At 41.8% G+C, this 57,671-nt stretch carries 49 protein-coding genes (1 of these 49 running past the window's edge); 35 read left to right on the forward strand and 14 right to left on the reverse strand.

Annotation, left to right across the window (positions count from 1 at the left end; all coding sequences use genetic code 11):
- Positions 1-5: 5 nt before the first annotated feature.
- On the reverse strand, positions 6-3,425 hold the full coding sequence (locus R8G66_17950; protein MDW3194263.1) for a two-component regulator propeller domain-containing protein: 3,420 nt from the start codon (positions 3,423-3,425) through the stop codon (positions 6-8).
- Between the two features lie 625 nt (positions 3,426-4,050).
- Between R8G66_17950 and R8G66_17955 the strand changes: the two genes are divergently transcribed.
- The 5 genes from R8G66_17955 to R8G66_17975 all read left to right on the forward strand — a co-directional run bounded on the left by R8G66_17955 (position 4,051) and on the right by R8G66_17975 (position 13,197).
- Positions 4,051-7,314: a S41 family peptidase gene (locus R8G66_17955; protein ID MDW3194264.1), complete on the forward strand. Its 3,264-nt coding sequence runs from the start codon at positions 4,051-4,053 to the stop codon at positions 7,312-7,314.
- 130 nt (positions 7,315-7,444) lie between these two features.
- A complete protein-coding gene (locus R8G66_17960) occupies positions 7,445-8,329 on the forward strand; it encodes a hypothetical protein (protein ID MDW3194265.1) in 885 nt (294 codons plus the stop codon).
- Between the two features lie 331 nt (positions 8,330-8,660).
- On the forward strand, positions 8,661-9,023 hold the full coding sequence (locus tag R8G66_17965) for a hypothetical protein (protein ID MDW3194266.1): 363 nt from the start codon (positions 8,661-8,663) through the stop codon (positions 9,021-9,023).
- A 31-nt stretch (positions 9,024-9,054) separates the two neighbouring features.
- Positions 9,055-10,716: a proton-conducting transporter membrane subunit gene (locus R8G66_17970; GenBank protein MDW3194267.1), complete on the forward strand. Its 1,662-nt coding sequence runs from the start codon at positions 9,055-9,057 to the stop codon at positions 10,714-10,716.
- Between the two features lie 15 nt (positions 10,717-10,731).
- Positions 10,732-13,197, forward strand: a complete 2,466-nt coding sequence (locus tag R8G66_17975; GenBank protein ID MDW3194268.1) for a DUF2309 domain-containing protein — start codon at positions 10,732-10,734, stop codon at positions 13,195-13,197.
- A gap of 176 nt (positions 13,198-13,373) precedes the next feature.
- On the opposite strand, the gene R8G66_17980 is transcribed toward R8G66_17975, so the two are convergent.
- The 3 genes from R8G66_17980 to R8G66_17990 form a co-directional block, all read right to left on the reverse strand.
- Entirely contained in the window at positions 13,374-14,477 is a 1,104-nt protein-coding gene (locus tag R8G66_17980; GenBank protein ID MDW3194269.1) for a helix-turn-helix domain-containing protein, read from the reverse strand.
- Between the two features lie 26 nt (positions 14,478-14,503).
- A complete protein-coding gene (locus R8G66_17985; protein ID MDW3194270.1) occupies positions 14,504-15,196 on the reverse strand; it encodes a hypothetical protein in 693 nt (230 codons plus the stop codon).
- Between the two features lie 183 nt (positions 15,197-15,379).
- A complete protein-coding gene (locus R8G66_17990; GenBank protein MDW3194271.1) occupies positions 15,380-16,402 on the reverse strand; it encodes a hypothetical protein in 1,023 nt (340 codons plus the stop codon).
- A gap of 191 nt (positions 16,403-16,593) precedes the next feature.
- Here R8G66_17990 and R8G66_17995 point away from each other — a divergent pair, with 191 nt between their 5' ends.
- Together R8G66_17995 and R8G66_18000 are read left to right on the forward strand one after the other, a co-directional pair.
- Positions 16,594-18,699, forward strand: a complete 2,106-nt coding sequence (locus tag R8G66_17995; protein ID MDW3194272.1) for a tetratricopeptide repeat protein — start codon at positions 16,594-16,596, stop codon at positions 18,697-18,699.
- Between the two features lie 64 nt (positions 18,700-18,763).
- Positions 18,764-19,408 (forward strand): response regulator transcription factor, encoded by a 645-nt coding sequence (locus R8G66_18000; GenBank protein ID MDW3194273.1) that lies wholly within the window; start codon positions 18,764-18,766, stop codon positions 19,406-19,408.
- A 7-nt stretch (positions 19,409-19,415) separates the two neighbouring features.
- Here the strand turns inward: R8G66_18000 and R8G66_18005 are convergent, their stop codons facing one another.
- Both R8G66_18005 and R8G66_18010 read right to left on the reverse strand, forming a co-directional pair.
- Positions 19,416-20,594, reverse strand: a complete 1,179-nt coding sequence (locus R8G66_18005) for a hypothetical protein (protein ID MDW3194274.1) — start codon at positions 20,592-20,594, stop codon at positions 19,416-19,418.
- Between the two features lie 178 nt (positions 20,595-20,772).
- Positions 20,773-21,117, reverse strand: coding sequence for a mannan-binding lectin (locus tag R8G66_18010; protein ID MDW3194275.1), 345 nt, complete (start codon positions 21,115-21,117; stop codon positions 20,773-20,775).
- Positions 21,118-21,495: 378 nt separating this feature from the next.
- Between R8G66_18010 and R8G66_18015 the strand changes: the two genes are divergently transcribed.
- Positions 21,496-22,581: a serine hydrolase gene (locus R8G66_18015; GenBank protein MDW3194276.1), complete on the forward strand. Its 1,086-nt coding sequence runs from the start codon at positions 21,496-21,498 to the stop codon at positions 22,579-22,581.
- A 16-nt stretch (positions 22,582-22,597) separates the two neighbouring features.
- The gene (locus R8G66_18020; protein ID MDW3194277.1) at positions 22,598-23,404 is read left to right on the forward strand and encodes a glutaminyl-peptide cyclotransferase; all 807 of its coding nucleotides are present in this window, start codon (positions 22,598-22,600) and stop codon (positions 23,402-23,404) included.
- Positions 23,405-23,817: 413 nt separating this feature from the next.
- Here R8G66_18020 and R8G66_18025 read toward each other — a convergent pair whose 3' ends face one another.
- Positions 23,818-24,003: a hypothetical protein gene (locus R8G66_18025; protein ID MDW3194278.1), complete on the reverse strand. Its 186-nt coding sequence runs from the start codon at positions 24,001-24,003 to the stop codon at positions 23,818-23,820.
- Between the two features lie 81 nt (positions 24,004-24,084).
- Here R8G66_18025 and R8G66_18030 point away from each other — a divergent pair, with 81 nt between their 5' ends.
- The 4 genes from R8G66_18030 to R8G66_18045 all read left to right on the forward strand — a co-directional run bounded on the left by R8G66_18030 (position 24,085) and on the right by R8G66_18045 (position 27,775).
- A complete protein-coding gene (locus R8G66_18030) occupies positions 24,085-24,855 on the forward strand; it encodes a helix-turn-helix transcriptional regulator (protein MDW3194279.1) in 771 nt (256 codons plus the stop codon).
- Between the two features lie 68 nt (positions 24,856-24,923).
- Positions 24,924-26,600 (forward strand): serine hydrolase domain-containing protein, encoded by a 1,677-nt coding sequence (locus R8G66_18035; GenBank protein MDW3194280.1) that lies wholly within the window; start codon positions 24,924-24,926, stop codon positions 26,598-26,600.
- A 55-nt stretch (positions 26,601-26,655) separates the two neighbouring features.
- Positions 26,656-27,255 carry a histidine phosphatase family protein gene (locus R8G66_18040; GenBank protein MDW3194281.1) on the forward strand — a complete coding sequence of 200 codons (600 nt, stop codon included), beginning with the start codon at positions 26,656-26,658 and terminating at the stop codon, positions 27,253-27,255.
- Between the two features lie 7 nt (positions 27,256-27,262).
- Positions 27,263-27,775, forward strand: coding sequence for a GNAT family N-acetyltransferase (locus tag R8G66_18045; GenBank protein ID MDW3194282.1), 513 nt, complete (start codon positions 27,263-27,265; stop codon positions 27,773-27,775).
- A gap of 1 nt (position 27,776) precedes the next feature.
- Here the strand turns inward: R8G66_18045 and R8G66_18050 are convergent, their stop codons facing one another.
- The gene (locus R8G66_18050) at positions 27,777-28,232 is read right to left on the reverse strand and encodes a hypothetical protein (GenBank protein MDW3194283.1); all 456 of its coding nucleotides are present in this window, start codon (positions 28,230-28,232) and stop codon (positions 27,777-27,779) included.
- Positions 28,233-28,309: 77 nt separating this feature from the next.
- Here R8G66_18050 and R8G66_18055 point away from each other — a divergent pair, with 77 nt between their 5' ends.
- From R8G66_18055 to R8G66_18065, 3 genes are all read left to right on the forward strand, one after another.
- A complete protein-coding gene (locus R8G66_18055) occupies positions 28,310-29,155 on the forward strand; it encodes a sulfatase-like hydrolase/transferase (GenBank protein ID MDW3194284.1) in 846 nt (281 codons plus the stop codon).
- Positions 29,152-29,847 (forward strand): sulfatase-like hydrolase/transferase, encoded by a 696-nt coding sequence (locus tag R8G66_18060; GenBank protein MDW3194285.1) that lies wholly within the window; start codon positions 29,152-29,154, stop codon positions 29,845-29,847. Before R8G66_18055 ends, R8G66_18060 begins: the two co-directional genes overlap by 4 nt.
- A gap of 193 nt (positions 29,848-30,040) precedes the next feature.
- A complete protein-coding gene (locus R8G66_18065) occupies positions 30,041-31,240 on the forward strand; it encodes a phosphatidylinositol-specific phospholipase C (protein MDW3194286.1) in 1,200 nt (399 codons plus the stop codon).
- Positions 31,241-31,341: 101 nt separating this feature from the next.
- Here R8G66_18065 and R8G66_18070 read toward each other — a convergent pair whose 3' ends face one another.
- Positions 31,342-31,662, reverse strand: coding sequence for a helix-turn-helix domain-containing protein (locus R8G66_18070; protein ID MDW3194287.1), 321 nt, complete (start codon positions 31,660-31,662; stop codon positions 31,342-31,344).
- A 181-nt stretch (positions 31,663-31,843) separates the two neighbouring features.
- Here R8G66_18070 and R8G66_18075 point away from each other — a divergent pair, with 181 nt between their 5' ends.
- From R8G66_18075 to R8G66_18110, 8 genes are all read left to right on the forward strand, one after another.
- Complete coding sequence (locus tag R8G66_18075; GenBank protein MDW3194288.1) at positions 31,844-33,085, forward strand: hypothetical protein; 1,242 nt, start codon at positions 31,844-31,846, stop codon at positions 33,083-33,085.
- Positions 33,086-33,199: 114 nt separating this feature from the next.
- Positions 33,200-34,300 carry a hypothetical protein gene (locus tag R8G66_18080; protein ID MDW3194289.1) on the forward strand — a complete coding sequence of 367 codons (1,101 nt, stop codon included), beginning with the start codon at positions 33,200-33,202 and terminating at the stop codon, positions 34,298-34,300.
- A 104-nt stretch (positions 34,301-34,404) separates the two neighbouring features.
- Positions 34,405-35,121 carry a hypothetical protein gene (locus R8G66_18085; GenBank protein ID MDW3194290.1) on the forward strand — a complete coding sequence of 239 codons (717 nt, stop codon included), beginning with the start codon at positions 34,405-34,407 and terminating at the stop codon, positions 35,119-35,121.
- 219 nt (positions 35,122-35,340) lie between these two features.
- Positions 35,341-35,883 carry a MepB family protein gene (locus R8G66_18090; GenBank protein ID MDW3194291.1) on the forward strand — a complete coding sequence of 181 codons (543 nt, stop codon included), beginning with the start codon at positions 35,341-35,343 and terminating at the stop codon, positions 35,881-35,883.
- A gap of 431 nt (positions 35,884-36,314) precedes the next feature.
- Positions 36,315-36,779: a hypothetical protein gene (locus tag R8G66_18095; protein ID MDW3194292.1), complete on the forward strand. Its 465-nt coding sequence runs from the start codon at positions 36,315-36,317 to the stop codon at positions 36,777-36,779.
- A gap of 47 nt (positions 36,780-36,826) precedes the next feature.
- Positions 36,827-37,258 carry a helix-turn-helix transcriptional regulator gene (locus R8G66_18100; GenBank protein MDW3194293.1) on the forward strand — a complete coding sequence of 144 codons (432 nt, stop codon included), beginning with the start codon at positions 36,827-36,829 and terminating at the stop codon, positions 37,256-37,258.
- A 100-nt stretch (positions 37,259-37,358) separates the two neighbouring features.
- Positions 37,359-37,895 (forward strand): DUF4199 domain-containing protein, encoded by a 537-nt coding sequence (locus tag R8G66_18105; GenBank protein MDW3194294.1) that lies wholly within the window; start codon positions 37,359-37,361, stop codon positions 37,893-37,895.
- The gene (locus tag R8G66_18110; protein ID MDW3194295.1) at positions 37,892-38,242 is read left to right on the forward strand and encodes a DUF1801 domain-containing protein; all 351 of its coding nucleotides are present in this window, start codon (positions 37,892-37,894) and stop codon (positions 38,240-38,242) included. The genes R8G66_18105 and R8G66_18110 overlap by 4 nt, the downstream gene beginning before the upstream one ends.
- A gap of 156 nt (positions 38,243-38,398) precedes the next feature.
- Here the strand turns inward: R8G66_18110 and R8G66_18115 are convergent, their stop codons facing one another.
- Together R8G66_18115 and R8G66_18120 are read right to left on the reverse strand one after the other, a co-directional pair.
- Complete coding sequence (locus tag R8G66_18115; GenBank protein ID MDW3194296.1) at positions 38,399-39,088, reverse strand: hypothetical protein; 690 nt, start codon at positions 39,086-39,088, stop codon at positions 38,399-38,401.
- Positions 39,089-39,515: 427 nt separating this feature from the next.
- Positions 39,516-39,767 (reverse strand): hypothetical protein, encoded by a 252-nt coding sequence (locus R8G66_18120; protein ID MDW3194297.1) that lies wholly within the window; start codon positions 39,765-39,767, stop codon positions 39,516-39,518.
- Between the two features lie 149 nt (positions 39,768-39,916).
- Between R8G66_18120 and R8G66_18125 the strand changes: the two genes are divergently transcribed.
- From R8G66_18125 to R8G66_18135, 3 genes are all read left to right on the forward strand, one after another.
- A complete protein-coding gene (locus tag R8G66_18125) occupies positions 39,917-42,601 on the forward strand; it encodes an AAA family ATPase (GenBank protein ID MDW3194298.1) in 2,685 nt (894 codons plus the stop codon).
- Between the two features lie 1,059 nt (positions 42,602-43,660).
- Complete coding sequence (locus R8G66_18130) at positions 43,661-44,440, forward strand: hypothetical protein (protein MDW3194299.1); 780 nt, start codon at positions 43,661-43,663, stop codon at positions 44,438-44,440.
- A gap of 208 nt (positions 44,441-44,648) precedes the next feature.
- On the forward strand, positions 44,649-45,722 hold the full coding sequence (locus tag R8G66_18135) for a hypothetical protein (GenBank protein ID MDW3194300.1): 1,074 nt from the start codon (positions 44,649-44,651) through the stop codon (positions 45,720-45,722).
- Between the two features lie 4 nt (positions 45,723-45,726).
- Here R8G66_18135 and R8G66_18140 read toward each other — a convergent pair whose 3' ends face one another.
- Positions 45,727-45,969, reverse strand: a complete 243-nt coding sequence (locus tag R8G66_18140) for a helix-turn-helix domain-containing protein (GenBank protein ID MDW3194301.1) — start codon at positions 45,967-45,969, stop codon at positions 45,727-45,729.
- Positions 45,970-46,044: 75 nt separating this feature from the next.
- On the opposite strand from R8G66_18140, the gene R8G66_18145 reads away from it, so the two are divergent.
- Positions 46,045-46,275, forward strand: coding sequence for a hypothetical protein (locus R8G66_18145; GenBank protein ID MDW3194302.1), 231 nt, complete (start codon positions 46,045-46,047; stop codon positions 46,273-46,275).
- 144 nt (positions 46,276-46,419) lie between these two features.
- On the forward strand, positions 46,420-47,568 hold the full coding sequence (locus tag R8G66_18150; GenBank protein ID MDW3194303.1) for a hypothetical protein: 1,149 nt from the start codon (positions 46,420-46,422) through the stop codon (positions 47,566-47,568).
- A gap of 139 nt (positions 47,569-47,707) precedes the next feature.
- Here the strand turns inward: R8G66_18150 and R8G66_18155 are convergent, their stop codons facing one another.
- The gene (locus R8G66_18155) at positions 47,708-48,538 is read right to left on the reverse strand and encodes an alpha/beta hydrolase (protein MDW3194304.1); all 831 of its coding nucleotides are present in this window, start codon (positions 48,536-48,538) and stop codon (positions 47,708-47,710) included.
- Between the two features lie 67 nt (positions 48,539-48,605).
- Between R8G66_18155 and R8G66_18160 the strand changes: the two genes are divergently transcribed.
- From R8G66_18160 to R8G66_18185, 6 genes are all read left to right on the forward strand, one after another.
- Positions 48,606-49,409 carry an AraC family transcriptional regulator gene (locus R8G66_18160; GenBank protein ID MDW3194305.1) on the forward strand — a complete coding sequence of 268 codons (804 nt, stop codon included), beginning with the start codon at positions 48,606-48,608 and terminating at the stop codon, positions 49,407-49,409.
- Positions 49,410-49,449: 40 nt separating this feature from the next.
- On the forward strand, positions 49,450-50,016 hold the full coding sequence (locus tag R8G66_18165; GenBank protein ID MDW3194306.1) for a Crp/Fnr family transcriptional regulator: 567 nt from the start codon (positions 49,450-49,452) through the stop codon (positions 50,014-50,016).
- Positions 50,017-50,080: 64 nt separating this feature from the next.
- The gene (locus R8G66_18170) at positions 50,081-50,515 is read left to right on the forward strand and encodes a DUF2141 domain-containing protein (GenBank protein ID MDW3194307.1); all 435 of its coding nucleotides are present in this window, start codon (positions 50,081-50,083) and stop codon (positions 50,513-50,515) included.
- Between the two features lie 2 nt (positions 50,516-50,517).
- Positions 50,518-51,003 (forward strand): hypothetical protein, encoded by a 486-nt coding sequence (locus R8G66_18175; protein MDW3194308.1) that lies wholly within the window; start codon positions 50,518-50,520, stop codon positions 51,001-51,003.
- 129 nt (positions 51,004-51,132) lie between these two features.
- On the forward strand, positions 51,133-52,305 hold the full coding sequence (locus R8G66_18180; protein ID MDW3194309.1) for an NAD-dependent epimerase/dehydratase family protein: 1,173 nt from the start codon (positions 51,133-51,135) through the stop codon (positions 52,303-52,305).
- Positions 52,306-52,365: 60 nt separating this feature from the next.
- Entirely contained in the window at positions 52,366-52,752 is a 387-nt protein-coding gene (locus R8G66_18185; protein ID MDW3194310.1) for a hypothetical protein, read from the forward strand.
- 145 nt (positions 52,753-52,897) lie between these two features.
- Here the strand turns inward: R8G66_18185 and R8G66_18190 are convergent, their stop codons facing one another.
- On the reverse strand, positions 52,898-57,671 hold the 3' portion of the coding sequence (locus R8G66_18190) for an alpha-amylase family glycosyl hydrolase (protein MDW3194311.1). It continues 1,421 nt past the right edge of the window; only the last 4,774 of its 6,195 coding nucleotides appear in the window; its start codon lies off the right edge, out of view; the stop codon is at positions 52,898-52,900.

Genomic DNA, 57,671 nt, shown 5'->3' on the forward strand with positions numbered 1-57,671 from the left:
CCGCTCTATATGCTAGTCAATTTCTGATAACGTTCCTCATCCCAATGATAGGCCGCGGTTTTAAGTGCCGATTTCCATTGTTTGATCTGCTCTGTTTCTTCGATACTGTTGACTAAAGATTCTATCTTACTGACTTCATATAAGCGCAAATTGGCCAGCGTCGGGGTAATCGATCGTATAATGGTCAATTCTTCCGGAGACAGATCTTCTTGTAGCGCTTCAGTAGCCATTTTATCTCTAGCCGTACCAATCTGGGAGGATCGGGCAATATCAAAATAAAAAGTTGCTCCTTCGCCGAGTTTGGATCGGACACCAATAATTCCTTCATGAGCAGTGATCACCATTTTACAAAAAGTAAGCCCTAACCCTGTCGATGAAGTATCCCCAAGCTTTTTAGGATCAGCTTGATGGAATTTCTCAAAAATTCTGTCCCGATCCTTTTCTGCAATTCCCTCCCCAGTGTCGGTCACTTCGATCACAATACGCTCATCCTGTTCTTTGGCACTAATGGTGATGGTACCTCCGTAAGGCGTGTATTTTGCGGCATTGGAAAATAAGTTTTGTAAGACCCGACCTAACAACTCCACATCCCCAAGAGCATGCATATTGGCCACTTGATTCACAAAACGAAGACTTTTGGATTTCAGAATCAGTTCGAATTGGTGTAGGGTTTCTTCTACCAGCCGATTCAGATCAATAGAGGTCTTATCTAGCTTCATACTGGTCTCTTCAAACTTCTGCACATCCAGCATGTTACTCACCATGTACAACATGCGTCTTCCGGACAGATTGATCTCCCTCAGGTCTTTGTCCTTCTTTTGATCGGACAGCCCCAGGATCAGGTGAAGCGGATTCTTCAAGTCATGTACCAGCATACCGGTGATCACTTCTTTGAATTTACCTAAGCGTTGCAGTTCCTCATTGGTCGATTTGAGCTCTTTTGTCTGTCGTTCAACTTCTGATTGTAACTTGGACCGTTGCGCCTTTAAGAAACTGACCCTCAGCCAAAAAACCGATAACAATACCGAAATCAATCCAAAGCCAACCAGAAACCGAAACCAAAAGGTCTCCCACCAGGGCGGCAGCACTTCTATGGTCAAATGACGTTCTTTCCCCCAAACACCATCGTGGTTTGCGGCTTTTACTTTGAACGTATAAATACCCGCATCGAGGTTGGTATAGGTCGCTTGTTTCAAGGAGCCGACATAATTCCATGCGGTTTCAAATCCTTCCAATTGATAAGCAAATTGATTCTTCTCGGCATGGGTAAAATGGATCGCAAGGTACTCAATGGTGAAAACCGATTGCCGATGATTCAGCATCATCTTATCCGAGTGATTGATATCTGATGTTATGGGTGCTTCTGGTCCAGGTTTAACCGTTCGATTGAAGAGTTTGAAATCTGTAAAATGAACCCTGGGTGCATGCTGATCCATAGTCACATGTTCCGGGTAAAAGTGATTGAATCCATTCAATCCACCCAGAAATAGTTCGCCCGTCGATGTTTTCAGGCTTGCATTGTTGAAAAACTCGCGTGACAGGATGCCATCCGATTCATCAAAGACCTCAAATATCCATTGTCCATTTTTATTCGACACTTTGGTTAATCCATTGCCTGTTGCTACCCAAAAATCACCCTGGTCATCCTCTGTGACACTTTTGATGTCATTATCTGACAATCCATCTTCCTTGAAGAATCGTTCAAATCCTTCATTTTCGGATTGTAGGATATTCAATCCGAATTTGGTCCCAACCCAAATTCGTTCTCGTGAATCGATCAGGATACTATTGACGTTGAGGCTGCTGAGACTTGTTGGATCCTCCGGATTATGTGTGAAATGGGTGACCCGAAACGTATCCGCAAACAGGATCACTTTGTCTAATCCCAAAACAGTTGCTACCCACAAGTTCCCATCGGAATCAATCTCCAGATCATACGTCAAATCCGAAGAAAGATAATTCGGATTGTAAGCCTCATATCCGATATGTGAAAAGGCACCCGAAGTTTTATCCAACCGACTCAATCCCTTACCCCAGGTCGTGCACCAAATACCACCCTCCTGATCTTCTCTGATCGCAAAAACATTATCGCTACCGATTGATTGGGGATCACTGTCATCATGTAAATAAGTCTGAAAATGCTGCTGCTTAGCTTCATATCGATTCAGCCCACCTCCCCAATTACCTACCCAAATATCCTCTTCCGAATCCTGATACATCGTAAGCACTTCATCACTTCCCAGACTGCCTCCGGATCGGGTCTTATCAAAGAAATCGAACTTCCCGGTTATGCTATCATAAACTGAAACACCACCCCCATCCGTGCCTATCCAAAGGCCTTTGGAAACTGGTAAAAAAGCGCTTACCGTCCCAAATTTCAATTGTTGAGTCTGTCCACGCTGCGGGGTGACTTGTTCAAATTTTGAATAATTCTCATCATGCACGAATACGCCTTGATTGTTGGTTCCCAACCAAATACGCCCCGAACGATCTTCGAACACCTCCCATACCGAATTGCTCTTTAAACTGCCTTCATCCAGTCCTTTGTAATAGGCATAAAATTGGTTAAGTCCGGGTTGATACAATTGTAGACCTCCGATTTCCGTCCCCACCCATAACAGACCTTGCGAATCCGGGAGTATGTCAAAAATCCGATTGCTATTACCTTCTTCTGTGGCTCCAGCTAAATGAAATTGATCCATAATCTCTCCGGTAATGGACAGCTGAAACAGGCCTTTTGATCGAGTCCCAACCCAGATAGATTGTCCTAATTGCGAAATGGCTGTCACTTCTACTTCATCTAGAATCACCTGCTGTTGCTGATGGTCTGTTTTGATTAATTGATGATTGGTACCAATCCATAAATGATCCTGTTTATCAAAAAACAGGTCATTGATCTGCATTTCATTGAGCCGGGCATAATGGTCTCCCGGGCGGATCAGGTGCTGAAAAGAGTTGTTTGTCTGGTACAAACCATGCAAAGTCCCAATCCATATGGCACCTTGTTGGTCCTCCTCAAGTGTAAGGGCATCTATTTCCAATACCGGATCATCAAAACGATCGACCACCCGAAAATGGTTGGTGGCATGATCATACCACATCAGATCTTGATAGGTAGCAATCCAAAGCCGTCCTTGTCGATCGATCATCAGGTCATTGATCCTATTATCAGTGAGCGACGTGGTATCAGATTGTGATGCTTCGAAAATTGAAAACTCCAGCCCATCGAAGCGGTTGAGCCCAGCAGCTGTACCTATCCATACAAATCCGGAGGTATCCTGAACAATGGAGCTTATGTTGGTGATAGAGAACTTTTCGAAATAATGCTTGAAGTATAGATCAGGGGGACTGGACTGACTCCATCCGCCGAAAAGGATCGTCAACCACAACAAGACAAAACCGACGAAACGTTTTGGTTGTGACACGCATCAAAGCTAGTTCTGAAATCTAATAATCCGAAATAGTAGAGAAATGTCTGACCGATCCTACAATAAAAAACCCTGGCGTGAACCAGGGATCAAATTCCTGACGGGAATTTATGTTAAAAAAATATGGGTCCATCTTCCGAGCTGGTGAAAGACAAATTCTTTTTTTGGGAGCATCATCAATCTAAGCCAACTACAAGAGCGTCGGAAAACCACTAATTCCGACGCTCTGTAGCAAATAAGGTCATCATCCTGCACTTCGACAACCTTACTATGAACCATTGGTTAGCACGTCAAACCCTTCTGGTTTTTGGTACTAAAACGTCTTCGCCTTTGACGTTTTTATTTGAATTCAAAAGTAGAGTGGCAACCTATTCTTTGGAATACCCGAAGGGCGCCAAATGGGCGGCACAATTGCCCGGAGTGGGTGACAATTGGTAGAACACCGACCGTTATAGACTCAAAAACGGGATTTCTTACAGGACAGTCTACCGGAAAGTGCCTTTTATGGGTAGGTCAAGTCTCCCATTCTCCATTCATGTTTTTTTGATTGCGCAACCTTCGGAGAATCACTACTTTCGACGCTTTAGGTATCAAATCGACTCAAAAATCCGAATCTGCTTTTATGAAAATCTCACGTCTTTTAATTCTGGTCCTATCGTTTATGTACTTTGGCCAAATACACGCTCAGGACGATCCCCTCTGGATGAGGTATCCGGCCATATCGCCGGATGGCAATCACATCTTGTTTAATTATAAGGGGGACATCTTCAAAGTACCTACTTCCGGAGGTACAGCAATTCCTCTGACCATTAGCGAAAGTTACGAGTACTCCGCTGTTTGGAGTCATGATGGACAGCAGATCGCATTTGCTTCTGACCGTTATGGCAATTTTGATGTTTTTGTGATGCCTTCATCCGGAGGTGAAGCGCAACGATTGACCTATCATTCTACTGCCGAAAAGCCCAGTGACTTCAGTACAGATGATCAAAATGTGATCTTCTCAGCCGTTCGACAAGATCTACATTCGAATGTTCAATTCCCTTCAGGGGTCATGGCCGAGTTGTACAGTGTACCAGTATCAGGCGGAAGGGTTAGTCAGGTATTTACTTCGCCAGGACATGATGCCACTTACAGCCCAAATGGTGAATTGATCATTTATCATGACCGCAAGGGATATGAAAATGACTGGCGCAAGCACCATACCTCTTCAGTCACTCGAGATGTTTGGGTGTACAACACTACGACGAACCAGCATCAGCAGCTTTCTTCATGGGAAGGAGAAAACAGAAATCCTATATTCGATGGCAATAACAATGACTACTATTATCTTTCAGAACAAAGTGGTTCCTTCAATATTCACAAAAGCGGCATCAACATTGCAGGTAATAACACGCAGATCACCTCTTTTGATAAACATCCGGTCCGATTTCTGACCCGAGCCCAGAATGGCACTTTGTGCTTCAGTTTCCATGGCGAGATCTACACCATGACACCTGGGAGTCAAGCAACCAAAGTCGACATCTCTTTCGGATTTGATGGGCGTCAAAATCTTGATAAAACGGTAAAAGTGAATCGGAGATTTACAGAATCCAGCCTTTCCCCCAACGGCAAGGAATTCGCGTACATTTTTCGAGGTGAGGTCTTTGTGAGCAGTATTGATCACGGTACTACTAAAAGGATCACCAACACTCCCTACCAGGAAAGAAGTGTCGGTTTCAGTCCTGATGGGAAATCCCTGGTTTACGCTGCGGAGGTCAATGACAGCTGGAATATTTACACTACTTCTATCAAACGAAGCGATGAATCGTACTTCTTCAATTCTACCCTGCTCGAAGTAGCAACCATCATTGCCACAGACGCAGAAGAATTCCAACCGTCCTATTCCCCGGATGGCAAAGAGATCGCATACCTGGAAAATCGCACAGCGGTCAAAGTGATTAACCTTAACACCAAAGCTACCCGGACCATTCTTTCAGGAGACCACAACTACTCCTACTCCGATGGCGACATGTGGTACCAATGGTCTCCGGACAGTAAATGGTTTTTGGTACAATATGGACCGAAAGAACGGATGTTTTGGCCAGAAGTCGGATTGATTGAAGCCTCCGGAAATGGAAATCTCAGGAACCTGACACAAAGTGGTTACCGGGATTTTGTTCCTAAATGGGCGAAAGATGGGGAAATGGCCATTTGGATGTCTACCCGACAGGGAAATCGTACTGAAAATGGCTTTATCAGTCAAGGCGACGTTTTCGGGATGTTCCTAACTCAACAAGGCTGGGATGAGTTCCGATTATCGAAAGAAGATTTTGAATTATTGAAAGACCAAAAGGATTCAGACGAAAAGAGTGATGATGCTGATGACGATTCGGATAAATCCAAAAAGAAAAACAAGTCTAAAAAAGATAGCGACGAGGACAAAGCCGATGAGCCATTGTTGACCTTCGATTGGGAAGGTATGGCAGACCGCAAAGCCAAGTTGACCGTCCACACATCCAGCGCTTCCGATTTTCTACTTTCAAAGGAAGGGGACAAACTCTTCTATGTTACCCGATTCGAAGGCAGAAGTGATATCTGGTCCACTGATTTACGTTCCAAAGAGACCAAGAAATTTGCAAAGATTGGTGCCAATCGGATCAGTATGGAATTATCGAAAAAAGGTGATTTCTTACTTGTTCTGGCAGATGGTTCTCCGAAAAAAGTAGACACCAAAAGCGGAAAAGTGACCGGTATCAGTACGAAAGGTGAAATGATCCTGAAACAAGACGAAGAACACGCCTACATTTTCGAGCATGCCTGGCGACAAGTACGAGAGAAGTTCTACGTCGTTGACCTTCAAGGTGTGGACTGGGAATTTTACAAGGAAGCTTACGCGCCTTTCCTTCCCTACATCAACAACAATTATGACTTTGCTGAAATGTTGAGTGAAATGCTAGGCGAACTCAACGCGTCTCATACAGGCAGCGGCTACGTAGCGTTTGATCCTGATGGAGATCAGACAGCTTCTTTAGGACTTTTATATGATTACGCCCATCAAGGCAATGGCCTTCGGGTGGCTGAAGTATTGAAAGGTGGACCTTTAAATACAGCTAAATCCAAGGTGAAGCCTGGTCATGTCATCGAAGGCATCGATGGCACATCCATTACCCCTGCCATGGATTTCTATCAGCTGCTGAATCGAAAAGCGGGAGATAATGTGTTGCTATCCATTCTGGATCCCACTAATGGAACACGCTGGGAAGAGGTGGTAAAACCCACTTCTTTAGGTGCAGAAAACCAATTGCTGTATAAACGATGGGTCGACACCCGTCGTGCAGAAACCCTGCGATTGTCTGATGGAAAACTAGGCTATGTACACGTACGCAGCATGAATGACCCCAGCATGCGGGTGGTCTTTGAGGATGCACTCGGCAAACACATTTCTGCTGAAGCATTGATCGTTGATACACGATTCAATGGGGGCGGAAACCTACACGATGTACTATCTGACTTTCTTGTTGGTAAAAAATACATGGACATCATTCCACACGGACAAAACATTGGCTATCAACCATGGAACCGATGGATCAAGCCCTCTATCGTATTAATGGGTGAAAGTAACTATTCAGATGCTCACCTGTTCCCAGTAGCTTACAAAATCAAAAACGGTGGTCAAACCCTTGGAATGCCTGTACCCGGAACAGGAACCTTCGTTTGGTGGGAGACACAAATTGACCCGAGTCTCTATTTCGGGATTCCAATGGGTGGCTGGAGACCCCTTGGTCAGCCCTTTTTGGAAAACAACCAAATGGAACCAGACATCCGTGTACCTAACGAGCCTGGTCAAATGGCCATTGGTCGCGACCAACAGTTAGAAGAAGCGGTGAAGGTGCTGTTGGGTAATTAAGAATAGCGCAGCAAAGGCATTTTAAATGCCCAAAACATTTCGGCCGCCCGCCTAGCCGGACGAGGCAGGCGTTGCAAAAGTGCGGCCGATCTTTTTTCTATTGGGGTAACTTTGTCCTACCATAGAAAACATGAAACAACATTTTTTCCTTTGCATGCTGACCATCTACTTGTGTCAGTGTTGCTCACCTACCAACGATCAGCGCTCTTTCCTGACCGAAAAAATACCGGCAGACAACCCTTTGACATTCAAAGCAGATCTGATCCCCGATGGGAAACTCATTCATAAAGGATCTTTCAGTCCTGATTTGACCGAGTACTATTACACCGTATCGGACAAAAGCTACAAGCGCTTTGATACTTATGTGATCCGAAAACAGGAAGAACGATGGTCAGACCCCAAAACAGCCTTTTTCAATAGTGACTACAGTGAGCACGGCTTGAGCTTTTCACCCGATGGAAATACCATTTACTTCAGTTCAACACGACCGGTTGAATCATACATTCCTGATACCTGGCACCTTTGGAAATCGGTCAATAAAGGAGGACAATGGAGCAAGCCTGCGTATATCGACATTCCTAATTTGAGAGATAAGTTAATCTCCCATCCTACCATCAGTAACCAGGGCACCTTGTATTTCCATGCCAGTAACCTTGACTATTCTGAAATGGACCTTTATCAATGTAAACTGGTAGACGGAAACTTCGGAACTGCCCAAAAAGTAGTCCTTGATATTGAAGCTCCTTACGGAAAATGCACCCCCTATATTGCCGCTGATGAATCCTTTCTTCTTTTCGCCACTGTTGGCGATCAATTGGACCTTCAAATCAGTTACAATGACGGTCAGGGTAACTGGTCAATTCCAAAAAAACTCAATGAGGAGATCAATCACTCAGGACAAGGAAATCCTTATGTCACACCTGATCATCAGTTCCTCTTCTTTACTACGGGTACCAATTCTGAAAAGTGGCAAGTGAAATGGGTCAATTTTTTGGATGAAACAACCCCAAAATAGGTATCGAAAAAGCTGGGTTTTCTGGTTATTAATTTAACCTTCTGGCTGGTAAGCATATTCACAACTTTCTGTCCTTTGATTCCGATCAAAATCAATTCGGGATACTTCCTCTTCTCAACTACTACATTTTTTTCATCCGCCATACCCCTCGCCTTCTAAAAAGGAGCCAGCCCCCTCTGAAATATAACTAACAGATAATCAAATACTTAGATACATCAAGAATCTAAACATTCTACCATTATATAAATATATATTTATGTTTCTTATAAAATAATAGAATCCTATTAATACATCAATCAATCTACTTTCGCGTGAACTCAAACAAAAAAATATGGAAACGCTTCAAGTAGAAAACCCAACCAACATCGATGTTTTACAAGAGAATGTGCTTAATCAGAAGCATGCTGATGAGCTAACGTTGATCATGAAAACTGAAAACGTTCAGGAAAGTCTCATGTCTGAAACTTCGAAACAAGAAAAACGAGCAGGTGCTCCTTCACTTGAGACACTTTTTGAGCAAACTGCTCAACGAAAAGGTGAAGCAGCTAACATGAAAAAGAGCTGGGTTTCAGATAGTGCCATGGAAGTTGAAGGCCTCTCCAATAATACACTTCACAGCTTTGTTTTAGAAGCAGAAAAACTGGGCAAGAAAATTACTTATACCCGAACGCTTCAAGTAAAAATCTCTGACTAATACACTTCGGAAAACACATTCTGCATAAGAGATGCTAAACCCTGTTTATCCTTATATTCCTCTTGTTGCTGCCTACACGTTGTTGGCTTTCGCCTACCTGGTGACCAGCAAAAGCGCCAAAGGCAACAGCAACCTGGGGTCTACAGCAACCATGGTAGGACTGCTCGGAATCATTAGTTCCGTATCCAGTCTTATCATCGTGTTGAACGTTGGGACAATACATACACCATTATTAGGAATTGATGGTCTCGGATTCTCTCTGCGATTGGATACCCTGAGCACCTCGATGCTCACCATGATCGCTATTTTGGGGTTCACGATCCTCAAATTCAGCAATCATTACATGGATGGTGATCCGCGAAAAGGTGTCTTTTTCAGAAGGTTGGCCATTACAATTGCTTCTGTCCAGCTATTGGTACTTTCAGGTAATATCTTCCAGTTATTCACCTTCTGGGTGATCACCAGTATCTGCTTGCATTACCTGCTCAAGTTCTACAAAGACCGGCCTCAAGCCATCAGCGCAGCTCGGAAAAAATTCATTGTAGCAAGAGTCGGTGACCTTAGTTTGCTGATTGCCGGACTGCTGATCTACCTGGAAATAGGATCCGGTGAATTGGCGGAGATCTTCGAGGGTATTCAGGCCGTGAGTGCATTGACAACCCCATTAGTCGCGGCAACCGTATTATTGGTGATCGCAGCTATCCTCAAATCGGCGCAGTTCCCCACACATGGCTGGTTGATCGAGGTAGTAGAAACGCCTACTCCAGTATCGGCTTTGTTACATGCGGGACTGTTGAATGCTGGCCCTTTTCTGATGGTCAGAATGGGCTTCTTAATGATTGAATCTACAACAGCTTCTATCCTACTTATTGTAATCGGTGGGTTTACGGCCTTATTCGCCTCAGTAGTTTACATGACTCAATCTTCGGTAAAGACGGCTTTGGGATATTCCAGTGTGGCTCACATGGGATTTTCCTTGCTGATCTGTGGTTTTGGCGTCCATACGGCAGCCATTCTGCATGTGGTAGCGCATTCATTTTATAAAGCGCACGCTTTCCTTTCTTCAGGAAGTGTGATCGATCTCGTACGTGCAAGAAGAATTGCCGCACCCAAAAGAAACGGTTCTTTCGTCAGAATCACTTTTGGCATTGCCTTCGCCTTAGGAATCTATACACTGGCTTGCTTCCTCTGGGGTGTAAATCCCAATGAAGATTTCGGGTTGATGGTCACCGGGGCCATCATTGTCATGGGGATCAGTCAGGTATTTGTTGCGCTGACTGATACAAAAAGCACCATCAACACCCTTTTGGCATCCGCAGGAATCGCTTCGTTCGTGGCTGCTTCTTTCTTCACACTAGAACACGGAGCCAGTGTACTATTGTCTGATCAGCTGCCCTTATATTTCGAGCCAGGTATAGCTGTTCGCACAGCGGCTGTCATTGTTATAGGTACCTATGCAACAGTCGTTTTCCTTCAACTGATTGCACCTACAATGAATCGCAGCTCACTGGGTTATCGACTGGGAGTACACATTAGAAACGGTCTTTATGTCAATGTCATCTTTGATCGCATGATCGGCTCTTTGAAAAACGAAAAATTCAAATGGGTAAACCTGAAAATTCAGGAAGATCAGGATCATTTAAAAGATTATTCTCAAGAAGAGTATTCAGAGGCTAACGCCGCCACCAACTAATCATTCATCAATCACATGTTATCAGTTCAAACCGAGCCAAATATTTCACAGGTTCGTAAATCCTTGCGCCCTACGGTGAATAAAATGGCCCCTTTGTGGTCACTGGAAAATTTCGTTGCTGTCAATCCCTATCTGGGTATGGCAGAGATGAATTTTGCAAACGCGATGGACTTTCTCAATAAGAGCAGTCATGTAAACGCTACGCTGCCGATCCAATTTTACCTCAAGGCACTTGATTCAGGGGAAATGCGGAAAGAAGATGTCGCCGAAGCACTCAAAGAAAACCGGTTTGGCATTTTTGAAAATGCGGATGAATTCATTGAAAGTGTTCGCGATGGCGCAGCAAACACACCTGACTACCAGGTGCATACCTTGGTAGATGTGGCCAGTGAGATCAATGGTAAGAAATGGCGTCGCTTCATGATCGACCGTATCTCTTTTTGGGCAGGGGCATATTTTGATGATCAGCAAGCAACGTGGAATACGGCAAGCCGGGAAACCTCTCTGTTTGCAGCCTGGAAACAGGAAGCCGAAATTGATTTCAGTACAGAGGCCATGGGCTTGAAAGGATTTCGTCAATTCATCAAGAACCTGCCAACTGATCATCTAAAAGCCGCTACGCGGGCACTTCAACAACTGGAGATACCCGATTCGATGCTGGATTATTACCTGCATGGATTAATGATGAAGATGAATGGCTGGGCAGGGTTTGCCGCAAGAATTGATTGGGATGCAGCGCTCCAGGGCAGTGAAAGCCATGCAGTAGAAGAGTTTTTAGCTATTCTTCTCGTATGGGAGATGGCATTGAAGGAACTGCTGCCTTATCCGCACCTAAATGCCTCCTGGATTCTTGCCAAGGAGGAAGCAAAGGCTCGCTTACAATCGGATGAGATCAGTGATTCGATGGCCCGCCAGGTGTTGTTGCAAAAAGCATTTGATCATGCCAATCAACGGAAGATCATCCAAAAAATCAACAACCAGAAAGCTCCCATCAACCTAAGGAGAGACATCAAAGTTCAGGCAGCATTTTGCATTGATGTACGCTCGGAATTGTACCGAAGAAACCTGGAAGTAGCGGATGATGCTATTGAAACGATTGGTTTTGCAGGATTCTTTGGATTTCCGATTGAATATGTTCCGCTGGCGCATGATCATGGGATCAATCAATGTCCTGTATTACTAAATACTTCACATACGGTTAAAGAGCAATTGGACAACCCTGATAAGGAAAAAGCGGCCATCAAACAGCGCACTTTCAGTGCGCAGATTCGGAAAGCCTGGAAAGCCTTTAAATCCGGTGCTGTCAGTTGCTTCGGATTTGTCAGCCCATTAGGCCTCTATTTCTTGCCCAAATTACTCACTGATTCTTTTGGTCTTACCCGCCCACAACCGTACCCTGATCACGTAGGCTTGTCTACGAATGCAATCAACGGGAAAAAAGTAAACCTGAGCGGAATGTCCGACAGTGCAACCGGGATTCCATTGGAGGATCGGGTGAACATGGCACATTCAGCCCTGAAGGCCATGTCACTAACGGAGGGCTTCGCTCCAATTGTCATGATCGTCGGCCATGGTTCTTCTACGGTAAACAATCCTCATGGTACCGGACTGGATTGCGGCGCCTGTGGAGGTCATACGGGTGAAGCAAATGCGCGAGTAGCTACAGCTGTGCTTAACGATTCGGAAGTTCGTTCCGCTCTTAAGTCAAGAGGTGTGGAAATTCCCGAGAACACCCAGTTCTTCCCTGCCTTACATGACACCACGACGGACGAAGTGAACCTGTTGTTCCCTTCTGAGGAAATACCAGCATCGCATACCAAAGAGATTGCTGATCTGCGCTTGTCATTGAAAGTAGCCAGCGAGTCTGCACGAAAAGAACGCGCGGCCCGAATGAATATCACGAGTGGTGACGTTAGTAAGCAAATCATTCAACGAAGTAAAGATTGGTCACAGGTAAGACCAGAATGGGGCCTTGCTGGTTGTTCTTCCTTCATCGTAGCTCCGAGAGCACGAACAGCACAACTCAACTTCGGCGGAAAAGCGTTCATGCACAATTACGCCTGGCGCAAAGACGAAGGCTTTGGTATCCTGGAAGTGATCATGACCGCTCCAATGGTGGTCACGAGTTGGATCAATTTGCAGTACTATGCTTCAACGGTCGATAACAAGAAGTTTGGCGCCGGTAACAAGACACTGCACAATGTGGTCGGCGGACTTGGTGTTCTGGAAGGTTCAGCTGGCGATCTGAGAACAGGACTCCCGATGCAGTCCGTTCATGATGGAGAAAAATACCAGCACGAACCGCAAAGGCTGAATGTAATCATAGAAGCACCGATTGATGAAATGAGTAAGATCCTGGCGAAGCACGATTCTATCAGAAACCTGGTAGACAACCAGTGGATCTATCTCTTTGCCATCAACGATACGGGCAAGGTGACTTACCGATACATCGGGGACCTGGAATGGGAACTAATCGCATAAACAACAGATAATCTGCATACTATATACGATGGCCCCGGTAAATATTGCCGGGGCCTTTTTTTGATCAATGGTTTAAAGGATCTACTGCCTTTGCAGGTGTTGTCACCTGCAAATTCCTATTGGAGATAACCCCAATAGGGACTGATTCTATTTATCCAAACTTTCCAATCAGACCTCTACCCTACTTCCTGAGCGAAGTATTCGCGGGGTGAGGTGCCCATGATTTTCTTGAATGATTTATTAAAGGTGGTTTTTGAATTGAATCCTGCTTCCTGCGCGATCCCAAAAAATGTCAGGTGGTTTGCTCGTTCGGATTTTGCGATTTCTATGAACTCCCTGATTCGGAAATAATTTACGTACTCAAAGAAATTCATGCCGATCTTCTCATTGAGTAATCGCGCAATTTCGGGCTTATTCACACCCAACATTTCCGCCAGGTCGGCTTTCATCAGTCCACGATTGAGGTAAGGCTTCTTTTCTTTCATCAAGTGGTCCAGTCGTTGCTCCAATTGATCAAGTTCATTCGCAGTTAATTTCGATTGCGCATATTTAGTAGTAGACATGTGTTCCACTACTTTGAAAAGCGTTGGTTCCTTGATCGTGTAGTAAGCGATGAATAATATCAAGAACCCCAACGTCAACCAGATGAATGGACGCGCAGTTCGTTCCAACCAGCTTTCACCGACGATGCCAATGATATAGATACAAAGCCAACACAACAGACAAATGCCTACTGCAATTAAAAATCGCTGAAAGAAACCCGTCTGTATAGAAAAGCTGGCTTCTTCATTCAGTCGCTTTCTTCGAGCCAGGAACAGTTTACAGGCAGCCAACCAATAAGAAAAATTGACAATCAATCCTGTGCCCATGAAGAGTACCACCGCTTTGAATAGCTCGCCACTCTCCAGACGAGCTAACACTAATTCCTGGGGAGCAAATACAAAGTAGACCGAAACTACGATGGCATAGATCACTCCGGGAATGTAATGAACCAGATCCTTTGCTGAATAGGAATGAGCCCTGGATAGGGACGATTTGGTGAATAGATAAACAGTGGCTCCAAAAAGAAACGTCGCATATTCCGAGAGCCCATATAGCCTTTGGAATCCTTCAATAGTATACATGAGCACGCGCCCTGATAGTCCCAACAACATGACACAAATCAGAACGATCAGGTACCGATTGACGGATTTTCGTACTTTTCTGGAAAAGGTGAATATGGTCAGCAGAAACAAGCTTTGAAAGAAAGCGAAATAAACCAGATTAGGAAGCAACTGCATAAAATCAGAAGAGGCGAAAGTAACGATTATTGAAGGACAAACTGGTTCACATGTAAGACTCCCTTATGATCCATAGCTACGTTCTTCGCATGGAATTGTTCGAATGCTTCGCGGCTTTCCCATTCGGTAATGGTGAATAAATCCGGGTTGTAATGATAACCAAAGGGAGAGATACCTGATTTCATTTCCAGGACAACCGCGCCTTGATGATTAGAGACTTCTTTTGCCCATGCTTGTGCAAAGAACTTGAATGGTTTTGATTCTTTCTCCCAATGGGCAGTGGCCACATAAAACTTCTCTGGATCAAAGGTCACTTCCTGATCCTGCTCGACATTCCAATAAGTTAGGTGGAAGGTTGGCCATATCTCTCGGCGCATTTCATGAAAAGGCGGATATTTCGCTTCTATGTCTTTGACAAATTTCACCCGGTCTTCATGTACTTTCCAGGTCGCGAGGATAAGCACTTCCGGCCAATAGTTGCCTTGTGTCGGTGGTTCCTTAATCCCTGAAGAATACTGTGGTGTGTAGCCGTATTGTTGTGCTACGGAAACTGCTGCTGCAAAATATTCATTTCTCTTCTCCTTAGCATCCGGATTGGTGGTGAGGAGGAGTAAATCGAGCGCCTGTCCTTTTTTCAACGACAGTGTTTTCGGCTGAGAGTAGCCTAATTGAATCATCAAAAGAACGATGATGCTTACCAGTAAATGACGAAAATACATGTTTGATAATTTTAGTTTCGTCAATGTTACGCGTGTCCAGGTCTGCCGTTGAGTAAAAGGGGGTGGCATAGGTACGTATACGGTAAACGTACCAGAAATACCCAAAAACAAGCTAGCCCCAGTTCAAAAACTGGGGCTTTACACACCTTGTCACAATGGACATACCTGCCCATAAATGCTAACCTATTTATTCACGTAGGAGAGCAAGTTGTCCAAAGAAGCAGACAGGTAATCATTTACGGCCGACTTTACGGCTCCGCAGTATGCCGTAGCCTCAACTTCGATGGGATAAGTTTTTTCCATAAAGGCATCCGATACATTAAAAACTTTAAGGGCACCATAGCTTGACCCCCAATTATCCGTTTGTGCACTTTCAGCCGCTTTATATTTCTTTTCTTCTATGATACCGGGGATGTCCACATCTTTTTTCAAATGCATGTTGGTATATGCCAAAGGCTTGATCTTCTTTTCAGCGAAGTAAAAGGTAGCCTTGGTTTGTGCGGCATCCAGACTAAATGCGCCAGCCGATCCCATGCTCTCATTCTCTATTCTCAAATTAGGCTTAACGACTATCTTAGCTACCCCTCCTACGGCTTTGCTTAAATTCTTGCTTAAACCTGATTCTGCATCTTCTACAAATGGAACTACTACAGTGACCGTAGAAACAATGGCACCATCCAGTTCTGAAGAAAGCCGGTAACCGTTGAACCGGTTCTTCTCTTTTCCTTTTCCAGTGGTTCGTTTGATCATGTATTCAAACCCCGTGGGAACTGCCGATACTAAACCAGCAAATTGGGCCTCATTCAGTGTACCTCCGGCTTTTCTTTCATACCCTTCAAATTCCTCCGACTGCTGTGCATCATCAATAGAAATCATTTCGTACCCTTCTGCACGAAGCTGCTCCAGAAATTCCTGATAGATTTCATCCGTCAATCCCTGAATGTCTGACGATTCCAGCCCTTTTAAGGCCATATTTAAACCAGCCACGGCATCACCCCGATAACCTCCACCAAACTCCCGACCACCTTTAGCTACTTCCTGCTGACTAAACAGCATCTGATAAATGACACGGAAGGAAGCTATGTACATCTTTTTGGGAGCATCTTTAAACTTCTTTTGGCCGTATCCTGACACATCTTTGAGCTCAACCTGTCCTACACATATCAGTGTGCTGAACAGAAAAAATAAAGTGATTACATTTTTCATTTTCGTGAATTTTTCTTCAAAGCTAGAAGCAGATCAGGCCTCTGTAAATCCCAAAATTTCAGCAAATAACCGTGCGTAGAATTACGTAATTCACAAAAAAATATACTCAAAAAGTGGGCTGATTGACTTAATTAAGTGCTTTCTATTAAAAGCATTAATCATTAACTTTCCTAAAACCTTTCCGCCGCCACATGTTTTTTAAGTGTTTTACAACCTTGATCCTTGTCATTCCTATCTTTTCTTGTCTGGGTCAAAATCTGAAGTTCATCCGTGAATTAGAACAACAACTGGATACCACTTCGACCAAGGATCAATGGGAAGTGATGAGTGAACTTGCCATGGAGTACGCGTCTTCTGATAGTGCATTGGCCTGGAATTATTATCACAAAGCATTTAGAGACGAATCGGAGAATTTGCCTAGAAAACGTTTCACTAAATCAATTACTGCCGGATTCCTTTTCCATAAAGCAGGGCAGTCTGATTCGGCTCTTTATTATTTTGAATCAGCGCTATCGACCGCTGAACAGCTTGAAGATAACCCTTTAAAAGTCAAGGCGCTGGAGCATTTAGCAAGTGTCAATATGCGATCCGGGAATACCGTAGAATCGGTCAAGCAATTAAAGGAGGGCATAGTATTGGCTGAAGAATTAGAAGATTCATTGAGCCTATTCGGCCTTACTGCTAACCTGGCCATTGCCTATCAAACACTTACCAATTACGATTCAGCCATTGTATGCTATCTGAAAGGGGCCACTTATTGTGAAAATCACCCCATCTACGATTGTGCAATGCTTTACAACAACATGGGGATTACTTATCAGGATCAAGGAGAGTATGAAAAAGCCGAGTCGTACAACTATAAGGCCCTTAAAGTACGATCCGAAGCATTGGACTCCATTGGCATCGCCGATAGCTACATCAATATTGCAGGGGTGCATTGGTACAAAGGACAAATTGATAGCGCTACCTTTTATGTCAATCGCGCTTATGATATCTATTTAGACCGACAATACGTCCGCGGGCAATCACTGTGTCTGAACAACCTAGGAGCTGTATACAATTATCAAGGAAAGTATAACGCAGCCATTGACGCTTATGAAAAATCTATTTCGCTGCATAAAAAAACTCTGGATCGGGAAAATCTGGGTGTGGCTTATTTCAACATTGCTGAACCATACCTGGCGCTGAAAAAATACCAGCAGGTATTGACCTATCTTGATTCTGCCCTTACGGTCGCCGGTAAGGTGGGCTCAAAAATGATCTTGCGGGAAACCTACAACCTTCAATCCAGGGCTTATGAACAAATGGGACAGATAAGGGATGCCTGGAATTCCAAGGAGCTTTACCATAGCTACAAAGATTCTATTACCATAGAAAGCACCGACCGTCAAGTAGCAGAATTGGAAACTAAATTCGAGACGGAAGAGAAAGAGCGGAAAATCAATGAGCAGGAATTGCAACTAGCACAACAAGAACTAAAGATCCAGCGAAATGGATGGATCACAGGATCGGTGATTGTTTTCAGTTTATTCATCATCATCATGGTGCTTTTACAACGAAACCGTCAAAAACTTAAGAGTAAGCAAGAAATGGCGGAGCAACGCAAACGGCTACTTGAACAACAAATTGATGCAGTGGTGAATAGTGTTGAAAAAGAAAGAAGAAGGTTTTCTGAAGACCTTCACGACGGATTTGGTCAATACATTTCCTTGATCCGTCAGAAAGTGGACCAACTTAACGTCCCTACCCCACAATCCAAAAAAGAAAGCATTTACAATGAATCTGAAAAACTGCTTAAAGAAATGGGTAACGAATTAAAAAACATCTGTTTCAATTTGATGCCCAGAACCCTGATTCAACAGGGATTGGATGCTGCTTTGAATGAATACTTGTTTCGAATTAATAGTGGAAGGAAAATTGCAACGGAATACATCCCCCATGGGGTGGAAGGTCAAAGATTCAAAGATGTAACCGAAATTAACTTGTACAGGGTCTGTCAGGAATGGACCAACAACATCATGAAATATGCAAACGCTCGAAAATTATCCGTACAACTTGTGCTGCATGAAGACCAAATCAACCTGACTATTGAAGATGATGGCGATGGATTCGACAAGCAGGCAATTAACCAATCCACGGGTAATGGTTGGAAAAATATTCAATCCCGAATCAACCTTATGAATGGGGAGCTTTTGGTAGATTCCACACCTGGCATCAAAGGAACGACGTTCATTGTCGATGTTCCCATGGTTAGCATTGGGCAAAATCAAGCGATCCGTGAAATTACGGAAGCATAATTGCGCCTTTTTCAGGATTGAAAAAATCATCCTGATTGAGGTCCTTTACTGAATGAAATTCTTCATGACAAAAGAACAGACTACCGATATTATAAAAATCTTACTAGTAGACGATCATGCCATCATTACCGATGGTCTTCGCTCAGTATTGAATGCCCAGGAAGCTTATGAAGTCGTCGGAACTGTTAATTCCGCGGAGGAAGCCATCAAGTTTCTCGATCGAGCATCGGTAGACCTGATGGTTTCCGATTATTCTCTACCGGGCATGGATGGTTTGGGGCTCGTCAGGTATACAAAAAAATCACACCCAAATCTTAAGATAATTATTCTGAGCATGCATCGGGAAAGCCATCTGGTGAAGGAAATTCTGAAGGAAGGCATTTTAGGCTACGTCCTCAAAGACGATCCCGCTCAGGAATTGCTGCAAGCCATCGAAAAAGCAAAAGGAGGTAAGGTTTATCTCAGCGATGATATCAACAAAATGCTAATTGAATCCCTGCATTTTCAGCAAGATCAGAAGTTATTCTCCGACAGGGAACGGGAAATTCTTAAACTCATTGCGCAGGAACATTCCAGCAAACAAATTGCAGATATCTTGTTCATCAGCGAGAGGACCGTAGAATCACACAAACGAAACATGATGAAGAAAGCCGGAACCAACACCTCTATCGGGCTGGTCAATTTTGGTTATCAGAATAACTTGATTTGAACAACAATCACTTCAAATCCAATTCTGTTCCAACGAAATCCAGGATCAGGGAAACGCCCACGTAGGGATAGCTGCTTTCGAACGAAGGATCCTTATTCTCCAGGTTGTTAAATAGAATTCCCCCTTTGAATCGAAGGCCCATGTGATAGACTTCATTGTCAAATCCTGTCCAGGAAAAGGGCAGAAAATCCAGTGACAGTCCGGGACCATGGGTGAAAGCACCCAAATCCTGTTCGGCATTGTCATCATTGAGATCCTGCTCAGCAATCGTAATGACTGTACCACCGATATCATAATAAGGAATGATTCGGAATGGCTTCAAGTCCAGCATGTACCCCAAATACAAGCCACCGTAAAAAGGATTGACTTTTAAACCTCGATCCCAGAATCCATCATGCTCAAAGTCCCTTCTTACCGTACCTTCACCTACGGTCAGGCGTAGACCACCGATCAAGTTTTTATAATTCGCTTCCAGATCAATCAGTACAGGTACTTTGAACCGAACCAAATTCCCAAATTCTCCCTGAAAAGTCCCAAGTCCTGCACCAAGACCTACACTAGCCCCCCAGTCATTCTTCACGTATTTACGGCGGATCTTGAGTTTCACAAATTTATCATAAGGTGATGGGGCAAATTGCTCCAGATAAGCTTGTCCCCATTGCTCCAGGCCTTTATCAGAAATCGCACTGTTGGAACTAAGCGATAAAAAGGTTCGGAGATATAGCTTGAGAAAAGCATTCTGATATGGTTTAAGATCTGTTTGATCAATTTGGGCCAGTAAGCGTGTACTGTCTAATACAGCAATATCTAGCAAATGATCAAACAACCCATCATCCGGAGGTCCTTCGGGATAGTACGCTGATCCTGAAAAGGGATCATTTGGCCAGGCATCTATTTTTTTTAGAATATCCCCATAGTCCTCAATCATGAAGTCGATCATGAGTGCTTCTTCTTCGATCAACGAGAGATATTTGGTACTGTCAAACCCGTCCTTTATCTGTAACCGGAGCCTTTTGATTTCTTCAAAATCTCGTACGTCTGCAGAAAACTTGATCTGTCTTCTTAAATCCCGAATCGAGGACATGGGGTTATCCTCCTCCGTGGCGTTACTTTGTGCTTGTGCAGGTATTACATAACACCAAAAGCAAAAAAGAATCAAAATCAATCGAAACGTTCCGTTGTGCATTTGCATTTTAAGTTAGGCTCATTTACGCAAATAGTGGACCAAAACTATTCGGGATATTACAAATGCGTCTTTTTGGAACTAAAACAGACGAGAATTGACGGAAAAAGTAGTTGTTTTCGATGAGATAAATAGTGGCTTCACTCTCCAGCAAAGCCACAAATTAATAATATACAATTGATCAGAACTTGTATTTGATCTGAATAACACTCATCACATTCTCAACGATTGTTCTCCATTGACCTGTGAATTCCGCTCCATAAGATGCTGCTAGCACCGAACCGACCTTTTGGGCTTCATCATTGCTCCAAATCGGACCAGCAAGTACGTCAGTTGTAAATTCATTTGAGCCGGAGTTGGTCACATTCAACTCCACTTCCACTACACTCATTTCATTTTCGATCACAGTGTTCCATACTCCTGTCCATTTACCTTGATGCGCCGCAGCTACTAAAGGTGCTTTAACTTTTGCGTCCTCATCGTTCCAAATAGGACCTGCAGGGATGTTTACTTTAAAAGTTGCCATACTAATTGTGTGTTTGTGATTTAATAACCCTACTCTAGTTGGGCTTCATGCCCGGGCTTTTCGGATTGCGCCCTGTCATTAAGCTTACTGATCATTTGGTCTTAAAAGCAAGTCTCAATCACATTTCAAAGTTGTGGTCATGAACTTAACAATCGATAAGCCCTACGAGCCAAATCAACGTATACCTCCAATGTGGTATGGCATTACAAATGAGGTATGAATATCTGATTCAAAGGTCAATAGGTGATTTTCAACTCAAGCTCAAAAAATGGATTCCAATAAAAAAAGCAACTGCCCTTTCGAAGAGTCACTTTAGCATGATCCTATTCGTTACGCTTTTGTGATCCCGCAACTAATACTAACTTGTACCTTAATCTCATGCGATACTTATTATTATTTTCAGTCTTTTTATTGTGTGCGTGCAGCAATTCCGATGACGCAACGCCCCTTACGGAAATGTACTTCCCTCCAAACAATTCCAGCGCATGGGAAACGGTTACACCGGAGGCCTTGGGGTGGAATGAGGCTGTCATCCCTGAATTAGAACAGTTCATCCGTGATACGGGCACCCGAGGCCTGATCATATTGAAAAACGGCAGAATCGTCTTCGAGTCTTATGATGGACTAACCTTGGATGGAATCAACAGATTTGGGCAAAACAACTACTGGTATTGGGCTTCTGCAGGAAAAACCCTGACATCCTTTCTTATTGGTCAGGCAGAGGCGCAACAATTGCTTTCATTGGATGATCCATCCAATACCTATCTAGGGCAAGGATGGAGTAGCCTGAATACCGATCAAGAAAATGCCATCTCAGTACGTCATCACCTGACCATGACCACCGGATTAGATTTCAACGTATCTGATCCTAATTGTACAGACCCTGAATGCCTGCAATTTCTAAATGCTCCGGGAGATCAGTGGTTCTATCACAATGCACCTTACACCATCCTGGATCAGGTCATCGAAGGTGCCAGTAATCAGTCTTTTGACGATTTCTTTGAAGAACAATTGCTCAATAAAATCGGAATGGAAGGTTTCTGGGAATACATCGGATTCAATCATATCTTCTTCAGTCCTCCAAGAAGCATGGCCCGTTTTGGTTTATTGATCCTCGCTGAAGGAAGTTGGAATGGTGAACCCATTTTGAATAATGAGACCTTCTTTCAGGATATGATCAACACTTCTCAGCCTCTCAATCCCTCCTACGGCTATTTATGGTGGTTGAATGGTAAAAGTGCTTTCATTCCTCCTGGGATCACAAATCTGGTCTCCGGGGATATTTCACTAGAAGCACCTGAAGAGATGATCGCTGCGATCGGTGCCAATGGGCAATTGATCAACATTGTGCCCAGTCAACAATTGGTCGTGATCAGAATGGGAAATGCGACAGATGATTCGCTGGTCCCTTTTAGCATTCAAAACCAGCTTTGGGATATCTTGAATGAGTTGATTGTTGAATGATGTGAAGCAAAGAAACGTGAAACAACTAACCTTCCTCGTACTCTGCTCAATCGTATTCGCAGCTTGTGAGAATAACAAGCAACCTGCTGAACGCCCAAACACGAATGAAGTGCCAATCATCAATTATGCCCATGTAGCAGAATACCCTCATGATCGAACCGCATTCACCGAAGGATTACTGTTCCACCAGGGCCAGCTCTTTGAAAGCACAGGAGCATCTAATGTGCCGGGGACACGTTCATTATTTGGAGAATTTAATCTGGCAACTGGGGAGATAGCTATCAAAGTTGAGTTAGATGCCACATCGTATTTTGGAGAGGGCATTACATTTTTAAAAGATCGGGTTTATCAGCTGACCTATACTTCGCGTAAAGGATTCGTCTACGATGCTACAACCTTTCAACTCATTCAGGAATTTACGATTCCCAGTAAGGAAGGCTGGGGTATGACAACCGATGGTCAATCACTGATCATGAGCGACGGCACAAACCAATTGACTTATTTAGGTCCTGACGATTTGCAGGTTTCCAAAAAGATCAAAGTCATCGAAGGCCATTATGCGCGAGACGACCTCAATGAATTGGAGTACGTGGATGGGTACATCTATGCCAATGTCTTCACAACCAACGAGATCGTGAAAATTGATCCGAAGAATGGACAGGTAGTCGGAAAACTGGACCTGACTTCCTACACTGCCGATGCTAAAAACACATTCAACGGGTCACTGGAAATGAACGGGATCGCTTATCATCCTGACCGGAAAAGCTTCTTTTTCACTGGAAAGATGTGGCCGAAGGTTTATGAAATTCGATTGGGAAAGTGAAGTTGTAAATCAATTTAGGGAACCATGATGAAGATTATGCCCCAATGGTAACCAGTTTATAGTTTAATGTATTTGGCGTTGGAAGTGCACATTTATTAGTAAGATATTGGTCATTTACACATCAGTTCATTTGTTCTTTTTCCATCGCTGAAAAAGAACCAAAAAATTTAGGCCGGATTCATTTTTTAACACCTTTTGCCTCAAAAAAGCAGGAATAAAATAAACTCGCAATTTGATAAATGGATTCAAATTTAGAACTGGACTGCTCGAACAGAATTTTATTCTTATCTGCTCTTCTTTGATTCAAAAGCCTAAAATGAATCAAGGCCATGACTAAGCGGCAATTCTTATGATAAAATTACTTTTCAATGATATAAGTTACCCCAACTCTGATCCAAAGAAAAAGAGCAACCCTAAACATTAGCGTTGCTCTTCATTCCGGGACGACTCATCCGCCACGAATAATCATCCTGGAGTACGATGTGTTTGCCCAACACATCACATAATTTATCAACCGTATTAACGAGTAGGTAAGTTGAGGCCATCTGTTTTTCCAATTTTGCCAGATTATTGACCGGTTCTGACAGAATGAATGACATTCCGTATGATTTAATAATTAGAAGACTGACTATTTTTACGAAGCAACTTTCAGATCCCAAGACTAACCACATTCGCCACATATGAATTCATTTTTTACTTCCGGGTTTTTAGGCGCAACCTCCCAATCATTTGAATCCGAGTTATTCAAAATATCTGTAGTCAATTACACCAGCAAAGTTTCGGAAGACTGGCATTGGCATGAGAAGTTTCATGTATCATCCATAATTCGAGGAGGAAACCTGGAGTCGAGAAGTAAAAAAGACATACAGGTTACCTCTGGCAAGGTAATGACCTATGATCAAGGTGAAGTTCATCGAAATCGATTCACAGCCCATCCTTCAAGAAACCTAAACATCGAATTAGAACAACGTTTCTTTTCTGGAGATGTGCAATTCTCGCACTTGAGTCAAAAGGATGATTCCATGATCGAACTATATCGAATCTATATGGAATTAGTACTCCAGGAACAATATTCTGAACAAGCCATCACACAATCCTTGCAATCCTTATTTTGGAAAGGACATCCCGAAAATCCAGCGCAATGGATTCCTAAATTAGAAACGATCCTCAATGACCGATGGAATGAATTTATAGCGTTAGAAGAACTCTCTTCTGAATTGCGAATTCACCCTGTAACGATCTCAAAATATTTTGCCAAACAAAAAGGCATCACTTTGTCGAATTACATGCGTAAAATCAAAGTGAAAAAGGCCATTGACTTACTGATGAATTCCTCTAGATCCATCACAGAGATCGCCTTATATTGTGGCTTTTCAGACCAAAGTCATCTAACAAGATTGACTAATCTGTATGTAGGACATACCCCATTAGAAATTCGTTCCAGGTGTTAGGCTAATTTCATTCTATCATTTCTTCAAATCTTGACTGAGCTTCGCAAGGATTGAAAATGAATTGATCCATGAAATATTACATCGCTGGCATACTACTAGTAGGTTTTACGCTTGTTTCGTGCGGGCAAAAAACAACAACTTATCAAGATCAAATCGCTGCTACGAACCGCTTATTCAAGAATTGGAATAACAATCATACACCCGGAGCAACCATCGGTATTATAAAAGACGGAAACCTTATTTATTCCAAAGGATACGGTATGGCCAACCTGGAACATGACATTCCAAATGATGAACATACTATATTCAACATCGCTTCTAATTCCAAACAATTTACGGCTGCCTGCCTCTCAATTCTTGAATTAAGAGGCGAAATAGAATTCACTCAAAATGTAAAAACGTTTTTTCCTGAATTCCCATCGTACTTTGAGAAAATCACCATCGATCATTTACTGCACCATACGAGTGGTCTTCGCGATTTCACGCAAATCCATTATCTAAGTGGGTTGAGGCCGGATGATTATTACGATGATCAGGATATCCAAAAGTGGATCAATTCTCAACAAGAGTTGAATTTCCAACCAGGTGAAAAGTACCTTTATTCCAATTCCGGCTACTGGCTTTTGGGGCAAATCATTGAAAAAGTATCGGGATTGTCTCTTGCAAAGTTTGCTGAACAAGAAATATTCGAGCCATTGAACATGTCAGGCACTTTGTTCTACGACAATAATACGCTTGTCGTAAAAAACAGGGCATCAGGGTATTTCGCCAATCGATCCGGCGCTTATCGCCACATCTATTCGAACTTGGAACATACGGGAAATGGAGGTGTCTTTTCATCGTTGGCTGATTTAAAAAAATGGGATGATGAGTATTACAACAGAGAGGTGCTCAAAGATGATTTCTGGGAATTGATGGGTAAACCCGGAATGCTCAACAACCGAGACACTATTCCTTATTCCGGCGGTCTCATCTTGGGTACCCATAAAGGACTTTCGACAATGGATCACGGTGGACGAGCTCCAGGATATCTATCCAATATTGTTCGATTTCCGGGTGAAAAACTCACCATAATCATACTTGCCAATAGCTCAAATCTGAATGCCAGTCGAATCTGCTATGATGTTGCTGATATATTTTTAGCAAATGTCTTGAACAAAGAGCCCGCTCCTCCATCGGAGCTAATGGTAACAACCACCCTCAAAAGCGAATTACTGGAAAAATATGCAGGCCACTACTGGAGTACGGAAAATAACATCTCAAGGAGGATCGTAATGTCAAATGACACATTGAAATACGAAAGGTCCAGGGGACGAGTGAATGCACTTGTGCCAATAAACTCCACCTCCTTTAAAATGCTTGGCACGCCTGCAGGCATGAATGTAAAGGTAGCTTTCGAAGTAGATGGAGCATCTACTAAAATGAGATTCGTAGAAAATGGAAAAGAAGTAGATCAGTGGGACAGCTACATCCCAACAGACTACACTCCGGAGGAATTATCAACATTCTCAGGTGTATTCTATAGCCCGGAAATCAAGACCTCTTATGAACTTCAAATTGAAGAACCAGGTCAATTGTTCCTTTATATCAATGGGCGGCGAACTGTTCCTTTACGTCCAGTCATGAAAAATCTATTCAGCAGTCCAATCGGTGTGTTTCGTTTTGTAGCTCAGAATAACGAGGGAATTGTCGCTTTCCGAATTTCCACACCAAGGGTTAAAAACTTGCTTTTTGAAAAGTCCTGACTAAAAAAGCCAGGTCAATCTCCATAGTTTTGTAGCATCTGAAATTTAAGGATCCATGCAAAACATTTACCTGATCACACATTGTGAAGCCACCCATTCCGTTGAGAAAAAAGTAGGTGGCTGGTATGATTCGGAATTGACGGAGCATGGCAGAAAACAAGCCGAGGAATTGGAAAAGATCATTAATGAAAGAGTAGACATCAACTCATTAGAGATTTTCAGTTCCGACCTGAAGAGAGCTGTACAAACAGCGAAGATCATAAGGAAAGAAGTTCATAAAATCCGATTAGATCCTAGACTAAGAGAAATGTCATTCGGAACCCATGAAGGTTTGCCACAGGGTCAACATCTGCAAAGCATGGTTCCCGTTAGCCCGGATGGGAATAGATTGGACCATCGCATTTGTCCGGGTGCCGAAAGTCGTAGGGAAGTTGCTACACGCATCGATGAATTCGTAGAAGAATTGATTAATTCCGGAGACGATGCACTCATTGTCACTCATGGATTTGCGGCAACATTCTTCATTGCAGCCTTCCAAAAAATAGAGGTGAACAGTCAGGGTTATCTTAATTATGCATTGAATCCCGGCAGCCTTACCTTATTGAAAATTGATGAACTGTTCGAAAACAGAACAGTAGCCTGGATCAAAAATTAAGCAAGTCATGTTAACCCTAGAAACGAATCGATTGTTACTTCACCCTTTCAAAATGGATGATATAGAGGTATTTCATCAGATCAATACCGACCCTTTTATACGACAGTATTTGTGGGATGATGTAGTCATCGATCAATCTACCGCTCAAGAAATACTGGCCACTAACCGAAAGCAATTTGACCATCATCAACTAGGTCTTTGGAAGATCCGGCTGAAAAGTAAATCTGAGATCATTGGGTATACGGGTTTGTGGAACTTCTTTGATGAACCTCAACCACAACTCATATACGCTTTATTACCACAGTACAGTAAATTGGGCTTTGCTTCCGAAGCAGCCCAAGCAATTATCGATTATGCCTTTCGCGAATTAGGGTTTACCTATCTCATCGCCGCAACAGATGAGCCTCATAAGGCCTCACAACATGTTGCTCAGCGATTAGGAATGTCGTTCGTAGAAAAAAGAATAGAAGATGGCAAAGCAACCCTGTTTTACAGACTAGAAAATAGCCAGGGGAATTAATTCATTCCTCCAAATCGAGCTTCTGAATATCCAACATCACCTTAGAAGCCGGTCCAAAAGCAATGAGTATCTGATCGCCAATATCGTGATCAAAATAAGCATCCATTTTGACATGATAAGTCACGCCATTGATCCTAAACTCACAGTTTGAACGGTACCGTGTCTTATCTTCCAACTTTCCCTGCACCGCTTCCTTGACTCCACCCACGACATCTGATTTCAGTCGTACATAGTGCCTTCGAACCCATAACGTCAACCATACAAGGATTAAGAAGCCTATGCCTACCATCATTGTGATGGTGCTGTCCCCGTCAAATCCAAACATAATTGCCACGATGGTGATCATAATTGTGGAAAAAGACAAAGTGATCAACAAAAACAAGGTCATCCCTTTTTGAAACTTAAGTCGCTTCAGGTCCCTTTCGGTGAGATCCATGGTCCAGGTTTTGTTGGGCATGTTCTTTTTTGTTTCTTCCTTGATTTTGAAATTAAGGAAATATCAAAATAACTTCAAACAAATTAACCATAAGAAGAATGAGTAAACACTTCAGGCCTCTTCTGCATTCTCTAGTATTTCTTTTTATACTCAACTGCTTCATCTCATGCACCTCTCCTTCTGATGAGGAACTTCCTCCAAACATCATCGTCTTCCTGGTAGACGATATGGGATTGATGGATACTTCCGTTCCATTTCTGGTTGATTCCTTAGGCAATCCGGTCCAATACCCTTTAAACGACTTCTATCGAACACCACATATGGAGCAACTAGCTGCGCAAGGCGTTCGGTTCACCAACTTTTACGCACATTCGGTGTGCTCACCTACCCGAGCCTCGATCCTGACCGGACAAAATGCGGCTCGTCACGGCACCACCAACTGGATCCGGTCTGAAAGCAACAACCGTACAGCATTCGGACCCACGGGTTGGAATTGGACCGGATTAACAAAAAATTCCGTGACACTTCCGCGAATCTTACAACAGGCGGGCTATGCTACTATTCATATTGGTAAAGCACATTTTGGACCTTTTGATAGTGACGGAGAAGATCCCCTGAACCTTGGTTTTGACATTAATGTTGCTGGAAGCTCAATTGGCCACCCGGGCAGCTACTACGGTGCAGATGGTTATGGACACATCAAAGGTCAGAAAGAACGAGCGGTACCAGGACTGGAAGCTTATCACGGGCAAGATATTTTCCTTACTGAAGCCTTGACACTAGAGGCCAAGGCAGCTTTGACCAAGGTTGCCAAAGAAAAGAAGTCCTTTTTCCACACATGGCCCACTATGCGGTTCATGCACCATTTCATTCTGATCCAAGGTTCGCTGCGAATTACGAGCATTCAGGCAAATCCGAAAAGGCCCAGGCTTATGCCACTTTGATCGAGGGGATCGACCAATCTTTAGGAGACATCATCCAACATGTGAAAGACCTTGGATTGGGTGAAAATACCCTGATCTTGTTTCTAGGAGATAATGGATCGGATGCGCCCCTACCAATAGAAGAGGGATACAGCAGTTCTGTCCCACTGAAAGGCAAAAAAGGCAACCACTGGGAAGGTGGCATGCGCGTACCGTTCATCGCCTCCTGGGTTTCACTCAACGCTACTCATTCCGCACAAGTAAAAATACCCATAGCAACCTATCGCATACAGCAACAACAAGGCACCATATTGGATATCTTACCCACCCTACTACAAGTGGCTCAAGTAGATGCTCCCAATGACCATATCCTGGATGGATTTGCCTTGCAAAAGCAATTCCTTGGTGAGCAGAACCCCAACAGAACCGAACAATTCCTCAATCACTTCCCCCATGGCCAGCACCGCAGCAACTACTTCACCAGTTTTGTTCTAGCTGACTGGAAACTTATCTATCACTACCCGATTGATACCATACCACAGTATGAGTTATACCACCTCAAAGCAGACCCTTTTGAAACCACTAACCTGGCAAATTCCAATCCCCAACAACTAAAGGTGATGATACAAGCCCTCACCAAGCAAATGGAGGATTACGGCGCTTTGTATCCCGAGAAAGATGGGGAAGAGTTGGGGTTGGTGGTTCCGGAATAGTTTAGCTTTTCGCGGCATTGGTTTTAAATAAAGTAGGGATATGCTATATTCATTTTGGATGAATGATCAGTGACTGCATATCCGACAACAAATATTTACAAATGGATAAGTACCTGATATTCAGTGAAATTTATAATGGAAATAACGTGCATATGTGTGTTATTCACTAGTTATACTCAATTAAAACAAGTTTATGTCAGCAATATATGATAGTGAAACAAGAAAGCACCAATGGTGGGCACCTATGCCAGATGATTTTTGGGCAAAGGTTAATGGAAGTGATTGGAAACGAAAGTATGCTTACCCCATTTCAGATTCTGATTCTTACAAGGTTCACTTGTATTGGAAAGAAGATAATGTTTATGCGAAAGCTGAGATTAAGTTTTCCGGCACAACAAAAATTTGTCTTTTTATTGGTCAGGTAATCGAGGATCATGAGCAGTTTAGAAAGGGAGATTTTGTAATCGCTTCTGGTACAACTCCAGATTGGGATAACGCTTCAAACCTTACACTTCTTTGGAGACCAGCTCCATGTTGGATGGATAAGATTGATGGTTTTAAGAAGCTTTCTGAGATTAATATTCCCGGAACTCACAATTCAGGAGTTAGATATGTGCCATCCGTCGAATGTCAGAGTCTCAAAATCAGGCATCAGCTATGCGCGGGTATTCGTTATTTAGATATAGGTTGCAGGCATTTTGATAACAAGTTCTTGATCCACAATGGACCTTTTTTTCAACACATTAATTTTGGAGAGGGCGTGATAGATGTTTGCTTAGAATACCTCAGAAAGTATAAGAGCGAAACAATAATAATGAACATCAAGGAAGAATATATGGCTATGGATAACACCCGATCTTTTGAAGATACGCTCAAATCTTATATGAAAGGAAATGAGTCTTTTTGGTATACCGATTTTATGATACCCAGATTAGAAGATGTGAGAGGAAAAATTGTTTTAATTCGACGATTTATGGGGAGCAGTAATATGGGAATACCGGCTTATGAGGGGTGGAACTATCAAGGTGGAACTTTTACTTTAAATGACATTGCACCATCGGATGTGTCTATCAATAAAATTCGTGTCCAGGATGCCTACAAAGTATGGTATACAAAACAATCATTTGATGAAAAATGGAATAATATTAAAAAATTGTTTAATGGAGCCATAGATGGTTCTAAAAATGTTTGGTACTTAAATTTTATTAGCGGCTCTGCTCATACCAGACCAGAAGACGTTGCCAAGGGAGGATTCCTGAACTATAAAGGGATGAATGAGCGCCTTGCAGAGTATTTGAAGGAACTGCCAAAGGATAGATATGGAACTATTTTGATGGATTTCCCCGAATGGAAAGGAAACGAATTAATTCCATTAATTATAGACAAAAACTAATTTTAACAACCGCATAAATAATTTGATGAAGAAATAATAAGATTTGAGTATAACACTATATAAACCCCATTAAAGCGGGGTTTATACTAACCGTTAAGCAATTAGTCTGATTCACCAATAAACCTACCCCATTCTCCCAACGCTCGGAATATTGGCACGAGTTCTCTTGCCTTTTCAGTCAGTTCATATTCCACTCGAGGTGGAATCTCAGCATAAGAACGCCTCGTTACCAGTTTATCCCTTTCCAGCTCAGATAATTGAGATGATAAAACCTTCCTTGAGACTTTAGGAATTAAATAATCAAGCTGTCCAAATCGTTTTGGAGATTTTCGCAAGTTCAAAATTATGATTGGCTTCCATTTTCCACCTACCAATCGAAGAGCGTCAGTCAGGTAACATTTATTCATAGTAAACCCTTTCATTTAATAGTTACTAATAAGTAACCATGGTTACCTCAAAGTAACGGTAGTTACTATCAGGTAACCAGTTTTTTCCTAACAATTCGTATCACAAGACTAAATTAACAAAAAGTAACCTATATTAGTAACCTAATGTAACTTTTAAGGGCCCTTAAGAGCAATTAGCACTTAACATTTCGTAGATATGAAAAAATTAGAATCATACATCTTTACAATCATATTCAGTTTTGCGGTCTCCACGCTTAATGCTCAACAGTCTGTAGAAGCTCTCGGGGCATTGGAATTCAGTCCTCAAGGAATATTATTTGTTGGAGACAACCTTTCAGGAACTATTCATGCCATTGATTTGAGCTCGGAAAGCCGGGAAGCAGCAACATTTGAAATCAATATGAACCATATTGATGCTCAGATAGCAGCAGTTTTAGGTTCCTCTACTGGTAACATTCAAATCAATGATTTAGCGGTGCACCCTAAAAGTGGAGAAGTTTATCTCTCTGTCACCCGAGGACATGGTGTGGAAGCTCTGCCTGCACTGGTTAAAATAAATGCTGAGAACGAGTTGAACATTATAGATTTAGGCTCAGCAAAAATTACTTCTCAAGCTTTGAGCAAAGTGCCGGATATCAGCAAGCAATTTAAACCTCGTGGCTTAATGGATGCACCCCCTACCATCAAAGAGATTGCCAAAGCAAAACGTCCCTTGCGTATGTTTTCTATCATGGACATGGAATATCACAAAGGTGAACTTTTTGTTGCAGGAGTAAGCAATGAAGAATTCAGCTCTGTATTACGCCGAATGCCTTATCCTTTTGATGGGAAAGAAAACATCAGTAATATTGAAATGTACCACATTGCACACGACCAATATGAAAGTCGTGCTCCTATTCGCTCTATGCAAATCAAAAACATTGATGGTATAGACCAAATCGTGGCAGCTTACACCTGTAGTCCATTAGTGTTAATTCCTTTAACAGAATTGACGGATGGAGCGAAAGTCAAAGCCAGAACACTTGGTGATATGGGGAATGGGCTACCGCTTGACATGGTTGCTTTTAATCTTATGGGGCAAGAAATGTTATTCGTAACGAATATTGGTAGAACGCCTCGAGTGATACCACTGAATGATTTGAATAACGCCAAAGTGGTTACAGATAAAGACTTTGAAAGAGGGTTTAAATTAGATTTAGGACCTATTCTTCCTTATGGCCCCGTAGGAAAAGGTGTAATGTTTGTTGGAGCTTCTCTTCACATTGATTTATTGAATGAAAACCAGTTTATATCCCTGAACAGAGATGCCATAACTGGGAGTTTAGATTTAGAAACCGTTTCGACAATGCTTCCTTATAAAATGCACAACATTGAAGCTGCCGAATTTGATTTCCCAAGTTATTGGTCTTCCATGGAAAAGGGTAAAAAAGGTAAATAACAAACTCAATGGAACGCCAACAAGGCTAATAACAATGCTCGTATTAGCCCAGTTGGTGTTAAGCTTCATTATTGGCAAATGGCATATTCCATCTGGTAACAAAAGATAAATTAAATGAGGGTTCGTCTTTACTTGATCATCTTTTCTATGATTGTTTCTCGGTCGGAAGTAATATCACAAACTACACCTACGCTTCTACCACCAACTGAAATAAATGGAACGGTTCAACTTGATATTTCTGACATTCCCCCACTGAATGCAGAAAGATCCAGAGACGAATATTTATCTGTTTTTGTGAAAAATGAAGCAGATGCATACCATTCAAATCCTATTCAAGGGCTATATAAAGTTGAAGATGATTATTTAGTTTTTTCTCCTTACTACCCTTTTGAAAGAGGAATGGCCTATGTCGCAAGAATAAAATATAGTGATACCGATAATAGTTACCGTTATCAATCCTTTCAGGTAGGAAAAAAGCAATCTATAGATGAGGCAAAGGTGGTAAGCATCTTTCCGTCAGCTAATGAACTTCCGGAAAACTTATTCAGGTTCTATGTTTACTTCAATACGCCTATGAAAAAAGGGCAAGCGTTGAAACATATAAAACTGGTAGATGCGGCTGGAAATATAGACAACCATGCCTTTATGGAATTTAAACAAGAGCTTTGGAGTGCTGATGGCAAACGCCTCACGCTGCTATTTGACCCTGGGCGTATTAAAAGAGGTGTTTCCACCAATAGAGCATTGGGCCCTGTTTTACATGAAGGGAATAATTATCAATTGACTATCTCAGACGCCTGGCAAGATGTTCATGGACAGGCATTGTCAATTGAGACAACCAAAGAATTTGTAGTCGGACCAGCAAACCGTGAGCATATAGTAATTAAAGATCTAGTAATTCAGAAACCGGCGGCAAATAGTGATGATGGTTTAAGAATTCTTTTTGATAGATTAATGGATCATGCCTTAGTTCAATCTATGATCGGAATAGCCGATGAAAACAATCAACGCATACCCGGACATTGGGAAACATCAGAAGAAGAGAAAATTGTACAATTCATTCCTAAAGAGCCGTGGAAAAAAGGGACATATCGAATCATGATAGATAGTCGTATGGAGGATGTTGCAGGTAACAATGTAAATAACTTATTAGACCAGAAAATAGGTAAAAAAAATAGCAACACCCAACAACTAATGAGATGCTTCACGATATGATTTCCTTCTAATATTAATATTCGCTTTTACTAATAGATCTAAGTTTGATGGTCAAATTTTTGATAAATACTTTTCTGGTATTCACGGTTGCCGTATTGCTTAGTTTGGAAGCTATAGGACAAAGTACCGATACATTGAAATACAAATTTGATATTAAAATAGGAGGTCAACGAAAAAGTGGTGTAGTCTCTCAAATAACGCTTAGGGTGACTTCAAATAATGAACTCGAAAACAAAAAACTGATCTTGACTAATCTATCGAGTTATACTTACAATGAAGTGAACGGTGTTAATATCGCTGATGACTGGGAATTCAGAACCTATGCCATGCTCAAACTAAATTCAACCACAAGACTCCTTCCAGTGTTTGCCCATAACTACTTCAAAAATGTGTTGTATAGAATTACAAGCAGTCATAGAGCGTTGGCAGGAGTTAGCATAATTCCTTTTAAGCGGTACAAGGATCATTCTTTTATAGTTGGTGCGGGGCATGAATTCAGTAATTATAATGGCGAGGTTTTTGCCGAAAGTTCGGTTGTCTCAAGTCAAAGGAATTTCCCGCTGGTTTTTTTAAAAATCTCAGGGAAGCATAAGTTAGGGAAGCATAAAATTTTAATAGGTTATAATTTTTTATCCGTTCAATCTTTCAAAGAGGCTAAAGATTATTCATTTTGGTTGACATCCGGAGTGAGCGTCCCCTTGAATAAGAAAATTTCTATTGGAGTTAACTATGATTTTAGGTTTCGAAATGTTCACCTCTCCGACATTCCTACTATGAATGATTTGCTCCTATTCAATATCACATTTGATCATTCGAATTAACTCATGAAAATGGGAGTTTCTTTATATGAATGATCCACAAGTGAGCTTATGCCTTGAATTGGAATAAAAGTAATTGCACTGCTCACAACAAACACTAAGTTCTATCGGCTTACTTAGTTGTTTGCAAAGGACTGTAAAATAGGATAGCTTAGAAGAAATTTGAAAGGCTGAACCGACTGAACTTAGCTAGACATTGTATATAATACACGAGCTTCACGAATGAAAAATGAAGTACCGACAGAAATTGAGCAAATGGACAAAAATCTGAACTTCATCAAAACAGAAATCTATGACAAATGCTCATTTGAAATTTCCGACTTTAAAACCGAAACTGAAAGCAAGGAATACAATGCTTGCCGGTTTAAACTGAACGGACTGTATATTTTGAGTAGAAATGCCAAAATAACACCAAAAAAAACTGGGCAGTTTGTCACATGTTGGAAACGTAATAAAAATGGAATAACTGAACCTTATAACGAGAATGACCCAATTGACTATTATGCGATAAACGTAAAGACCGAAAAAGAATTTGGACAGTTTGTCTTCCCTAAATCCGAGCTTATAAAAAAAGGAATCATCTCAACTAAAAATAAAGAAGGAAAACGAGGGTTTAGAGTTTATCCAATATGGGATATTGTGAAAAACAAACAAGCTGAACGGACTCAAAAATGGCAGTTGAATTATTTTTATCAAATCAGCAGTTCTATCGATTTACAAAAAGTGAATGAACTGTATAAGAAAACTACATACAACACACTGTAGATGTCAGGCTATTAAGGAGTATGTGTTCGAGCTCCCTCTTCCCTGCTGAAACCGTCTAATCTACGATTGGACTTGCTCCTCTGTGGCCAAGACCTACCAAAAAGAAGAAACTTTAGTAGCTCACTAACAGTTGCTAAGAGGCATCCGCTTACTTAGGGTTTTAACATTCTTTTCAGAACCATCACCGCGCCCCTCTGGCCTGGAGAGAAACAACGAATTGGAGCAGTTCCGTGGGTGGGCTGGCCCAGTCGCGAGAGCGGGAAGGATTGTGGGTGGAAGCTTGACTGCCGGTCCGCCGAAATGTCGGAACACCGGCAGGGCTTTGTGGTTAGCCAGAGGTTCACTATTTTGGTGGGAGTTTGTTAAGGAGGTGCACACGCCTACGCGGCCCGGCCTCTTAGCTAGAAGTTGCGAATAATATAAAAGGTATCATGAAAAATCTATTACTCTTATTCTTGAGCTTTGCTTTTCTAATATCCTGCACTGATAATAGAAAAAGACAAAATGAAAAAGAGTCAGTTTCCAGAGTCAAAGAATCAACAGATTCAGTTAAGGTAATATCAGAACCTGAATCCAAAACTGAACTTGGAAATGGATCTTTTACCCTGAAAGCTAAGTTCATCAATTTTAGATTGGGTGATGCAGAGCATTATGGATTTGAAGATGATTCGGGTAAATATTGGAACTTCGCAGGCTGCAGAGATGAGACGCATTATTTTGCAGAAGAACTGGATGATAACGAAACAGATGAAAGTAATCAGGGTTGGGGGCCAAATAAAGAACTTCAAGGGAAATGGTTTTTATTAACCATTGTTAAGGAAGAACAACCTGAGTACATTGACGGCCCCATGGCAATGGTAGATATTATTCAAGAAGCAACGCTTATTAAAGAATAATACTATTCAAAACAAAACCTAACCTGCATCAAACACAGTTTAGCTGAATGTTAGCATCAAGAATCACACAAATGACTTTGAAAATCGAGAACAAGAAATTATTTCTAATCAGTGTTACTTCTGTGATCGTCATCTGTGTGCTGACCTTCAATGTTGTCTACTTTTCTACCTACTACGGATTTGTTCAAATCAACTACCTCAACTCATTATTTCTAGTCCCATTTATACTCATTGTACTCTCACTAGGCATGCTCATTGAGCAAAATAAGAGCAAAGAGAGTTTAAGAAAAATAGAAACTTTTGAATTGACTCCTAAAGAAGTGGAGGTAGCCACTCTAATGCTTGAAGAAAAGAAAAACAAAGAAATAGCCGATGAGCTCTTCGTAGAGCTGTCTACTATTAAGACGCATATAAATGCGATCTACAAAAAGATAGGAGTTAAGAACAGAAATGAACTCATTCGGAAAATAAGTGACTGAATAACAGAAGGTTGTAAAAATCCAACCATTTCTCCACCCCAGATATTTTGTAAGGCGCTATTTGTCTGAACCAATTTTGGGGCTTAATCAAACAGTCGATATGAAACATCATACAATTTACTCCACTGGAGTAGGATTCTTAATAGCGCTATTTGGCACGCTATTTATGTTACTCTTATTAAGTCTGGACCTGGTAGGCCCAGCGTCAATTCGAAACGACAAGTTCATGGTCGGAGGTACAATCTTATTTATCTCTTTATATGTATTTCTCTTATTTGGAATCTACAAGAGCATCAGGAATGTCAAAAAAACTTCCTCCATTCTATCGTTTAGATCGGCATTTCTTGAAGGACTGATTACAAGTCTATCAACGGCGGTCTTTGCGGTCATCTTTACCATTCTCTTTTATGAATTGATATATCCTGATTATTCAAATGAGATGTCAGCCGTAGTAACAGAAAAACTTTCTAATCAAGGATTAGATAGTGTAGAACTACAGGACAAAGTAAAAGAGCAAACAAAGTATTATAGCACCTCCATCCAGGCACAATTCTCATTTGTTGGTAATCTGATAACAGGATTGGCTTTCACATTGATTTTAAGTCTTTTTCTAAAATCTAAAAAACAGAAATCGTGAACATTGAAGTGACCAATTACATAGAAAGCTCCGCTGATAGTCTCCAGGAAATCCTTGTAGAACTCCGAAAACTGATCTTTTCGATAGTTCCGAATGCAAAGGAACAATACAAGTGGAGCAGACCTGTTTATGCAACAGACAAAGATTTTTGTTACATCAAGACAACAAAGAAAAATGTAACATTAGGCTTCTTTGATTTCAAAAAAATCAGCACCAACCAGCATTTAATTGAAGGGACGGGCAAATCCATGCGGCACATCAAATTGAGCGGTGTGGATGAAATAGCAAAGTTAGAGATTGAGAAAATGATCCAGGAAGCAATTAAATATCCAGGCACTAACAAATGATAAGTCGAATAACAAACTAAGCTTAGCGCAAATTGAATTCGGCTACATCTGATTCTGCAAGCCCCGGAATTGCCACCAAATAAAAAGCCCCGACATGAGCTATCGGGGCATCAGTATTCCTGGCATTCAAAGTCCTGGTATTTCCTTGTGAATAGATCAGGCAGCCTCGTCTACGAGCAACGTTTCTTCTTCGGCCGTTTTGCTCCCGGATGGGGTGCGGTAACGATCTCGCTTGGCCACCTCATCGAAGTACACAAACTCCGCCGCGGCATTGAAGGACCTTAGGATGTCATAAATCGTATTGAGTCGTTTGATCCTCGCCTCAGTATTGACGATTCGGTTGCCCTTCTGAGTTTCCTGCTCCATTTGTGCGGTTTTCAGTGTTTCCGCTTGTGCCACTACCCCATCGAGTAGCGCAGCAGGGGTTCCCTTACCTTCCAGCTCAGCTCGGTGTGCGGTGATCATTTCCGCCAGCTCAAAAAAGAAGCTGATCATGCCCATCTGTGACCGGGTTATTTTGCTGAAGCGGCCTACACCAAACTTGCGTTGGGTGGCGGTGCTGTCCGGGTAGGTCTTAAGGATCCAATACCGCAATTGATTGAAGAGTTTTCTGGCCTCCCCTAGTTCAGCCAATAAGGTTTCTGTTTTTTGACCCAGTTCTGCACGATTAGACCCATCACCTCCTTCCCTGAGTGCGGCATCCAGCAGTGTTTCCAGTTCAGCCACTTTGTCGGCATTCAGGTCCGGGTCCATGGCCGTAAAGTCCGGTAGATCAGTTTTCAGGTACTCTTGCACCATGCTGCCGTACTGTAATAATTCATCGATGGAAATATTGAAATTCCTCATAATTGTTGTTTGTGATTTGTTGTTTAAAAATTAGTTGCTTGTCCCTAACGGGGTACTATATAAACAACGAGGGTTGTAGGGAAAAGTTGTACTCCAAAATCGTCATACCGGTTTTTGATGACTTTAACTCCGTAGGAAGCCAGAAAAATACCGGCGGCCCGCGTAGGGTATCTCTTCGACGATTTTTTGATATCGCATGAACATACCTACCACACCTAAGCTCAATCAATTTATAACTTGAAAAGAAGTACCTTATTTGCACCTTAAAAGCCTCTTAATACAACACAAAAGCCATCGCACACCCTGCTAAAGCCCCGCATCTCTTAGGAGTATGTCTGTCATGCAAGACAAATGTCAGGGAGCGCACCGATGAGGTATTGTGGTCCATCACAGAAGTTCTGCACCGTGTCGATGATGTCCTGCTACCTTAAACGAAAGACTTGTAACCCTCCGACGAAGGCATGTCATGCCGTACAGCAACCCCGTAATGTCCAGCAGAAGCCCCGTAATGCCTGGGGAATGTCCTGCAATGCTTCGAAGCAGACTTGTTGTGCCAGACGGAAGTCCTGTAACTCCCTACGTCACCTGATTCGTGAGACAACCGGGCTACAGTTACCATTCTACTTTTTGCACGAAATGGCTTGGTGATGGTTCCGGTATGTTTTATTTTCACTGTCATGATAAAGGTGCACTTATATCCGACAACAAATGTTTAAGATCGTTTTTGTTTCTGATAATCAATCATATAACACCAAAAAGTATAATGTAGATAAGAGCACTTAGGTACTCTTATTAAAATTGTTGTGCACCATTGATAAACGAATATTGATGAATTATGAGATTCAAATTGTTCTTGAAAAGCAAAATTCCTTTAAGCAGGGCAATTGTTTCGAGAGAATCGTGAGAGATATAATTGAATCACATCGATATGAAGTGAGTTCAAATGTCAATTACACTGGAATGGAGTTGGACCTTACATGTAAGCATAAAGATCGGCCAAACGAGACTTTATATGTTGAATGTAAAGCCAAGGATAAAGTAAGCTCATCTGAAATTTTGACATTTGAATCTAAGGTCAGACTTAAAAAAGTTGACTTTGGATATTTTATTCGGACGAAGGAGTTAGAGCATCAAGCGAAAGGATTAGTTGATGAACTTCAGGCTGACGAGAGATATAAGAATTTGACATTCTTCGAACCAGAGAAGGTAATAAGTCTTTTGCAAGAAGCTGATAAGATAAAACCAGTTCCAGAAGTTGATAAAGATATTACTAAGGAAATCCTAGCGGTAACTTACTTTGGAGACTACTATGTTTTGATCATCAAAGAGACGTTAGGGGCGGTACCTAGCTCTTACTATTTAGTTGACGCATCGACTGGGCAACTAAGCGATGGTATCGATATTCAGAATAAACTAGCTGAAAAACTTCCAGAACTAAATGAATTAACTTTAGTAGCTCCTGTCTCAAATCAACCCTCTATTGAGCCAAGTAAAAAGCAACCAGAAATTCAAACTGTATCAGAAGTACAAGAAAGTGAGAATTGGTTTGACTATTTACCGGCCTCTACGAAGCACATTGTAGGGCGAGACCAAATAAGATCTGATATTTTCAATTTTTTCAATAAGGTACTTAAAAATGAGACCCAAAGAAGATTGTTCTACTTAACAGGAAAATCTGGATGGGGAAAAAGCTCGTTAGTTGCTGACATAAAAGGAAGAAGCAGAAATAAGTACTACAAAAACAGGTTCTATGCCTTGGCCATAGATTCACGAAGTGCACTGTCTTCGAACTTTGTGGCTCTCTCATTTGAAAAAATCCTCAAGAAGGCATTCGAAGATGGATTTATTAAACAAGATTTATTTCAAAAGGAAATCTCTTTCACTTCTACTTATGATCTACTTAGCTCAGAATCAGTAAAAAGTTTACTGAGATATTTGAAGGAAAATGAAAAAATATTGATTCTCATTTTTGATCAGTTCGAGGACATCTTTAGAAAGGATGATTTATTCGAAACATTCTACAAATTTTTGGTAGACATCTCCGACTCAAAGGAAAATATAATAGTTGGTTTCTCTTGGAAGACAGAAATACTTATCCCCAGTGAAAACAAAGCATATCATTTATGGCAACAAGCCAAAGAACAGGCTTTAGAATTTGCTATTACAGAGTTTGGTTCTAAAGAGACTAACGGGATTATATCGCAATTAGAGAAAAGTATAGGAAAACTAAGTAACGATATAAAACGGAGAATTGTAGAGAGCTCACAGAACTACCCCTGGCTTACAAAAAAGCTATGCATTCATATTTATGATCAAATCAATGCAGGTAAAGAAAAATCAGATTTAATAGATGAAAACTTAAACATTGAAGAACTATTCAATGCAGACTTGGAGCAGCTTACTGCCTCTGAAATCCAAGGTTTAAAGCACATTGCTCAGTGTGCCTCTGATGGTATTTTCTTCGAAGCATCTGACGTAAACGAAATCATTTCAGAAAAAGTCATTAACTCTTTGAGAGATAAGCGTTTAATCATCCGTTCAGGCTTAAATTACAACATATATTGGGACATATTTCGTGATTATCTAGTAACTGGCCGTGTCCCCATAATTGGCGAAAGCTATATTATTAGATCAAGTGTCAATACCTGTCTTGAGATTTTCAAAACCTTTAATAAAAAGAGCATACTTTCAACTGGACAAATTCAGACCGAACTAGGAAAATCCATAACCAATCAAGCGATTGAAAATAGTTTGATTGATTTAAGAAATTTAGGATTAATTAGAAAAGTTGAATCTCAGGAGAATTTTACAGTAGGTAACGAAAAGATTATAGTTTCAGAGATTTTCTTTAAGAATTTCATTACTGAAAAGTTCAAAAACTATACGATTATAAATCAACTCTCTAATCTAAAACCCCCAATAACATCAGACGACATTGTAGAGTTATTTAAAACTAATTTTAAAGGTTACTCATTCAAAGATCAAACATGGAAAATCTATGCTAATTACCTGCTGAATTGGATTTATTTCAGCGACTTAAGAATCAAAACTAAGGTTGAACTTCCGAAAAAAGGTGGAGGTAAGAAAACTTCTCTTCACGAAAAAATAAAGAACAATCCAGCATCATTATCACCTAGAACATCAACGAAGCAATTAGTACCAATAATTAAGAAAATCCCATATGGTTTAGATTTGGATAGCTTGGATTCGAATATTGTTCGAGACCTAGCTTTATTTGGTATAGTTTCATTGAACAATGGCCATTTTGAATTAACTGAAGTTGGTAAAAAGTTAAATAATCAGAATTCTGAAGGCCTAATCAAAGAACAAGCTACATCAGTTGCAAAGATTCGTGAGGCTTTACAGTTCCTAAATAATAACCCTTCTCGGGTAACAGCCAAAAGCCTAATAAAGGATAATCCTAACATTCTTGATTCCAACCTATCTGATGGCTCGAAAATTATTTATGCTGGTTACATCTTACAATGGGCAAGATTTATTAATTCTAAATAAAAACGTTGCACAACAAACACTAAAAATGAATATGCGAACTGAGCCCTTTGAACTGACACTGGGAAAAAGAAACTTTGGTGCTTTTAGCAACTGGGACGCATACTCATTTTAGTTGGGCGTTAGACTTCACTGATCAATCGCATGAATAGACTGAAACTTGAAAAGGTAGGCTTTTGGTCAATTTTCATTACTATCCTAACTCTTTTGCATATTAACTGGGAACTGCAAGTTCAAAGGAATAATGAATATAATTCATTGACTAGTCAATTCTACAAGCACCTAAACAACCCAGACAGTGTCAATTACTACCGAACTTTGACGTTTCAATTCAGGGAAGAGAACAATTTGGATTCCAATGATCGAATCACATCAAACCATCCCAATGATGAAGTTTCTCAAAAAGAAATATCAGAACTCATTTTCGAAACAAAAAAAGAGTCAAGAACAAAAAAAATGAAAATTAGTAGGCTCAAATTCACAGTTATGATAATCGGCTTCATCGGCTTAGGCTTTTTAAGAAAAAACTGGAGTAGGAGAAGCAAAGTCTAACATACGATGATGGCGCATGGCCTTACTTAGCCTTCTGCCGAGAGCCTGCAAAAACATGCCGCTTATCTGCCGCCAGGAAACTGATGTGCTTTCTACCCTCTTCTGCTCGTGGGAGTATTTAATCTTCGTGGTACAGTGCCTATCTTATACTTTGAATGCACCGGCAGATAAGCTTCCCGCTCAGTCGCAATTGCATTGCGACTGTATCTTATTAGCCATCTATGATGCTAACTCAGAGGCATTTCAATTTTACAACTGCACCTTCGATCAACTATTGATTGAAACGAGCGGGCTTCTGCTCCCATTCTACTTTTTGCACGAAATGGCTTGGTGATGGTTCCGGTATGTTTTATTTTCACTGCCATGATAAAGGTGCACTTATATCCGACAACAAGTGTTTAAGATCGTTTTTGTTTCTGATAATCAATCATATATCACCAAAAAATATAATATAGATAAGAGCACTTAGGTACTCTTATTAAAATTGTTATAGCCAATCTATCGAGTAGTATGGAAAAAAGAGAAATAATAGAATTAATTCAACTAATTACTCCATGGTTATCAGGTAGTGTAGCAGGAGTTATAATAACTCTTTTTGTCAATTATCGAGTTAAGAGAAAAAATAGAAAAGTCATCTCTATAGATACTGATCACCAGATTTATTCACTCAATTCTTTCGATAGCAACGCTAGCAAATTCTCAAAAGAATTAAATGTTACATATGGTGATGACAAATATTCTCACTTGGCACTTTATCAGGTTTCATACAATAACAATGGCAATAAAAAAATTGACAAGTCTAAGCTTGTTTTTCTATTACCTGCTAGAACAGTTATAGTTGAGAAGAAGATCAATTCTTCACCTCTTCAAATTCAGGTTAATGAATCTGTGTTAAGGACAGAAAAGTTAGTCGAACTGCATTTTGATTTTGAAAACGTAGAAGTTGGAGATAAGCTCAGTTTTACTTTTTTGCTTGATTGCGAGGAATTAGAAAAAATAAAAGTCCTAGTAAGAGAATCTGATGACGCAGTAGTTAGAAGGTCTAAATCAAACTCTCTTAACGATATTGAATATGATATTCAGCAACTTGCGATGATTGTTGGAACATATATTTTCCTTGGATCAATCCCTTTTCTTGGAAAAATGATTCAAGGACTAGTATTTGTGACGGCAATACCAGTGTTAATAAGACTTTTCCGTTTCTATCTTAACAAAAGGAAAGAAAATAATATTGAAATTAATACTTTGAATATGAAAGATGATTCGTCATTTCATGTAAATACCAAGTAATCATAGGCTATAACATATGCTATGAATGAATAGGGGGTCATCGGTCAGGATATTTTGGTGGAACTTGGAAACTCCGCCACACCTACGCGGCCCGAAGTTTTAAATTTAAATCAAGGCGTGGCTATGTGCGAGACGAGAGGTTAGTGCTTTCTAATCCCCACTCATCATAGCTGGTCGTTAGACTCAAAAGAGAACCACATAAGTCAATATGCAAGTTTCAGAATTATTAAAACTCACAAATTGGTTTGATGAGCACTTTATAGAAACAGGTGTCTCTCAAAAATTTGCCGCTCTGCACAGTATTTTGAACAATAATTCAAGTGCTCGAAGAAATCATAATCAGCAATTTCAATCATTCGATGCTCAGAAAGAAGATCTACTAAATGCTATTGGAGTAATTAATTTCAAGTCACTAAGCCTTGAACAGATTAAATTTTTGGAACAACTTAATATCGTTGGTTTAGTAGGAAGTTCCGGGATTGGGATAATTGAAGAAATACTATTCAAAAACTCTCTGGATATTACAACGGCTACAATCAAGATTGGAGAGCTTAATACCACAATGTCGGCGGCTCAGAGGACAATCCAGGAAATAAAAACAACACTTAGTAAGTCGTTTAGTTTGGACGAACATGATGAAATTCCAGAAGATTCTGTATTGATGAGAATTTACTTTCAACAGGAAGTATCCATTCAAAACTTAGCTGATTTCAAAAAGCTCAGTGCTACCTGGTATGACATAGGACGTGGTATAGCAATGGCACAAAATAAGAGTCCAGAAGACTTTGAGATAATCGGAGCACAAAAAGGTTCTGTCATTTTAGAATTAGCAGTTGCCGCAGGTATTGCCACTACTGTAAGTAAAATTTTACTTGAGGGGTTGAAGGTGGCTGATCGAGTACTGGACATACTGAAGAAAGCCCAGGAACTCAAAAAAATGAAATTAAGTAATAAGAAAATAGAACAGGAACTAGAGAAAGAAGCCCAGTTGGAGAAAGAAAAAGGTGTTTCCTCTATTCTTAATTCCGCTGTTGACTCACTAAAACTTGATAAAACAAACCAAGGCGATAAGGTAGAAGCTCTTGAGAAATCAATTAAGAAATTGATTGACTTTACTCAGAAAGGGGGCTTAGTGGATTTTGTACAAAAAGATCAAGATGATACGGATGAGGAAGGCAATTCAGAAGTACGAAATGAACTTAAAAGTCTAAACTCAAACATTTCTGAAATCCGACTATTGGAAAGTAAGAACTATGATCAAAAGGAAGGTTCTGAGAAATAGATTCTTAATCGAATCCTTCACTGAAAAACTCAGAAATTGTCATGTCAAAAGCCTTGATTATCTTCAATAAACTACTGTAACGTAAATCCTCACCCTTTTCGTAACGACCATATTGAGCCCGCGGGATTTTATGTTCAAAAGCGAAATTCTCATAATTTGAGTATCCTTTGGAAATTCTTAATGACTTTATTCTGGCCGCTAACTTAGCCAACTCCTCAATTGTAAACTCATCTTTCTTTGTGGGCATGCAACAAAGAAAGAGTAGTGGTTATTTTTATGTTACCACTTATTAAATACCACTAATAAGTAGTATATTTATCGAATGAACCATCTAAACATAAACAGCAAATCAATTGAGGCGTTTGATGACTTCATCGGACTTATCGATATCCAACGAGTCCAGAAGAACCTAAGAAACCTACTTCTCTACTACCTGAAAAACGAATTTGAAGAGCTGCATCCTGAATATGGTCTATTCATCGAGGATATGGAATTCCTGTTAAACCCACTTGACAAGATCGAGCAACCGGTCTACCGCGAAAACGGCAAGTAACAGGCGATATGGCAAATGCCTGGCCGGCCGCGCCTCTAAGTGGTTATTTGAATCTGTTCTGCACATCCGGTACTTTAGTAGATATTTGAAAGTTCAGAGGCACATGCTATATCTAAACGTTAGCAGCAAAAACTTCTACATACCTTGAAAATAACACCGAATTCTAAACAATGGAAAAAATGGTCATTGCCATCCAAAGTTACATATCTCTCATTCATCCTAGGTGTGATATCATTGGTAGTAACTATTGCTCTTGGCATCATTGATATTAGTTATTTGAAGGAGATTAATAGGAACATCGAAAAGAGTGAAATACTGAATGAATCTGATAAGCTTCCATATGAACAAAAAAAATTTCTGGATGATAGAATTAATCAGTTCATCCTCTATTTGAATAACCTTCAGAGTAATTACACAGACCGACTAAAAAGAGAAGAATGCAATATCGGGGATCAAGAGTTTGAAGAACTAAGGATTCTAAGAAATACGCTCAGCTGGATACGAACTGTTTTTTATGAAACCTCCTACAATAGAAAAATTGAATTCCGTGATCTCCTTCGTAAAAGAGACCTTCCCACGATCTCCTACATATATTTGAAATTTCGGGATAAGAATGTAAAGCAATTTCTCATAAGAGATGATATCGATCTCGTCCTTATGGCCAAGTATTTAAATCTTTATGCAGATAAGATTGAATCTACCCCTAATTGGAGAGAAAGGATTAACCAAATATCATTTGCACTTGACAATACATTTGACGATGGATTAGCTGGCGGAATATCCAAATCGGTATTCTACAAGGTAGGTTTTCCAAGACCCTCAGTAACTTGCTTAGAATCAGATGATCTAACGTTACCAACCGATTTTTATTTATACTCATTTTGGTTGAGACGTTATCGTGAAGGGAATTATGATATCACGAGATATGTAATTGAAAGGTTTATCGAATCACACGATATGGAGAAGTCATCACCAATAGTAGCATCTGACCATCAAAAACTCCTAGATTCACTGAATAATCTGTACCCGCCACAAAAGGAGTCATTATCAATTGAGGATAGACTTAGTAGAAAGGGTCTTATTTCTTCTGCAGAAATGATAGAGAACGATCCTGATTTAATCATATTAATACTCGGAAGTTTCAGCATGGGTAGTGATAGTGCCAGGCAGGAATTCATGAACTTATACAGCTCTATGGATCGAACTCAGATTGCTCAATTATATGACATTCTTGAGAGAGAAAAAGAAAAAAACCAAGAGATCGAAAGAAAGTATGAACAAGACGTTAAATAAGCTGCTAACAAACACTAAAATGAATATGCGAAATGAGTCAATGTGAACAAAATACTTCAGTATTTCTAGCAACTTGAAGGCATTCTCATCATAGCTGAACGTTATCAAGAATTGAATTAAATTCCTACCTCCATCACTCCTAGTGATCAAACATTGATTGTGCCATTTGGTTCGCTATTTCAACGGTTGATGGGGCTGAAAATGGCTTTTTAAATTCTCTAATCCAATAGACAATATGATTGGGCTTCTCGCTACTAATGAAATGTGATGAAGCGGGCAAAACGCATAAGTTTGACATAGGTAGCGCTTCGTATATTTCCATTGTGTGTTCCATCAATACGGCATCCCTGTCCCCTACCATGAGCATTACGGGAACATCAATCTTACGGATACTATCCATCGGGATTTCCTTTTGATTTACCATCAGTGCTACATGGGTTTTGGTTCTTGGCTCAGGAATCTGCTCATAATTTTTCATCATTGTCACCAATTCAGGGTGCAACCCGGACAATCGGGTATTGGCTCCGGAAATGAGCATTCTATCTAGTTTGCTGGTGGATTTATAGCCAATGATCAATCCCAAAATGCCCCCGTCACTATGTCCCCAGATACTGTATTTCTCATGTCCAAGGTGTTGCATGAGGGCCATCACATCGTCTGCCATGTCAAAATAGTCCAGGTCTCCCTCTGGACAACTGCTACGGCCATGACATCTACTGTCCACAGCAATGACCTGATGATGCTCCAGCAACTGAGGAATGATCTGATATCTGCTTGCCACGGATCCCCCATTCCCATGAAGAATCAACAGCGGATCACCCTTGCCAAATACCTCGTAATTGAGATCACCCCAATCCAATTTTAATGAAAATCGTTTCCCTTTTACACCTCCATCTAGTTCTACCTTGGTTTGAGCTTGTGCTACCATCATCGCAGTACACAGTAGCAAGAATAATCCTTGTCTTTTCACTTTGATATTTTAAGTTTATACAAACGTATGAGCAGCCTATTTCAAATAATTGTAAGAATCAGACAAAATGACGCTATGTGAGGAACACCCCAAAGACTTAGCAGTATCGAAATACATTGACAGGTACCAGCTATTCATGATTCAGGAGCCTGCGTTCTTCAAAACGATCCCAAATGGCAAGATTGAATGCTACATGGTCAAAAGTGGGGAGTTCAAGACCTGGGATGTCCCGTCACAATCATTTATTTCGGGTGGGTCATCTGGGATTTTACCGGCTACCAATCAGCCCACTTTCTATCACATTCCTGGCAAACTTATTTGCTTGAATATTAAGCTGAATCTTAACATTGTTGGACTTTCAATGTTCAATGGATTGTTAACCAACTGGGCGGGTTTCGATGTGGCTAACTTAATCCCTCTGGAAGAACAGCAGCGCATTCTTGCTAAATGCTCTGAAAGCGATATGACCATTCCGGTTTCGGATCTTGACGCTGCCATTGAGTTATCTCTTTGTCGAAATCCAATCAATTCGCAAGTTGAAAAAGTCGTAGCATTGATGGAAGATCAGCTGACCAGCAAATTCAAAGTATCTGATCTTGCAAGCAACATGGCCATGTCTGAAAAATCGTTGGAGAGAATGGTCAAAAAGCAGTTTAACCTGACGCCCAAAGAGTTGTGGCAAGTCATTCGTTTCCAACATGCCTCTCATAAATTAAAAAACCAACCCAATAGCAAATTCATCGATGCACTTGAATTCGGTTACTATGACCAATCTCATTTCATAAAAGAATGTCGAAAAATCACCAGTTATTCTCCCAAAGAGCTCTTTTCAAAGATGAAACTTCCAACAAATGATCTCGCTTTCGAATAACTCGCTGACAAATTCTGTTCGCATGGTATTTCATTGAAACATGGAAAAAATCTATCAGTACTATAAGCAGACGTTTAATATATCTGATCATGACTGGGATATCTTTTCTTCTAAATTGATCCAACAAGACTTCAAGAAAAAAGCTCAAATTTTAAAGAAAGGTGAGACCGAAAAGTACCTTTCCTTCATTGAAGCGGGTATTGTGAGGTTCTATATTCCAAAAATAGAATATGACACTACCATCAATTTGGCCTTTGAAGGTTCGTTTGCCTCTGTTTACGATTCTTTTCTCACGCAATCTCCTTCAGCGTATGCATGTGAAGCCATAACTGACACCACCTTGTGGCGCCTGGCTTATGATGAATTGCAGAACATTTATTCCGAAACAACGATTGGCAATCTAATCGGGCGAAAAGCGGCTGAACAGTTGTACTTATTAATCAAACAACGAGAGTTGTCGTTTCTCAACAAATCTGCAGAAGAACGTTACCTGGACCTTTTCGAAACCAGGCCTGATTTGATCAAGCATATCCCATTGAAATATATCGCCTCTTATATCGGTGTTACTCCCCAGGCATTGAGCAGAATTCGCAGGCGCATTACTTAACCCAGGTTCATTGTTTCGACTTATGGGTGCCTCTAATTTTGGCCCATAATCAAATAATGAAACCATGAAAACGAACAAAATGCTTCCTGTGCTAATGGCCGTGTTGCTTCCCTTATTGAAATCCTACAGCCAGGAGATAAAACCAGTGGTAAGGGTGTCCAACATTGAAAATATAACAGGTACCCTTTATATCGGTTGGTACGATGAACCGGAGGATTTTCGTATCAATGACAAAGCCATTTACAGAGAAAAATTGATTGTGAGTAACCAATCAGAAGTCTCCGTAACATTTGACTACATTCCTACTGGGAACTATGCCATTGCTGTATTTCTGGATGAGGATGATGATTATTTCTTAGACAGGAACCTATTCGGTTTACCGAAAGAAAAATACGGATTTTCTAATAATACACTGCCAGCATTCAGGCCGGCAACCTTTGAAGAGTCATCCTTTGTCTTGAGCAAAGAGGAACATGTTGTGTCCATCAAACTGAAATAACCATGAAACCTCTCATCGTATTGTTAACAGTATTTGTGATTTCCCTGTCTGCTACAAAAACGTTCAGCAGCACCTACAACTTCACACTCTCTGCGAGAATTTCCATGGCCGCTATGTTATGCTTCACCGCAGTTGGGCATTTTGTCTATACCCAGGGGATGTCCATGATGATCCCACCCTTTGTTCCTTTCAAAATCAGTGTGGTTTACCTGACAGGAATCCTCGAAATCATATTGGCCTTTGGCCTGCTGATTCCTCGATTGCAAGTGTTAAGCGGATGGGTACTTATCGTCTTTTTAGCGTTGATGTTACCGGGTAATGTTTATGCTGCCATGCACCACGTGAATTTTCAAAAAGGCACTTTTGACGGACCCGGCCTGACCTACCTATGGTTCAGAATTCCGTTGCAATTGCTTTTCATCGCATGGACGTATTTAAGCACTATCAAACCATCACAAATTGTTACCAGTACTCCTGCAGTGCACTAATAGTAAAAGGGGAAGCATCCACAATGTCTTGGAGCTATGAGTTGATTGACCATGCAAGCAACCACTGGGTTCTTCATCGCCACTCCCCCAAATTCCTTATCTTGAACTTCTGAACAGAATAAAGCAATCATGAGTAAACGGCAATCAAGAAGGGAGTTTATTGAACTGAGTGTGAAAACGGGCGTGGCAGCTTCGGTTTTGCCTGCCACATTAACGAGTTGTGAATCTACTCATGCTAAGAACGATCAGGTTACTGAGGACACTTCGAAGCAACTAAGCATCCTTATTCTTGGTGGTACGAGCTTTTTGGGACCACATCAAATTGCTTATGCCATTGACAGAGGTCATGCTGTTTCGACATTCACTAGAGGAAAGACGAAACCTACCGTCAATATCAAATACTTTGATCAGGTGGAGCAACTCATTGGTGATCGGGAGGATGATCTCACGGCGTTGGAAAATCGGAAATGGGACGTAGTGATTGACAATTCTGGTCGCAGGGTGGAATGGACCCAAAAATCGGCGAGCTTGCTGAAAGAAAACTGTGGCCTCTACCTCTACACTTCTTCTACCGGTGTGTTCTTTCCCTACCTAAAAAACGATCACAACGAAAGTGATGAAGTGCTGCTCGCCATGCCGGAGGGTGTTGATGAGGACATTAAACCCGTCTATGATTATGGCATCATGAAAGCCAATTCGGAGTTAGCGGCCATTTCCGAATTTGGTGAAGACAGGGCCATCATCGTAAGGCCTACCTACATGATTGGACCAGCCGACCGAACGAATCGATTCATTCACTGGCCCATAAGACTCAGCCAGGGCGGAGAAATCATGGTTCCGGGAAAGGAAACCGATCTGGTACAATATGTGGATGTACGGGATGTCGCCGAATGGATGATCCGATTAGCAGAGGAAAAGAAAAGTGGCACCTATAACGCCGTTGGACCAAAATCACAGCAAAATATACATGCCTTTGTCGAGGAAGCAGCCACTGCCTTTGAAACGGAATCGTCTTTCGTGAAAATAGATAATCATGATTTCCTGAAAACCAATGGGGTCGAATACATCGTGCCGTGGATCATGCCAACTGATGGCAACCAGGGCTCAGCCATGATCAATAATGAAAAGGCCATCAAAAATGGGCTTTCCTTCCGGCCGCTACCAGTATCAGTGAAAGACACTTATGATTGGTGGTATTCGGATGCCGTAAGTCAGGAACGGCGAGATGAGGTAGCCATCGATCCCAATGGCGTTTTGTCCAGAGAAGCATCTATCATTGAAAAGTGGAAAGCACGGGGTTAATGTCAATTGATTCAGGGATTCTAACTAAAGGCGGAACCAATACGAATAAACTTAGAACAGATGAGTGCTAGAAGACAAGCTCAGGAAATGACTGACTATCAGTTGATGCGTGTCGCTAATGGTGAAAGCAGCTGGTTGTTTGGTGCTCCATCGGAAAATTGGAGAAAGACTTGCATCCAGGAGCTGATTAACAGAGGTTTTGATGAATCAAAATTTCAGCTAGCCCATGAAAAGTTTGAAGATCGGGCCCGACTTCCACTTGACCTTCAAGGCAAGATCACGGCATTCCTAATCCCTGCTGACAGCTTACATGAAACTGACATTGAAAGGTTCAGGAAGTATGGATATAAAAGGCAAATGAAGCAGTATTATATATTTAAATTTTCGGGGGTTCTGTTTTATGTGATCCTGGTAATCATTTTGCGAATTATTTATATACCAGATTAGAAGAGATCATTCCAGTGAATGAAACCAATGTTAGTGGTATTCGGATGAAGTAGTCAACGATGACCATGAGCCGCCGGGACCACTGCAAAAATGCTATATTAAACCATTAGCGAAATGCAAACTCATTACATACAGTCCATCAACATCAATCCAACAACACCCGCTTCGTCCATACTTTTTCAAGGAATGTAACGCGCATCAAATACATGCCTGATTGAACATGACTCGGAACCCTTACTAAATAAGCATCATTGGCGCTGGATATCTGGGTTTTGTAGATTGTCTTACCCGACAAGCCGATCAACTCGAACGTTGGGTTTTGACTTTCATCGATGGATTGGGAGAGGTTCAGGTGAATGACCCGGTCTTCCTTAACTGGGTTGGGGTACATCTTCCACTGCACATCCGGATCTGTGGCCACGGTCACCAGTACAATGGAAAACCATTCAAACTGACCATCAAAATCTACCTGCTTCAATTGGTAGTAGTAGTTACCCGGGCCGACATGTTTGTCCTGATAAGCATAAGCCGCCCCTTGATCGTTATTGGCTCCCTGCACATCGGCAATCCATTCGAAATCCTCTCCATCGAGGGAACGGTATACTTCAAAATGGCTATGGTTCTTTTCTGTGGCAGTTTCCCAGGTCAATTCGTTGTAAGCACCACTGTTCTTGCCGTGGAAGGATATTAATGTAACTGGTGTGACCACATCATCCGGGCCACCTGAACTCATTGGTGAAAAAGAAGTCAAAGTACCCGAGAGCACACTTCCGCGCACCACCTGATTGGTAACCGTACCTCCTTCACTGACCCATTCCGATCCATTGTGATGGGCCACCACCACTTGACTCAGGTCTTGTATCCCACTACGACCGAAATCACGGAAAAACAAACGTACTCGTGCTTCCATACTTGAACCCACACTTCTGTCGAGGTTCCAGTATTCATTAAAACTGATCGCCTCAAATGTCCCGGCCTGAGGATTATCAATGACCCTGTCCGCTGGTCCAGCACCATAAGGAGTATCGAAATATTGTGCCGTGAAATAATCCGTAGACAGACCATTGGCGACACTTTCAATACCGATAGGTGCATAATGCGCTGAGCTGCCAACTGGAAATGTGAATCCTGCTGCATTATTCCCAACCTTCCTTACAGGTCCGGTCACGTAGCTGTCAGGGCCTGCTCCGGAAACTGTCCCGTTTTCGGAAACGATTAATATTTGACTGGCACTGGATGTCAGTTTGCCGTTGGTCAAAGTGAGCGTACCTGTCACTGTGATGTTGCCAGCGAGCGTTACACCTGCGGCATTATTGATGGTCAGGTTATTAAAAGTGATGTTTCCCGTGATCGTCGTAGGGCTATTCCCTGCCATGATTACGGTAGACGTCTGTGCATTGAATGTTCCGGCATTTTCAAAATTTGTCCCGTTGAAAGTTACTGTTGCGTCATTCAAATTGATCGTGGATCCTGATCCGATATAAAATTCATCCTGAATTTCCCAGGCAGCACCACTGGCCAAAGAAATAGTCCCGCTGGTGTTCATCCCGAAACTACCCAGACTGATGCTTCCAAAGTCTGCCAGCGTTCCACCATCGTGGGCATAGTTATTCATGGAAAAGGCATCCGTCTGTCCGCCACTCACATCTACACTGAAATACCTCACCGCCGTTCCGGCTACATAAGGCCCTGAACCCGAAGCCCCAAGGTCACTTTCGAACCCATTGCCCGTAGGCATGGCGCCGTAAGTACCTGTGTTCGTATTGTTGTACACCACATAGCCCATCCAATTAAATTGGGTGGGTACTCCCGAACCGGTGATGTCCGACCAGGGGATGGTTACTGTTCTTCGATTACTACAATTGCTTTCTGCATAGGTCCAGGCCGCGCCACTGGAGCTGGAATTCCATCCATTGGCGCCATCATCCGTATGGAATGTTCGTCCACTGGTATTTATGATCCCGACAAAATCTGCCCGGAAAGCAGGATTGACGGTAGCATTATCAATCTGCAAGCCAGCTAGAGATCCGTCAGAATTGGCCCCGCCATTTACCGGATCCACAGGATCAATGTCTAAATAGATCACCGCAGATTCATTCGTAGGTGCATTTACTACACTAAAGGTGATCCCCGAATTGTCCCATTCAGCACCCCAGGTCACATCTCCTACCCCACTCGTCGCAGAAGGGGCATTGGGATCGATATCCACATTCGTGTAAATCTTGATATCGCCTGCGTTCAATCGGAAATCCGTTCCAAGGTCCAACGTTTCATAGGTTTCCGAAACGTGTTCGTACCAATCTCCTCCGCAGCTTTCAAAAATGGCACTGGCATTAAAGTCGATGAACTCTACCTGTGATCCGTTTTGGCTGTCCCCACTTTTCCATGCCTGGAAATTAGTAAGCACCACAGCTGTCACACCATTGTGCTTGAAACGCATCCATTTGACCCAGCTGCCATCGCCCAGGTCATAAGCATCCAGGTGGTGGAATACTTCGTGGTTCTTTCTTAGGTTGAGCAGTTTCGCATAGAAGTCATGCAGCTCACGGCGCTTCGTATTGTTGTAATAATCCCATCTTACAGGCTTGTTTCCAGTCCGACCATTGTAATTGATCGAGTAGTCATATCCCAGTTCCCCAAACTGCCATACCATGCGCGCACCCGGCAACAACAAGTTGATCGCCGCTGGTAATTTCAACCGGGTAATGAAGGTATTCATATTGGCCGGAGCAAAGTCCTCGCTCATGTTTTCGAAATCGCGGTTGGCTACATCCAGTTCGGTTTTGATGAAATCACGACCATAGTTATGTAATTCATAAGCCAGGCGTTCTTCATCATGGCTCTCCATGTAGCTCATCCAATTGGCGAATGAAAAAAACGTCGGAGAAGCATCGTACACGCCATTGGTCAGGTCCCGATTGGTATCATCATAACCCAATACGATCTGCTCATATCGTTTGGTCACAGAGGCCCCACCCCACATGTGGATACCTCCATTCGCCAGGATTCGGTCCTCGTCGGCATTGGCCAGGTGTTCAAAAATGACGTAGGCGCCCGGATGATTTGTTTCCAGGGCTGTTTTCATTCGATTCAGGTTATCGATACGTGCCTGATCATAACTACTTCCCCAGCAATCGGGACAGTTCACGGTCGTATTTGAAAAGCCTTTGGTAAAGTCGAAACGGAACCCATCAAAACGATATTCGGTCATCCAGTAATTGGTAACACTGTCTACCAATGCCTGGGTGTGGGTACTGTTGTGATTGAAATCTGCCCCCCACCAGGCCGCACGCTCATCCACAAAATTGTGACACTCGTTCATCCATGGATTGTCGGATCTTGGACGGGCATCAGGTGCACAAATGGAGCTTCCAGCAGTGCCTTCATCCCAGTACAATCGTGCGAAAGGGGAAGAATAAAAAGAATGGTTCAATACCAGATCACCAATGATCGCAATGCCCCTCTTATGGGCTTCATCGACCAATTCCTTCAACTTGTCCTTCGGACCATAGAATTTATCTGGTGCGAAATAGTAGTTCGGATTATATCCCCAACTTTCATTGCCTTCAAATTCACCGGTAGGCATCAAATGGATCGCATTGAAGCCCAGGTTCTGGATGTAATCCAGGTTATCGATCACACCCTGATAGGTCCCTGCATCCGTAAAGTCCCGGATCAGCAATTCGTAGATGTTTGTTTTGTATAGCGCGGGTCGTTCAAAGTCGTTGATCTGCCATTGATAAGGTGTCTGATTGGTCTGTAAAACGGTGGCGCGGAATTCCGTTTTATCAGAAGGGTAAGCAATCAGCCCCGGATACCGGGCTGCTGAGATGTATTGATCATCGGGATCGCTGACTTTGTCTGCATACGGGTCACCAGACTTGACAGAACCATTGACCAGGTACTGATACACATATTCCTGTCCAGGTGTCAGGCCTGTAAGTTCCAGCCACCAAACATCCCCGGCCGTGGTTTTCTTCATTTTGTAAGTTTCCGATACCGTCCAGTTATTGAAATCTCCGATGACATGCACGACGGAGATCCCGGATTGCGTGGGCATGTGCAGCAGCAAGGTGGCTTTACTCGGATCATTGTCATCATAGTTGGGTCCATACAACATCCCAGTAGGATGGTCTTCACTGGTCACCGGTGCAAATACATTGATCGTTGCGGTTTTGGTTTTTGAGGTTGAACCATCATCAGCGGTCACCGTGAGCACATACGAACCACTGGATGAAATGCTGGTGTCGAAACTGATGTCTGTGGTCGAATTGGCTGTATTGGAATAAGGAGGCGTGTTGTTGATCGACACATTGAAATCAGCCGATGCCGAAGCGGTGGCAGAAATGGTGAACGTCGCACCTTCCTGGACCAAACCTGATCCATCAGAGGGACTATTGAGTAATAAGTAGAATCCTGGATCTAAGTCCAAATAAATGTCATTGCCCGTATTGATGTCTTTTTGCTGAAGCGAACCATCCGCATTTCGGAATACCATTGCCAACCGGAAGATGTTATCATTGGGGTCTGGGCTCCCGCCAAAGTAATAATCATTGGGTGTGAAGGTAATGGACCATTCGTTGGGATTGCCGGTGGCGGTCATTTGACCTACTCCATCATCTTGTCCCCAGTTTCCGATGGTCGTCCCCCAGGTCTGAGAAGTAGGACTTTCAGTTACTGCTGCAGAGTGCAAATACACTTTAGAAGCACCTTCTAATGTCGTATTACTGGCGTTGAAAGTAATGGTCAGGGAAGTGCTGGCGGTGGGCAAAGCTGGATCTAAGCCAGAAGAAAGGGTTACAAAATTGTCACTGTCATAAATATTGAGGTACCGAACGATGGTCTTGGCTTGTAAGCTTCCGGAGGTGGCCGCCACTTCAATCTTATGCAACCCTATCCCTAAAGTTCCTACATTCACG

Source organism: Cytophagales bacterium (assembly GCA_033344775.1).
Classification (GTDB): Bacteria; Bacteroidota; Bacteroidia; order Cytophagales; family Cyclobacteriaceae; genus JAWPMT01.

What these genes read in the sequence shown, in the direction of transcription:
- R8G66_17955 (MDW3194264.1), top strand. Translation starts at nt 4,051, where the DNA reads ATGAAAATCTCACGTCTTTTAATTCTGGTCCTATCGTTTATGTACTTT.
- R8G66_17960 (MDW3194265.1), top strand. Translation starts at nt 7,445, where the DNA reads ATGAAACAACATTTTTTCCTTTGCATGCTGACCATCTACTTGTGTCAG.
- R8G66_17965 (MDW3194266.1), top strand. Translation starts at nt 8,661, where the DNA reads ATGGAAACGCTTCAAGTAGAAAACCCAACCAACATCGATGTTTTACAA.
- R8G66_17970 (MDW3194267.1), top strand. Translation starts at nt 9,055, where the DNA reads ATGCTAAACCCTGTTTATCCTTATATTCCTCTTGTTGCTGCCTACACG.
- R8G66_17975 (MDW3194268.1), top strand. Translation starts at nt 10,732, where the DNA reads ATGTTATCAGTTCAAACCGAGCCAAATATTTCACAGGTTCGTAAATCC.
- R8G66_17980 (MDW3194269.1), bottom strand. Translation starts at nt 14,477, where the DNA reads ATGCAGTTGCTTCCTAATCTGGTTTATTTCGCTTTCTTTCAAAGCTTG.
- R8G66_17985 (MDW3194270.1), bottom strand. Translation starts at nt 15,196, where the DNA reads ATGTATTTTCGTCATTTACTGGTAAGCATCATCGTTCTTTTGATGATT.
- R8G66_17990 (MDW3194271.1), bottom strand. Translation starts at nt 16,402, where the DNA reads ATGAAAAATGTAATCACTTTATTTTTTCTGTTCAGCACACTGATATGT.
- R8G66_17995 (MDW3194272.1), top strand. Translation starts at nt 16,594, where the DNA reads ATGTTTTTTAAGTGTTTTACAACCTTGATCCTTGTCATTCCTATCTTT.
- R8G66_18000 (MDW3194273.1), top strand. Translation starts at nt 18,764, where the DNA reads ATGACAAAAGAACAGACTACCGATATTATAAAAATCTTACTAGTAGAC.
- R8G66_18005 (MDW3194274.1), bottom strand. Translation starts at nt 20,594, where the DNA reads ATGCACAACGGAACGTTTCGATTGATTTTGATTCTTTTTTGCTTTTGG.
- R8G66_18010 (MDW3194275.1), bottom strand. Translation starts at nt 21,117, where the DNA reads ATGGCAACTTTTAAAGTAAACATCCCTGCAGGTCCTATTTGGAACGAT.
- R8G66_18015 (MDW3194276.1), top strand. Translation starts at nt 21,496, where the DNA reads ATGCGATACTTATTATTATTTTCAGTCTTTTTATTGTGTGCGTGCAGC.
- R8G66_18025 (MDW3194278.1), bottom strand. Translation starts at nt 24,003, where the DNA reads ATGTCATTCATTCTGTCAGAACCGGTCAATAATCTGGCAAAATTGGAA.
- R8G66_18030 (MDW3194279.1), top strand. Translation starts at nt 24,085, where the DNA reads ATGAATTCATTTTTTACTTCCGGGTTTTTAGGCGCAACCTCCCAATCA.
- R8G66_18035 (MDW3194280.1), top strand. Translation starts at nt 24,924, where the DNA reads ATGAAATATTACATCGCTGGCATACTACTAGTAGGTTTTACGCTTGTT.
- R8G66_18040 (MDW3194281.1), top strand. Translation starts at nt 26,656, where the DNA reads ATGCAAAACATTTACCTGATCACACATTGTGAAGCCACCCATTCCGTT.
- R8G66_18045 (MDW3194282.1), top strand. Translation starts at nt 27,263, where the DNA reads ATGTTAACCCTAGAAACGAATCGATTGTTACTTCACCCTTTCAAAATG.
- R8G66_18050 (MDW3194283.1), bottom strand. Translation starts at nt 28,232, where the DNA reads ATGCCCAACAAAACCTGGACCATGGATCTCACCGAAAGGGACCTGAAG.
- R8G66_18055 (MDW3194284.1), top strand. Translation starts at nt 28,310, where the DNA reads ATGAGTAAACACTTCAGGCCTCTTCTGCATTCTCTAGTATTTCTTTTT.
- R8G66_18065 (MDW3194286.1), top strand. Translation starts at nt 30,041, where the DNA reads ATGTCAGCAATATATGATAGTGAAACAAGAAAGCACCAATGGTGGGCA.
- R8G66_18070 (MDW3194287.1), bottom strand. Translation starts at nt 31,662, where the DNA reads ATGAAAGGGTTTACTATGAATAAATGTTACCTGACTGACGCTCTTCGA.
- R8G66_18075 (MDW3194288.1), top strand. Translation starts at nt 31,844, where the DNA reads ATGAAAAAATTAGAATCATACATCTTTACAATCATATTCAGTTTTGCG.
- R8G66_18080 (MDW3194289.1), top strand. Translation starts at nt 33,200, where the DNA reads ATGAGGGTTCGTCTTTACTTGATCATCTTTTCTATGATTGTTTCTCGG.
- R8G66_18090 (MDW3194291.1), top strand. Translation starts at nt 35,341, where the DNA reads ATGAAAAATGAAGTACCGACAGAAATTGAGCAAATGGACAAAAATCTG.
- R8G66_18095 (MDW3194292.1), top strand. Translation starts at nt 36,315, where the DNA reads ATGAAAAATCTATTACTCTTATTCTTGAGCTTTGCTTTTCTAATATCC.
- R8G66_18100 (MDW3194293.1), top strand. Translation starts at nt 36,827, where the DNA reads ATGTTAGCATCAAGAATCACACAAATGACTTTGAAAATCGAGAACAAG.
- R8G66_18105 (MDW3194294.1), top strand. Translation starts at nt 37,359, where the DNA reads ATGAAACATCATACAATTTACTCCACTGGAGTAGGATTCTTAATAGCG.
- R8G66_18115 (MDW3194296.1), bottom strand. Translation starts at nt 39,088, where the DNA reads ATGAGGAATTTCAATATTTCCATCGATGAATTATTACAGTACGGCAGC.
- R8G66_18120 (MDW3194297.1), bottom strand. Translation starts at nt 39,767, where the DNA reads ATGACAGTGAAAATAAAACATACCGGAACCATCACCAAGCCATTTCGT.
- R8G66_18125 (MDW3194298.1), top strand. Translation starts at nt 39,917, where the DNA reads ATGAATTATGAGATTCAAATTGTTCTTGAAAAGCAAAATTCCTTTAAG.
- R8G66_18130 (MDW3194299.1), top strand. Translation starts at nt 43,661, where the DNA reads ATGGAAAAAAGAGAAATAATAGAATTAATTCAACTAATTACTCCATGG.
- R8G66_18135 (MDW3194300.1), top strand. Translation starts at nt 44,649, where the DNA reads ATGCAAGTTTCAGAATTATTAAAACTCACAAATTGGTTTGATGAGCAC.
- R8G66_18140 (MDW3194301.1), bottom strand. Translation starts at nt 45,969, where the DNA reads ATGCCCACAAAGAAAGATGAGTTTACAATTGAGGAGTTGGCTAAGTTA.
- R8G66_18145 (MDW3194302.1), top strand. Translation starts at nt 46,045, where the DNA reads ATGAACCATCTAAACATAAACAGCAAATCAATTGAGGCGTTTGATGAC.
- R8G66_18160 (MDW3194305.1), top strand. Translation starts at nt 48,606, where the DNA reads ATGACGCTATGTGAGGAACACCCCAAAGACTTAGCAGTATCGAAATAC.
- R8G66_18165 (MDW3194306.1), top strand. Translation starts at nt 49,450, where the DNA reads ATGGAAAAAATCTATCAGTACTATAAGCAGACGTTTAATATATCTGAT.
- R8G66_18170 (MDW3194307.1), top strand. Translation starts at nt 50,081, where the DNA reads ATGAAAACGAACAAAATGCTTCCTGTGCTAATGGCCGTGTTGCTTCCC.
- R8G66_18175 (MDW3194308.1), top strand. Translation starts at nt 50,518, where the DNA reads ATGAAACCTCTCATCGTATTGTTAACAGTATTTGTGATTTCCCTGTCT.
- R8G66_18180 (MDW3194309.1), top strand. Translation starts at nt 51,133, where the DNA reads ATGAGTAAACGGCAATCAAGAAGGGAGTTTATTGAACTGAGTGTGAAA.
- R8G66_18185 (MDW3194310.1), top strand. Translation starts at nt 52,366, where the DNA reads ATGAGTGCTAGAAGACAAGCTCAGGAAATGACTGACTATCAGTTGATG.